Genomic DNA, 57,671 nt, shown 5'->3' with positions numbered 1-57,671 from the left:
GCAGAACGGTCGCATCGTGGAATGGATCGAATATTGCGACACACTGTTGATCGAAATCGCACTCGGTCCGCCGCCGCGGACGTGAGCGCGCGGACCTTAGCGGTCGTCCGAGAGTGTATTCCGGTTTTCAGAATTTCTCTTGACTCCCACCCCAAATCAGGTGTCTTATCCGCCCCGTTCCGTCCCGGCAGGAGGGGCGTACGCGTCGTCACGACACGCGGGGCGGGATGCGGTGGCTGCGACGGTGTCGTTGGACGAACGGCGTCGACCGGTCTCGTGCAGGGCTGCGGCGGCTTGCCGTCGTGGCGCGGTGTGGGGTCTTTCGCGGACGTTGAAATCGTGTGGTCCTGGCATCCCGATGCTGATGCCAAGCGGGCGGTGATGATGATCCGCTCGCGACGGGGGCAAGACAGCCGGTCCCCGGGGAGATCACGTATAAGACGGAAACCCATCGCGCAGGGAATGCCGGATGATCCGGCTGGACCTGTGGTGACTGCCGCCTGCTTTCTTTGTTGCAGGCGGGCCATGGGTTGCGGCCAGCACCCGGCATTCCCTGCGCCCTCCACTTTATCGAGGGTCGTTCTCGGCAACAGCTCGGGCGCTTCGCGTCGCGAGACGGCGAGGTCATGTCTGTCGCGCCATTGTCATCGATCGGCAGGAACAATGTTTCTCCAGGGCAGGGACGTGCGTGGCTCGCGGAGCCGAGATCCGATCGGTGCGGCCGGACCCTGTGTCCCGTCGTCTGTGACGATTGTTCTGCAAGCAGCCGCCGACGCTGCGTCAAGCTTCGCGACTGCAGCGCTGAATCCTTTCGCTTGGCTCGTCTTTTACGTTGCGAGTGCATTGCGGATGTAGATAATCTTAGATTGTGTTTGATGCTCGCGCGCTTTGAGCGCGTACACGTATTTCGAGCTGTCGACCCTCACCCTGAGGAGCCCGCCGGAGGCGGGCGTCTCGAAGGGCGAGGCCGACGCTGGGGCTTCATGGTTCGAGACGGCGCTACGCGCCTCCTCACCATGAGGGTCTAGCGGCGGAGTGGCCGCTGCACACGAGACAAGGAACACGCTGTCAGCGTGTTCCTTGGGAGGGGTGAGCGCGGAAACCTGGGCGTCACATGACCATGAGCGGCGTGCACATCGCGCGGCATGCTCAGCGAGAAAGGGAAAGCGTCGGCGCCTTGTTGAAGGGACAACATCATGATCGGCAGCTCGGACCAACGCGAGCGAGGAAACACGATCGGTTTGGGGAGGCAAGACATGACAGAGATGACTGGATTTTCGCGTCGTTCAATGCTCGGCCTTGGCGCTGCGGCCGGACTCTATGGTCTCTCCGGGATCACGGGTCCCGTCCTGGCCAAGGGCCCGTTCCTGAATACGCAGGCGCCGACCTTCTTCCGCTTCAAGCTCGGCTCGGCCGAGGCCACCATCATCTCCGACGGCGTGCTGCCGCTCGGTGACCCCCATGCCGCGTTCCTCGGCATCTCTCCGGGCGATCTCGATTCCATGCTGACGAGCAACTTCCTGCCCACAGGCGCTGCGACGCTGGAGCAGAACATCCTGGTGCTCAACACCGGCGACAAGATCATCATCTTCGATAACGGCATGGGCGTCTCGAAACTGTTCGGCGACACCACCGGCAAGATGCTGATGACCCTGAAGCAGGCCGGCATCGAGGCCAAAGATGTCGATGCTTTGGTGATGACGCATGCGCATATCGATCATTGCGGCGGCGTCATCGGGCCGGACGGCAAGCCGAGCTTCCCCAATGCCGAGCTGTTCATCTCCGAGGCCGACTTCACCTTCTGGACCGACGAGGCCAAGGTCGGGCCGAACTACAAGGCGTTCTACGAGCAGGCGGTGCGCAATCTGATGCCGGTGAAGGACCGAATCACCTTCTTCAAGGACGGCCAGGAGTTCCTGCCGGGCGTGCAGGCGATGTTCACGCCGGGCCATACGGTCGGACACACGATCTTCCTGATCCAGTCGGGCAAGGACCAGCTCTGCTACATCGGCGACATCTCGCATCACCCGGTGCTCCTGATCGAGAAGCCGCTGATCGAGTTCGCCTATGACACCGACCCGAAGCAGGCGGCCAAGACCCGCGTTCGCGTGCTCGACATGCTCGCTGCCAACCGGACGCGGATTCTCGGCTATCACTTCCCGTGGCCGGGCATCGGGCACATCGGCAAGGCCGGCGACGGCTTCCGCTATTTCCCGACGGCGGTGCACACGATGGATGTGGCGCCGATCTGACCTCTCTCAAACACGTCCTTCAATCTGGTGATCGCGATGGGCTGCGCCCCCGCGCCTTGCGGGCGCTCGCGCGAGCGGGGCGCCTGTCGCCGACAACAATGCTGCCAAGCAGGAGGTGCAAGGTGCGTGTGGGTACGAAGTCTCGGAACCGTGGTCCGTTGCCCGTCGCCGCTCTGGCCGGATTGGGCCTGCTCGCGCACGCCACGCTCGCTCAGGCCGGATCGGGCGTCGACTGGCCGGCCTACAACAACGACTACATGGGGCAGCGCTATCAGCGGCTGAAGCAGATCAACACCAAGAACGTGGGCGAGCTGAAGGAGATCTGCCGGGTCCAGCTGCAGGAGGGCGGCCCGTTCCAGACCGGCCCCGTCGTGATCGACGGCGTGATGTATCTGACGACCGCGCGGTTGACGTTCGCGCTCGATGCCGCCACCTGCAAGGAGAAGTGGCGGCACACTTACGAGTCCGCGCGCGAGGATGTCTGGCCGGTCAATCGCGGCGTCGCGGTCATCAATGGCCGTGTCATCCGCGGCACGCCGGACGGCCATCTGCTCGCGCTCGATGCGCAGAGCGGCGCGCTGATCTGGCAGAACATGGTCGGCGATTCCATGCTCGGCGAATTCCTGTCGGGCGCGCCGGTCGGCTGGAACGGGCTCGTCTTCACCGCCACCGCCGGCTCGGACTGGGGCGTGCGCGGCCGCGTCATGGCGTTCGACGTGCTGACGGGGCGAGAGGTCTGGCGCTTCGACACCATCCCGACCGGAGACCAGCCGGGCGCGGAGACCTGGCAGAACAAGAAGTCGGCGCTGACCGGCGGTGGCGGCTCGTGGTCGACGCTGTCGCTCGACATCACCACCGGCGAGCTGTTCGTGCCGGTCGGCAATCCCGCGCCCGACATGTTCCCGGAATATCGGCCGGGCGACAATCTCTATACGGACTCGCTGGTGGTGCTGGATGCGCGCACCGGCGCGCTGAAATGGTATCATCAGGTCAAGGCCAATGACGGCATCGACCATGATCTCGGCGCCGCGCCCACCTTGTTCCGCTCGCCCGAGATCCAGGACATCGTCGCATTCGGCGGCAAGGACGGCTTCGTCACTGCGATCGACCGCGCCACGCGCAAGCCGATCTATCGCGTGCCGGTGACGACGATCGACAATGTGACGGCGCGGCCGACCGAAGCCGGCGTGCACGTCTGTCCCGGCCTGCTCGGCGGCGTCGAATGGAACGGCGGCAGCTACGATCCGGTCAACGGCTCCTTGTATTTCGGCGCGGTCGACTGGTGCGGCACCTTCAAGAAGGGCGACGCCAAATATGTCGCGGGCGAGTTCTTCTTCGGCGGCGAGCCGACGCTCGATCCGCCGGACAAGGCGGCCGGGTGGGTGACCAGCCTGAATGCGGTCAGCGGCGAGGTGAAATGGCAATACAAGGCCGCCAAGCCGGTGGTCAGCGGCATCACGGCGACATCGGGCGGTCTCGTCCTCGGCGGCGACACCGGCGGCAATTTCTTCGCGCTCGACAGCCAGACCGGCAAGCCGCTGTACACGCTGGCCACCCAGGGCATGATCGCCGGCGGCGTCGTCACCTACCAGGCCGGCGGCAGGCAATATGTCGCGCTGACCTCCGGCAACGTCTCCCGCATCACCTTCGGCGAGCTCGGCAATCCGACGCTGATCATCCTGGGATTGCCGAATTGACAGCGACCGCAACTATGCCCCCGACTGTTTACGCGCTTGCTGCGCTCGGCGCTGCGATGATCATGAGCGATGTCCGGCCCGCGCGGGCGGCCTCCGACCTCGGCGAGGCGCAGTTCAAGAAATCCTGCGCGATGTGCCATTCGCTCGAGCCGGGTCGCAACAAGCTCGGGCCGTCGCTATCAGGCGTGCTCGACCGCAAGGCCGGCACGGTGCCTGGATTCAACTACTCCTCCGCCAACAAGAGCTCCGGCCTGGTCTGGACCCGCGAGACGCTGGACACCTATCTCACAGACCCGCAGAGGATGGTGCCGGGCACGCTGATGGTGTTTCCCGGCATCAAGAATGCCGGCGACCGTCAGGCGCTGGTCGAGTTCCTCGCCGGCCAGCATGAATGACAGGGGCGCACGGGCAGGGGTGGACGGCCCGAACCGGCGCCGCTACGGTCCGGCATCATCTGTCAGGGGTCACCATGCTCAAGCTCTATGTCGCGCCAGGCACCTGTGCGCTCGCCTCCCACATCGCGCTTGCCGAAACCGGCGCGGCCTACGCGATCGAGAAGCTCAGCTTCAAGACCAACCAGCAGAACAGCCCGGGCTATCTCGCGATCAACCCCAAGGGCCGCGTGCCGGCGCTGGTGACGGAGCAGGGCATCCTGACCGAGACGCCGGCGATGCTCGCCTATATCGCGCAACGCTTCCCGGAGGCGCATCTCGCGCCGCTCGACGACATCTTCGCCTTTGCGCAAGTGCAGTCCTTCACCAGCTATCTCTGCTCGACGGTCCACATCGCCCACGCGCACAAGATGCGCGGCTATCGCTGGGCGACCGACGAATCCTCCTTCGCCGACATGAAGAAGAAGGTGCCGGAGACGATGGGCGCCTGCTTCGCGCTGATCGAAGAGAAGATGCTGCACGGCCCGTGGGTGATGGGCGAGCAGTACACGATCTGCGATCCCTATCTGTTCACGATCGCGCAATGGCTGGAAGGCGACGGCGTCGACATCAACGCCTTCCCGAAGGTCGCCGACCATTTCAAGCGCATGGCGGAGCGGCCGGCGGTGAAGCGGGCGCTTGCCGAGTTGGCCTGAGGGAGGGAGAAGAACCGGCTGGGCACTATCGCGCGAGAAAAAAGCGCGCTGGAGAGGGAACTGCCCCATTCCAGCGACGTTGCATGAGGCCGTGGCGCGCCTGCGGCCCATCTCTTTTTTTGAGCCCCTTGATGCCGCTGGCTGCCCTTACCGATGATCCCATTCGCGCTGACGACACCGACGGCATTCGCGACCGATTGAAGGCCGCCACATCGGCGGCCCATCACGCCCTGGACGAGCGTCTCAGCCGCTTCGACCTGACAACGACCGCACATTATCGCCGGTTCCTGCAGGCGAGCGCGGCCGCGCTGTTGCCGCTGGAACAGATGCTCGACCGCGCCGGCGCCGACGCTGTCCTCGGCGACTGGCCGGTGCGTCGCCGCGCGGAGGCGATCTGTGCGGATCTTGCAGATCTCAACGGCCGGGCCGCTCAGATCGAGCTGCCGCCCCGGCCGCTGGATCGTCCTTTCGTGTTTGGCACGCTCTATGTCCTGGAAGGATCGCGCCTCGGCGCGGTCTATCTGCTGCGCATCGTCACCGCGTCGGCGGATCCGCGCGTGCGTCGAGCCACGCGCTATCTGCGGCATGGGGCGGGCCAGGGGCTGTGGCGCAGCTTCCTTGCTCAGCTCGCCGACGAGCCGATGACGCCGGACGATCAGCGACGGACGATTGCGAGTGCGCGCGAGACCTTCGCGGTGTTTGCGACCGCGATGGCATCCGCATGAACGAGCCGGTCAATCTCACCAATTGCGATCGTGAGCCGATCCACGTGCCGGGCCACGTTCAGCCGTTCGGCTTCCTGCTGGCGCTGGTGTCGGATTTCACGATCTGCATGGCCTCGGAGAACGCGCCGGACTTTCTCGGCGGCGACATCGGCTGGATTCTGCACAAGCCGCTGACCGCGGTGATGTCGGAGAGTGCCACGGCGGTGATCCGCGCGCGCGTCGATTATCTCAGTGGTCCTGATGCGGTCGAGCGCGTGTTCGGCGTCGACCTGCAGGGACATGGCCGGCTGTTCGATCTCGCCATCCATTTCTCCGGCGCCTATCTGGTCGTCGAGGCGGAGCCCAGCCTGATCGAGGCGGGAGTCAATTCGGGCGAACTGGTGCGGCTGATGCTCGGCCGCATCCGCAAGACGACCGGCATGACGGACCTCGCGCAGGAGGCGGCGCGGCAGCTCAAGCTGTTGACCGGCTTCGATCGCGTCATGGTCTACCGCTTCCATCCGGATGGCTCGGGCGAGGTCATTGCCGAGACCGCGGGCTCCGGCCTCGAGCCTTTTCTCGGATTGCACTACCCTGCCTCGGACATTCCGAGGCAGGCGCGGCAGCTCTATCAGCGCAACTGGCTGCGCATCATCGCCGACATCAACGCTGTGCCGGCGCCGCTGATGTCGACACCGGCGCACAATGCAGGCCTGCTCGACCTGTCGATGAGCGTGCTGCGCGCGGTCTCGCCGGTCCACATCGAGTATCTGCGCAACATGGGCGTCGGCGCCTCGATGTCGGTCTCGATCCTGCGCGACGGCAAGCTGTGGGGGCTGTTCGCCTGCCATCATTATTCGCCGCGTCACCTGTCCTTCGAGAAGCGCACCGCGGCCGAGCTGTTCGGCCAGATGTATTCCTGGCTGCTCGAGGCCCGGGAGCGCGAGACCGACGTCGCCTACGAAAGCCGCGCGCACCAGATCCAGGAGCGGCTGATCGAGCGCGCCGCGGGGCAGGCGCACAGCAAGCGCGCGATTCTGGAGTTCGTCGCTGATTATCGCCAGATGATCGAATGCGACGGCCTTGCGGTGTGGTCCGACGACGGGATCACGCTCGATGGCGAGACGCCGACGGAAGCGGAGGTGCAGGACCTCATCGGCTTCATCAATCGCACCTCGCCCGGACGCATCTGCGCCAGCGCCGAGATCGCCAAGGTGTATGCAGCGGGCGAGGCGTTCCGCGATCGCGCCGCGGGCTTCCTCGCCATCCCGATCTCGCGCGCGCCGCGCGACTGCCTGATCTTCTTCCGCCGCGAGGTGCTGCGCTCGGTCAACTGGGCCGGCGATCCCAACAAGGTCTATGCCGAAGGTCCGCTCGGCGCGCGCCTGACGCCGCGCAAGAGCTTCGAGCTGTGGCAGCAGACGGTGGCCGGCCAGTCGAAGCCGTGGTCCGCGGCGGACCTGCGCATCGCCGAGAGCTTGCGTGTCACGCTGCTGGAAGTGATCCTGCAATTGTCGGAGCTCGCAGCGCGCGAGCGGCGCGGCGCGCAGGAGCGGCAGGAGCTGATGATCGCCGAGCTCAATCATCGCGTCCGCAACATCCTGAGCCTGGTGCGCGGCCTCGTTGCGCAGAGCAAGGACACCGCGACGTCGGTGGAGGAGTTCGCCTCCGTGCTCGGCGGCCGCATCCAGGCGCTGGCGCGCGCGCATGACCAGATCACCAATCTCAATTGGGCGCCGGTGGCGCTGCGCCATCTGCTCGAATCGGAGGCCGGCGCCTATCTCGGCGCGCGGGCAGGGCGCGTGCGCATGGAGGGTCCTGACGTCGCGCTCGACCCCAAGGCGTTCGCGACGCTGGCGCTCGTCGTGCACGAGATGATGACCAACTCGGCCAAGTATGGCGCGCTCGCCGATTCCACCGGCCAGGTCCAGGTGCTGTGGCGGCTCGATCCCGGATCGAGCCTGGTCATCGACTGGAAGGAGAGCGGCGGCCCGCCGGTGCAGCCGCCGACGCGGCGCGGCTTCGGCACCACGATCATCGAGCGCTCGGTGCCGTTCGATCTCAAGGGCGATGCCGAGATCCGCTTCGACCTGCTCGGCGTGCAGGCGCGGTTCGTCATCCCCGCCAATTTCGTGCAGATGGTGCCGGCGATGTCAGGCGCGCCGTCTCGTCATCAGCAGAAGCAGGAAGAAGCGGCGCGGCTGTCCGGGACGGTTCTGATCGTCGAGGACAATCTGATCATCGCGATGGGCGCCGAAGTGATCCTGCTCGAGCTCGGCGCGCGTCACATCGACACGGCGGCCTCGGTCAATCAGGCGCTAAAGTCGATCGAACGCGCCGTGCCGAGCTTCGCGCTGCTCGACATCAATCTCGGTGCCGAGAGCAGCCTGCCGGTCGGACACAGGTTGAAGGAGCTCGGGGTGCCCTTCATGTTCGCCACCGGCTATGGCGAGCGCGCGCCGATCCCGGCCGAGCTCGCCGACGCGCCGGTGATCCAGAAGCCGTATACGCGCGAGCTCGTCGAGAAGGCCCTGTCGAAGATGCTGAAGCAGGCGGCCGCCGGTCGCGACGATCCCGCTCGGTAAATCGATCATTACCGCAGCGGCGGCGAATTTCATCTTGCCTGCGTGATCCGATTTACGTTGGCGCGCGATTGATGTCGAGGTGTCGTCCGATGTTTCCGCGATCTGCGCTAGAGGAGGCGATGCAGCCAGCGGGGAGGACGCATGTCTCGTCAGCAAAGAATAGTTCGATCGGCGATCATCGCGGGGGCGACAGCGGCGCTGATGGTCGCCACCTCGTCCGCGCGCGCAGAACAGAAGCCGGATTGGACCCTGCCGATGTTGCTGGCGCGGGTGCAGGCCGGGGCAACGCTCGAGAACGTTCTCGACCAACAGCGCAACGAGTTCCTGGAGCTCGACGCGGACGGTGACGGTCGGCTCATGGCGCGCGATGTCGATCTGCACGGCACGATGGAGGCGGTCCAGGCCAGGTACCAGTCGCTTCAGGGCGTGCTCCGCTACGATCTGAACGGCGACGGCTTCGTCACCGAGGACGAGATTCGGCGGACGATGCGCTATGAGCTGAGAGTCCAGCTGGGGCAGGCTCAAAGGGGCCGCAGCAGCTTCTCTCCGGACAGGCAGATCGACAGCACCGTTGAGCGGTTGATGGCGCTCGACGCGGACAAGGACGGCAGGATCTCTATGGCGGAGGCGGTCAAGCTGCCTGTTGCGCAGGGGAACAGCAGCGCAGCAGCGGGGCGCATCCGCCGGACGCTGGACGCCGCCGGCAAGGACGAGGTGACTCTGCAGGATTATCTGAGCGTCGCTGAAGCCGTGTTCCGCAAGGTCGATGCCGACGGCAACGGCACCATCTCGCAGCAGGAGGCGACCGACTACAGCCAGAGCTTGATCCGTGCGGCCGCCGCTAAGAAGGAGGAGACCGAGCGGGCAGGCTGTGAGCTGCCCGCGGCCTCCGACAACGCCAGAGTCATGCTGTTCGGCGGCTACGAGGCGGAAGCGCTGTCGAATGTCACGCTGGGCTCGCAGGACGTCGAAGTGCGCGCCGGGCGCATCGTGATCGAGCCGGGTAGCGAGCCGCTCTACATCGTTGTTCCGACCCATCGCGCCACGATCTGGCAGGTCTCGGGCGCCGTCGAGCGCATCGAGCGGATCGTCGCGACCAGCATGGAGAACCGTCCCAACCGGACTGACGCGCAAGCTGTGCCGCTCGCGGGCGTGACCGGCGTTGCCGCCGAGCGCGTCAGCTTCCTGAAGCGGACGAACTGTCTCAGCTATTTCTCCGAGGCCCCCTCGAGTGGCTCCCTGGTGAGTGCAGGGGCGGTCCGTCGGATGACCGGAAAGGCGCCGGACGTGGTTGCCGCGAGATACTCCGTCAGCGCCTTCTCGGCGCCGTCAGGCAAGATCGAGACGGCGCGCGACGAGCGTGATGGTCCGCTGATCATTCGCAAGCGCGAGGGCTCGCTGACGATCATCGGCAGTGGTGGAAACGCCACCATCCAGATGGGCCCGAGCTGTGCGCGCGACGAAATGATGCGCTTCTTTCCAGGCGGCGTGATGGAGATCGACCCGAAGACGGTGGTGAGCCCCGTGCCCGCAGTGCCCTACGAGGTGCTGCCGTCGCAGGCCGGAATCGTTCAACTACTCGCGTCAGGAGCGCTTAGCGAGAATCGCAGCGGCGAATATCTCGTTCGCAGCAAGATCCGTTTTCCGGCCGGGCTGTATGGCGCGCATTCGGTGACGTTCCTGGTCATGAAAGGCACGCCCTATTCCGACGGCGATCCCGGTCATTCTTGCGTGGTCGTCGAGGAGACCGGCGAAAGCAAGGGCGGCGCCTGCCGGTCCCGTTGAGTCATCGCGCGTGTCGCGCGACGAAGCTGATACGCAATCGATTGCGCTCGGCTCCACGCCATCAACCTCTGCGCGGAGCATCGTCTTCGCGTAGGATGCAAGTTGAAGATGCTTGATGTCATCCGCAGCGTTCGCGCGTGGCTATTGCTTACGCGAGCCGCTTGCGGTGAGTGGCATGCATGATTTTTCTTGTGCGATCCGTCTCACATCCGCGTGTTGTCGCCAACACGACGACGCGGAATGAGCGGGCACATCGCGTCGTATTCCCGCTGTTGCTGCGACAAAACAGCCCAAAAAAATTAGAACGCATCCAAAGGACACCGCTGTTCTAACATTGTTTCGACAAATGGAACCTCGGCAGCCTTATTCCGAACGAAGTCATCGCCGAAACGGCGCAACGGGGGCGCGTTGAATCGTCGGAGGACTGATGACGAATCGAACGGCGAGCTTGTTGCCGTGTGTTGCTGCTGCCGTGCTGGTGGGAGCGGCTGCGGTGACAGTCGAGTTTCAACCGGCATCGGCTGCTGACGAATGCCTTGCAAAGCCTGGGGAGACTCCGGCTGGAAAGCATTGGTTCTATCGCGTCGATCGTGCGACTAAGAAGCAGTGCTGGTATCTTCGCGAGGATGATCGCGCGGCGCAGGGCGCCTCGCTCACCGCGCGCAAATTGGCTTCGCATCGGGATCGCACGGCGCTGTCGTCGTCCGCGGCCGATGCGCGTGCGGAAATCCAGTCATCGGCGAATCAGGCCGGCGACGAGATCAAGCCGACGTCGGTGGTCCCGAGCGCAGCGACGCGGTCGTCCACTTTGTTCCCGCCGGTTGCCGCATTTCCCGCGGCGCCTGCGCCGGCCGCCGCGCCGTCCGTGGCGACGGCGCCCGCCGCGCCCGCACCGGTGAGCTCAGCGCCGACGGCCGAGGCGAGCGATGCCGCTCCAAGTGATTCTGCTGTTGCGACGCGCTGGCCGGATTCGTCGGGCACGCTGCAGGCGCAGCCCGCGCCGGCGCCGCGATCGTCGTCCTACACCGTCGCTGCCGCGACGAGCGATGCCGCGCCCGCCGACATCGCTGCGTCCACCACGATGTCACAGACGGTGGCCGACGCCGCTCCGGCGACCTCGGTGACTGGACTCAATGATGAAGCCGCGCGCACGCGCCTGTTCGCGTTCCTCGGGGCTGTCGCGGTTGCGGGGTTCTCGACCAGCGTCCTGCTGGCGCGCGCACGGGCCAAGCGGCAACTGCGCCTCGAGCCCGTCGCCGCGCGCCGCGTGTCGCGCTGGCCGGCCGAGCCGGAGCTCGATCGCATGCACCTGCCGGCGGTGGACAGTTTCCACCCGGGGCTTCAGCGCCGCGAGCCGCAGCGCATGGCGCAGGTCTCGGTCGTGCCCCGTGACGACGTGCGCTATGACGAGCAGTACGAGGTCGAAGACCTGCTGGCGCGCTATTCCGGACAGGGCCGCCAGAGGTCGTGAGCCTCAGGCGGCGCTCATCTCGGAGCGGACCTCGGCGCGCAATTCGTCGATCAGCCTGAGGCCGCCCTTCGTCTCGACGTGCCAGAACGTCCAGCCATTGCAGGCCGGCAGGCCTTGCGCGACGGCGCCGATGCGGTGGATCGAGCCGACCTTGTCGCCGAGCATGATGGCCCCGTCGGCGCGCACCAGCGCGCCGTAGCGCCGCTTGGAATCGACGAGCTTGGCGCCAGGCGCGATCATGCCGCGCTCGATCAGCTCGGAGAACGCCACCCGCGGCGCCTCGCGCGCCGTCATGAACGGCGCGAGCGTCTCCGCCGGGAGCGGCTCGACTGCCGCGATGCGTCGTTCTGCCGCTTCCGCATAAACCTTGTCGCGCTCGAAGCCGATGTAGCGACGGCCGAGGCGTTTGGCCACGGCGCCGGTGGTGCCGGTGCCGTTGAACGGATCGATCACCAGATCGCCTTGCTTCGACGATGACAGCAGCACCCGCGCCAGCAGGCCCTCGGGCTTCTGCGTCGGGTGAACCTTCTTGCCGTCGCCGTCCTTCAGCCGCTCCTCGCCGGTGCACAGCGGAATCAGCCAGTCCGAGCGCGCCTGGACATCCTCGTTGGACGCCTTCAGCGCTTCGTAATTGAACGTGTAGCCCTTCGCCTTCTCGTCGCGCGCGGCCCAGATCATGGTCTCGTGCGCGTTGGTGAAGCGGCGGCCGCGGAAGTTCGGCATCGGGTTCGACTTGCGCCAGACGATGTCGTTGAGGATCCAGAAGCCGAGATCCTGCATCATCGCGCCGACGCGGAAGATGTTGTGATACGAGCCGATCACCCAGATCGTCGCGCTCGGCTTCATCGCGCGGCGTGCGGCGAGCAGCCAGGCGCGGGTGAAGTCGTCATAGGCCGCGAACGAGGAGAACTTGTCCCAATCGTCGTTGACGGCATCGACTTGCGATTCGTCGGGACGCTTGAGCTCACCCTTGAGCTGCAGATTGTACGGCGGGTCCGCAAACACCAGGTCGACGGATGCGGCCGGCAGTTTCGACATCTCGGCGACGCAGTCGCCGACGATGATTCGGTGCTCTTCAAGGGGCTGAAATTTAGTGCGGGGCGCCTTTGCAGACGCCCCGCGACGCGACTCTACCATGACTCAAGAACTCTGACTCAGGCGACGCTGTCGGCGACGCGGGACCTAACAACCGACTGCCCACACTTTGACCCGGCAAAGTAAAAATGGACTTAACCGGGAAAATTTTTCGCATTTCAGCAAGCATGTTCATCACGCGCACCGACGATGACGAGGCGTTCGTCGATGCGCTGCCTTCACTCCGCAACATGTCGATTGCGAATGGTTTTTCGGCTGTCCTGCATGCGGGCGGAGAGCCTCCGGGGTGCGGCACGCGCCAGTTTATCCGCTGGCGCTAGGCAAATTTTGCCTGCCGGGTTATTGATTAACACAGTGGAAATTTTACCTGTTTGCCGCGTTAGGCATTTCGCGCAGAGCCGCGCAAGAATCGTGAGGGAAGGCCGCCATGCGTTACGATGATTTCCGTCGCAGCGACGACATCGACGACCGTCGCGACGATGGCGGCGGCGGCATGGGCGGTGGTATGGGCCTGCCGATCGGCGGCGGCGGGCTCGGCATCGGCACCATCATCGTGCTCGGCCTGATCGGCTACGCCTTCGGCATCGACCCGCGCATCCTGATCGGCGGCGCCGAGATGGTGAGCCATGGCAGCTCGCCGAGCTATCAGGCCGATCGGCGCTCGCCCGGCAAGACCGGCGCGCCGAAGGACGAGATGGGCGACATGATCGCCGGCGTGCTCGGCGAGATAGACGACCGCTGGAGCGAGATCTTCCAGTCGAGCGGCCAGAATTACACCGGGCCGAAGATCGTGCTGTTTCGCAACAGCACCAATGGCGGCCGCTGCGGCATGGCGCAGTCGGCGATGGGACCGTTCTATTGTCCGCCGGACAAGCAGATCTTCCTCGACACCAATTTCTTCCGCGAGGTCGAGACGCGCTTCCGCGGCTGCCAGGGCAACGCCTGCAAGTTCACCGCGGCCTACATCATCGCGCATGAGGCCGGCCACCATGTCCAGAACCTGCTCGGCATCCTGCCGCGCGTGACCCGGATGCAGCAGCAGGTCGACAACAAGGCCGAGGCCAACGCGCTGCAGGTCAAGGTCGAGTTGCAGGCGGACTGTCTCTCCGGCGTCTGGGTCAACCGCGAGGCCAAGAAGCGGCCGGGCTTCCTCGAGGATGGCGACATCGACGCGGCGCTGACCACGGCGTCGGCGATCGGTGACGACACCTTGCAGCGCAAGGCCACGGGCCGCGTGGTGCCGGACTCGTTCACGCACGGCTCGGCCGCGCAGCGCAAGCGCTGGTTCATGATCGGCTACCAGCAGGGCACGGTGCAGGCCTGCAACACGTTCGCCGCGAACGCGCAGCTCTAGGGAAGGGCGGAGTCACGATGGCGATCGACGAGAGCAAGAGCTTCATTCCCCTCAACATCGCCGTGCTGACGGTGTCCGACACGCGATCGCTCGCCGACGACAAGTCCGGCAATACCTTGAGCGATCGGCTGACCGCCGCCGGCCACAAGCTCGCCGCGCGCGACATCGTCACCGACGATGTCGAGAAGATCCGCGCGGTGGTGAAGGCGTGGATCGCCGATCCCGGCGTCGACGTCATCATCACCACCGGCGGCACCGGCTTCACCGGCCGCGACGTGACGCCGGAGGCGATCGAGCCGCTGTTCGAGAAGCGGATGGATGGCTTCTCCATCGCCTTCCATCTGCTGAGCCACGCCAAGATCGGGACGTCGACGATCCAGAGCCGGGCGACAGCCGGCGTGGCCGGCGCGACCTACATCTTCTGCCTGCCGGGCTCGCCCGGGGCGTGCCGCGACGGCTGGGACGGCATCCTCGCCGCCCAGCTCGACTACCGCACGCGGCCCTGCAACTTCGTCGAGATCATGCCGCGGCTCGATGAACATCTGCGGCGGCCGAAGGCGCAAGGCGCGACGGCTTAGTTGGCAGTCCACTCCGTCATTCCAGGTTCAATCGTCAGACGCAGCCGCGTCTGACGATTGAACCTGGAATCTCGAGCTTGTTGACGCGCGCAAGCCAATCTCGGGATTCCGGGTTCAAGGCCTGCGGCCTTGCCCCGGAATGACGTCGATCGTGGCGCGACGTCGATTGCGACGTCGTGAGACGGCGGGGCAGGGACGGCGAAAGGCTTTTTCGCTGCTCACTTCGCCGGCACGATCTCGAAGGCGCCGCCGCCTTCGATCGCCGCGCCGATGAGGCCTCCGACCATGCTGGCCCCAAAGTTATTTCCACGCGGACCCACCACCATCCGATAGGCCTTGCCGGGCTCGGCGTCGAAATGGATGTTCGACGAGCCCGGCGAGGACCAGGCCGAGACGACGATCGTCGTGTCGCCCGGCGGGAGCGGGCCGCTGTAGCTCTCGCCGCGGCCAAGGCTCGCCACCTTGGCGCCGTTGATCTCCACCGTGGCATTCACCCCGAGATAGAGGAAGTCTGTCGTTCGCGTGATCTCGACCGTGGCGTCGCCCTTGGGCGCTTGTCCCTTAGCCGCCTGTCCCTTGTTCGCTTGCCGCTTGGACGCGTGTTGCTTGGACGCGTTTTGCTTGGGCGCCTGTTGCTTGGCCGCTTCGTCCTGCGGCGCGGCGTGAGCCGCCGTCCCAGCCTTGCCCCCAAACACCACGGCGAACGCGAGCAGCGCCGCAAACCTCGATCGCACCATCAAATCCATCACTGCCGATACCTGCTCCAATTTCGCAGCATACTAGCGGCGCGCGGGAACTTCGCAATCGGCAGGCGCAAGCCTGTTGTGGAGGCGATCTCGACCTACCGGCGGTTGCTACGGCGACGAGCTAGAGCTCGAGCCGCCACGTCTCGCCGGTCAGCGGCACGCCGAACATCGCGTGCGGCTCCTCGGCGATCTTGCGGAAGCCGGCGCGGGCATAGATGTCGCGGGCCGCGGTGAGGATGCTCTGCGTCCACAACTCGATCGTCGTGTAGTTCGTCTCGCGCGCGAAGCGGATGCATTGCTCGGTCAGGGCACGCCCGACGCCAAGCCCGCGCGCCTTCTTCTCGACCAGCAGCAGCCGCAGCTTGGCGACGCCATTTCCGCCATTGACCAGAAAGATCGAGCCCACCGGCTCGCCGGCGAATTCCGCGATCCAGCAATGCTCGCGGGTGGAATCGTATTTGCGGATGAACTGCGCGCCGATCTCGGCGACCAGCGCCTCGAACGTGGCGTTCCAACCGTACTCCTCGGCATAGACAGCGCCGTGGCGGGCCACGACCCAGCCGATGTCGCCGGGGCGGTGGCTGCGCAGCAGCACCGGGGAGCGCTTCGGCTGTTGCGGCTCGAGGGCGCCTTCGATGGTCGCCATGGCGCCGACCAGACGGTCGCGCAGCGCGGGCGCCAGCGGCGCCAGCATCGCCGCGATTTCCTTCTGTGAGCTGCGATCGAGCTTCGCATAGGCCTGCCGCCCCTTCGCGGTCAGGCTGAGCTGCTGCTGCCTGCGATCCGACGGCAATGGCGTGCGGCTGATGAGGCCCTTCTCGTCGAAGCTCTGGACGATGCGGCTGAGATAGCCGGCGTCGAGGCCGAGCGAAACGCCGATCTCCTTGGCCGAAATCGCCTCGTGCTGCGCCAGCTCGTAGAGAACGCGCGCCTCCGCGAGCGAGAACGGGCTATCGAGCAGGTGCTGGTCGAGCGCCCCGAGCTTGCGGGTGTAGAAGCGGTTGAAGGCGCGGACGGCGGCGACCTGGTCGTCCGCGACGTCAGCGCCAGCGCGTGGGCGGTCCGATTGAGGGGGATTCACGTAAGCGGAATTCATGAGCGCCTCCAATGCATGCCATTGTCAACCAAATTGTTGACTTTGGCAAGTATTGGCGTGACGCTCACACCATCACGATCCGGCTGCGCAGCATGGTGCGGGAGGAGCGGCCGAGCTGGCGCAGCAGCCGCGTCTCCGCCTGCTTGACGTCCGGCTTGTAGCCGCCGACCTGCCGGTAATGCTCCCTGGCGATCAGCAGGCCCTGGTCTCCCAGCGGCCCGATCAGGGCGCGGGTGACGGAGCGCAGGCGGTCGCGCAGGCTGACGGCCGCATAGGGCGAGCGGGCGTAGCGGAAGACGCCGGCGAGCGGGCGCCCGGCCGCGCCGACGCTCTGGACGAACTGCATGGTCTCGTCGATCCAGCCGGCATCCAGCACCGCGCCTGCGGGCAGGAACATCAGCCAGGGCGCGCGGGCCTGCGCGGCGCCCGCCGCCAGCGCTGCGGCATGCGAGCCCTCGAATTTCATGAAGTGGCAGCCGGCGACGTCGGCGACACGCTCGATCACGCTGGAATCGGCCGAGCGGTCGATCAGCAACACCTCCGTGACGACGCCGGCCGCGGCGCCCGGCACCAGCGCCGACAGCGTGGCCACGGCGGTCTGCTCGACCCCTTCGGTCGGGATGATCACGCTCAGCATGAACCTGGCATCTTCGTTGGCAGGACCTCCGGGTCTCTTGTTATCATCTTGTCATAACTGAATCAGCCCGCTGCACTGCGGAATTTTGTAGCACGCTGCCGGGGGCGCCCGTTCGGGCAACGCCCGAACGGCTGCTATTTCAAGGTGCGGCGTTGCCGTAGCTCGCGCTCGGCTGGCTCAGTCGCCCGCCTGAGCTGGCGTCGTGCCGTCCGCGCTGTTCTGCCAGACCCAATCGCGAATCTCCGGCATGTCCTCGCCATGCGTCCGGACATAGCGGGCGTGCTCGATCAGGGCATCGCGGAAGCGCTGCTTCACATGCGCCGCTGATACGGCGAGGCCGGGCATACGCTCGATCGCCTCGATGGCGAGATGAAAGCGATCGAGCTCGTTGAGCACGACCATGTCGAACGGCGTCGTCGTCGTGCCTTCCTCGATGAAGCCGCGCACATGCATGCCGGCGTGGTTGGTGCGGCTGTAGGTGAGGCGATGGATGAGATGCGGATAGCCGTGATAGGCGAAGATCACCGGCTTGTCGGTCGTGAACAGGCTGTCGAAATCGCGATCGCTGAGGCCATGCGGATGCTCGGTGTCCGGCTGCAGGGTCATCAGATCAACGACGTTGACGACGCGGATCTTCAGGTCGGGCAGCGCCTTGCGCAGCAGGTCGACCGCGGCGAGCGTCTCCAATGTCGGGATGTCGCCGGCGCAGGCCATCACCACATCAGGCTCGGCGTCGGCGGGGCCTGTGCCGGCCCATGGCCAGATGCCGATGCCGGCGTCGCAATGCACGGCCGCCTCTCGCATCGACAGGAATTGCGGCGACGGCTGCTTGCCGGCGACGATGACGTTGATGCGGTCATAGGTGCGCAGGCAGTGATCGGCGATCCACAGCAGCGTGTTGGCGTCCGGCGGGAAGTAGATGCGGACGATGTCGGCCTTCTTGTTGGCGACGAGGTCGACGAAGCCGGGGTCCTGATGGCTGAAGCCGTTATGATCCTGCCGCCAGACATGCGAGGTGAGCAGATAGTTCAGCGAGGCGATCGGCCGTCGCCATGGCAGGTGGCGCGACACTTTCAGCCATTTGGCGTGCTGGTTGAACATCGAATCGATGATGTGGATGAAGGCCTCGTAGCACGAGAAGAAGCCGTGGCGGCCGGTGAGCAGATAGCCTTCGAGCCAGCCCTGGCAGAGATGCTCGCTCAAGACCTCCATGACGCGGCCGTCATGGGCGAGATGGACATCATAGGGCTCGATGCCTTCCATCCAGACGCGTTCGGTGACGTCGAACACCGCATCGAGCCGGTTGGAGGCGGTCTCGTCCGGACCCATGATGCGGAAGTGTCTCGTGTCCGCGTTCAGCCTGATGACCTCGCGCAGGAATTTGCCGAGCTCTCGCGTGGCCTCGGCGATGGTTTCGCCCGGTGTGCGCACCTCGACCGCGAAGGCGTGATAGTCCGGCAGCTTCAGCTCGCGCTTGAGCAGCCCGCCATTGGCGTGCGGATTGGCGCCCATCCGCCGGGTCGCCTTCGGTGCCAAGGCCTGCAGTTCCGGCACGAGCCGTCCCTGTGCGTCAAACAGCGTTTCCGGCTGATAGCTCTTCATCCAGGATTCGAGCAGAGCGAGGTGCTCCGGCTTGCCGCGCGGATTTGAGATCGGCACCTGATGCGCGCGCCAGAAACCTTCGACCTTGAGGCCGTCGACCTCCTTCGGTCCGGTCCAGCCCTTAGGGCTGCGCAAGATGATCATCGGCCAGCGCGGGCGTTGGAGCACCGCATCCGGCTGGCGCGCGTTCTGGTGGATCGAGCGGATGCTCGCGAGCGCGACGTCGAGCGCGTCCGCCATCTGCCGGTGCATCGCCCTGGGCTCGTCGCCTTCGACGAACAGCGGCGCATAGCCATAGCCTTCGAACAGGCATTTGAGCTCCGCATCGCCCATGCGGCCGAGCACCGTGGGGTTGGCGATCTTGTAGCCGTTGAGATGCAGGATCGGCAGCACCGCGCCGTCGTGCGCGGGATTGAGGAATTTGTTCGAATGCCAGGACGCTGCGAGCGGGCCGGTCTCAGCCTCGCCGTCGCCGATGACGCAGGCAACGATCAGGTCGGGATTGTCGAACGCTGCGCCGTAGGCGTGCACCAGCGCATAGCCGAGTTCGCCGCCTTCATGGATCGAGCCCGGCGTCTCCGGCGCCGCATGGCTCGGGATGCCGCCGGGAAAGGAGAACTGCCGGAACAGCTTGCGCATGCCGTCCACGTCGCGCGTGATGTCGGGATAGATCTCGCTGTAGGAGCCCTCGAGATAGGTGTTGGCGACCATGCCCGGTCCGCCATGGCCGGGGCCGCAGACATAGATCACGTCGAGATCCTGCGCCGTGATCGCGCGGTTGAGATGGGCATAGATGAAGTTCAGCCCGGGCGTCGTGCCCCAATGGCCGAGCAGGCGCGGCTTGATGTGCTCCGGCTTCAGCGGCTCGCGCAGCAGCGGGTTGTCCTGCAGATAGATCTGGCCGACCGACAGATAGTTCGCCGCGCGCCAGTAGCGGTCGAGCAGGTCGAGATCGTCGGCCGGATGGGTCTGTTGGGGAGAACTGATCTGCATGGGACCTCGCTTGCCTTCCGCTTCGCGCCTGCGGGAGCGTACATCAGAGTAACGCAGCACCATCCCGTTCCAGCGCGGTCCGAGCATAGAACGGGAATGTGATGGCTGGCCTTGCGCCGGCTCAGACGCCCGCCTATACCTTCGTTCTTTTTTATTCTTGTTATGTTCTCATTTTGTGCTATGTCTTGGCCATGAGCCGAGCATCTTCACATGCCCTCAAGCGCCCACCGATCCCGGTGCCCTCCGAGCCGGTGGGCGCGCCTTTGTCCGGTCCTGAAAAGGACTTTCCCGAGCTCGCGGTCGCCATTGAACGGGGCCGGCGCCGCGGCCGGGGCGCACAATCCAATGCGAGCGGCCGCTACGAGGCGGAAGCCCGTGTTGCCTTCGACGATGGCTGGCAGAGCCTCGAGGAGCTGCCGCCGTTCAAGACGACGGTCGCGACCGACACCTCGCGCAAGGTCATCACCCGCAACGATTCGCCCGATATCGGCTTCGATCGTTCGATCAATCCATATCGCGGCTGTGAGCACGGCTGTGTCTATTGTTTCGCGCGGCCGACCCACGCCTTTCTCGGGCTGTCGCCGGGCCTCGACTTCGAATCCAAGCTGTTCGTGAAGCCGGATGCGCCGGCGCTGCTGGAGAAGGAGCTCGCCGCCAGCGGCTACGAGCCGCGGATGATCGCGATCGGCACCAACACCGATCCGTATCAGCCGATCGAGCGCGAGCGGAAGATCATGCGCGGCATCCTCGAGGTGCTGGAAAAGGTTGGCCATCCCGTCGGGATCGTGACCAAGTCGGCGCTGGTGATGCGTGATGCCGACATTCTGGCGCGGATGGCCAAGAAGAACCTGGCGAAGGTCGCGATCTCCGTGACCACGCTGGATCCGAAGCTGGCGCGGACCATGGAGCCGCGGGCTTCGACCCCATCGAAGCGGCTGGAGGCGCTGCAGGCGCTGTCGAAGGCCGGAATCCCAACCACGGTCATGGTGGCGCCGGTGATCCCGGCACTGAACGACAGCGAGATCGAGCGCATTCTCGATGCCGCCGCCCATGCCGGGGTCAAGGAAGCCGCTTATGTGCTGCTGCGGCTGCCGCTGGAAGTGCGTGATCTCTTCCGCGAATGGCTGCTGGAGCATTACCCCGATCGCTATCGCCACGTCTTCACTTTGATCCGCGACATGCGCGGCGGCCGCGACTACGACTCGCAATGGGGTACGCGGATGAAGGGCACGGGGCCGATGGCCTGGATGATCGGCCGCCGGTTCGAGATCGCCTGCGAGAAGCTTGGGCTGAACAAGCGGCGGACCAAGCTGACCACCGATCATTTCGTGCGGCCGAAGGGCGGCGGGCAGCAGTTGAGCTTGTTCTGAGGTCTTTGGAGCGGACAGTGAGTGCAGAGGTCGTCATGCCGCGGTTCACGGTCATCACCCTCGGTGTGTCCGAGATGCGCCGGAGCATCGCCTTCTATGCGTCGCTTGGCTTTGCCCGGAAGTTTCGGGCGACGGGCGAGGCTGTGGCGTTCTTCGATACGGGCGGTACTGTGTTGGCGTTGTATCCCTGGGAGGCGCTCGCGCAGGACGCGGATGTTGCCGACGCGCCGCGGCCGCCGGGCTTCCGCGGCGTAACCCTCGCCTGGAATTGCCGCTCGGAGACCGAGGTCGATGCTGCGCTTTCGTCGGCGGTTGAGAAGGGCGCGACACTGCTGAAGCCGGCTCGGCCCACCGATTATGGCGGCTACAGCGGCTATTTCTCCGATCCCGACGGCCATCTCTGGGAGGTGGTCGTCGCGCCAGGAATCGATGTCGGCGAGGACAATCGCGTGCATCTGCCCGCCTGATCTCTCCTGTTCAACCGCTGTGGGAATAGCGGGGAATTGAGCGGGGTTCCGGTTGCGCCGCTGCGGCGCGTTCCGCACCATGCCGACCATGATTCGGGATCAAGCGAAAAAGCCGGGCAGGCCGAAAGCGGCCAGCGGTGCTGTAACGAAAGCGGCCGGAGCCAAGGGCGCGGGCAAAACGATCGCCAAGCCAGGCAAGGGGATCATCGCCGTGGCGCCGCCGAGCTTTCGGCGCGAGCGTGCCCTGCTGAAGCAGGGCATCTGGCCGGTTGCGGGCTGCGACGAAGCTGGGCGTGGTCCGCTCGCGGGGCCGGTGGTGGCTGCAGCGGTGATTCTTGATCCCAACCGTATCCCGAAGGGCCTCGACGACTCCAAGCGCCTGAGCGCCGAGCAGCGCGAGGCGCTGTTCGACAAGATCTGCAAGACCTCGGCCTTCGCCGTGGCGATGGCCTCGCCGGCGCGAATCGATCGCGACAACATCCTGCGTGCCTCGCTATGGGCGCTGTCGCGCGCCGTGAGAGCGCTGCCGGAGGCGCCCAAGCATGTCTTCGTCGACGGCCGCGACCGCATCGACGTCGACTGCAACTGTGAAGCGGTGATCGGTGGCGATGGGCTGGTGATGTCGATTGCCGCGGCCTCGATCGTCGCCAAGGTGACACGCGACCGGCTGATGTGCGCGCTTGCGCAGGATTGCCCGGGCTACGGCTTCGAGCAGCACAAGGGGTACGGGGTGCCGGAGCATCTTGCGGCTCTCGACCGGCTCGGCCCCTCCGTGCATCACCGCAGCCTGTTTGCGCCGGTCGTGGCGGCCCGTCAGAAGCATCAGCCATTGGCCGTGCGGCCGGAGCCCGATCTGTTTGCGGAGATCACGGTGGTGACCTCCACCGAAATCTCGCTCCAAGCCTGATGCCGGTTGCCTCGACCGCGCCGCGGTCTTAAAGCTTGAGATAGCCAACCAGCACGAAGTGTCACTCCTCGCAGCGGGGGCGGTGTTGTGCGCCCAAATCGTGCGGTATCGCGTGCGGTATCGATTGCGGGCGTCGGACAACGCGGCTGCGGATGAGGGACGGTCCTGCCGGCCTCCTCGACGTCCCAGCGATCCCAGCCAAGCGAACCAGCCGTTCATGCGTTTCACGTCCCTGGTTGTCGAACTGATCCGCGCAAGGCCGCGGCTGGTCGTCGTCATCGTGGTGCTGTGCCAGGCCCTGATGTGGCTCGGGGTCGCCGTGCTGTTCTATCGCAGCCCGCCCGGCCAGCTTGCCACCACCATCGCGTTCGGGCGCGAGTACCAGGTCGGCACCGATCTCGGGCCGCCGCTGTCGTTCTGGCTCGCCGACATCGCCTATCGCGCCGCCGGCAATCACGTGTTCGGCGTCTACCTGCTCGCGGTCTGCTGCTCGGCCCTCAGCCTCTGGGTCATCTATCTGCTGGCGCGCTCCGTCGTCGGCGGCCAGCAGGCCGTGCTCGCGGTGCTGCTCACCATGACCATCACCGCGTTCGGCGCGCCCACGCTGGAATTCGGTCCCGAGGTGCTGGCGCGTCCATTGTGGGCGCTCTTGCTGTTGCACAGCTGGCGGATTCTCGGCCAGGGCCGGCGCAACGCATGGTTCGCCTGGTCGATCGAGGCGGGGCTCCTGCTGCTGACGACGCCGGCCGCCGCCGGCCTGCTGCTGCTGCTCGCCGGCTTCGTGGTCTCGACCGCCCAGGGCCGCCGCGTCCTGCGTTCGTTCGATCCGCTGTTCGCGCTGCTCGTCGTGCTGGCGCTGGCGCTGCCCTATCTCGTCTTCGTGCTGCGCTCCGACAGCGTCGGCCTGCCGGCGCTGCCGGCTCTCGCCGCGCTCTCGCTGCGCGCCTGGCACTGGCTGGCGCTCGCCGGCGGATTGCTGCTCGCCATCGCCGCGATGCTGCTGCTCGTCGTGTTCGATGCCAGCTGGGTCAGCCGCGGCGAGACCGATGCACCGATCATCTATCGGCGTCCGGTGCCGCCGCTCGCCCGCGACTTCGTCTATTGCTTCGCGATCGCACCGGCATTGGCGGGCAGTGTCATCGCCGGCCTGTTTGGTCTGCCCGCCGTCCTCGGCGGCACCGCGGTCAGCCTGACGATGGTCGGACTGGCCCTCGTGGTGGCCTCTGGCGATCTGATCTATCTGCGCCGGCAGAGGCTTCTCCGCGCGGTCTGGGCCGCCGCGGTCGCCGCGCCTGCGATCCTCGTCACCGGCAACGCCATCGTGCAGCCACTGTTCGGCGATGGCGAGGTCGCGACCTCGATGCCGGCCCGCGACATCTCACGTTTCTTCGTCGAGAGTTTCGAACGCCGCACCAATCAGCGGCTGCAGGCGGTCGCGGGTGATCCGCAGCTTGCCGGGCTCGTGGCGCTCGGCCGCCGCCGCGCGCATCTGTTCCTCGACGCCACGCCGCAGCGGACACCCTGGATCACGCCGGCGAAGTTCGCCGAGAGCGGCGGTATCGTCGTCTGGCGTGCCTCGGACACGGCGGGCACGCCGCCGCCAGAGCTGGTCCAGCGCTTTCCCGGCCTGGTGCCCGAGGTGCCGCGCAGCTTCGACTGGCTGATCAATGGCCGCCAGCCGGTGCTGCGCATCGGCTGGGCGATCATCCGGCCGAAGGGGGCGTAGTCTCGCCGCGAACTCCGTCATTGCGAGCGAAGCGAAGCAATCCAGAGTCCCGGGCGCGACTCTGGATTGCTTCGTCGCTGCGCTCCTCGCAATGACGTGGAGAGAGTCGGGCTCAGACCGCCAGCACCGTCGCGATCGCGCGCAGATCCTGCCAGGACAGCCGCTTGTAGGACGGCGAGCGCAAGAGATAGGCGGGGTGGAAGGTGGCGATCGCGCGGATGGTGCGCTTGCCGGTGTCGTAGTCGCGCCATTTGCCGCGCGTGCGCATGATGCCCTCGGTGGTGCCGAGCAGCGCCTGGGTCGACGGGTTGCCGAGCGTCACCAGCACGTCGGGATCGACCAGCTCGATCTGGCGGCGGATGAACGGCAGGCAGATCTGCGTCTCCTGCGGCGTCGGCGTGCGGTTGCCGGGCGGCCGCCACGGGATGACGTTGGCGATGTAGACCTTCGTGCGATCGAGCCCGATCGCGCCGATCATGCGGTCGAGCAGTTTGCCCGAGCGGCCGACGAACGGCAGCCCCTCGATGTCCTCGTCGCGGCCCGGCGCCTCGCCGACCAGCATGATGCGCGCCTCCGGATTGCCGTCCGCGAACACCAGCCGCGAGGCCGTCTGCTTCAGCGCGCAGCCGTCGAAATTCTCCAACAGTTCGCGTAAGGCCTGCAGCGTCGGCGCGGTCCGCGCCGCCTCGCGCGCCGAGGCGATGGCCGCGTCCGGCGGGGGCGGCGGTTCTCCGCGCGGCGGAATGATCGCCGGGGCGGCCGGCCGGCCGGCCTGCGACGCTCCCTGGCGAGCGACAGCCGCGGCGGGCGCCGGCGCCGGTTCGGGCTCGACCAGCCGGTTGATCGGCTCGTCCGCGAGCGCGCAATCCACCCCGGCCTCCAGATAGAAGGCGAGCAGTTGCCGGACGTCGGGGAGGGGCTCGGGAGTCATCATGATCGATCGCTGCGACAGTCTACGCTGTCCCGGCGCATGGCGGAATGCATTTACGTGGTTGTCCTGCCCGGAAAAATCGGAAACAAGAGCTTGGAATAACCCAAAAAAGGGACGGAACGCCCTAGTGTTCCGGCGGCCGCCTTCGCTCCCCTCCAGGATCACCCTCCAGCGAAACGCGAACGCCTTGAGGAACCCTAGTTAAGTCATTGTCGCTATTGCAGCTCTCGGGTTTGACCTTTGCTTGCGCCGGGGGGCGGCAGGGGCCACATCCAGCTGCATCAGCCGGGCCTTGAGATCGAGAGAGATGAGCACCGAAGAATTACCCGAGCGCGAATCCATGGAGTTCGACGTCGTCATCGTCGGCGCGGGCCCGTCGGGCCTGACGGCTGCGATCCGGCTGAAACAGCTCAACGCCGACCTCAACGTCGTCGTGGTCGAGAAGGGCTCCGAGGTCGGCGCGCATATCCTGTCGGGCGCCGTGATCGATCCGGTCGCGCTCGACAAGCTCATCCCGGATTGGCGCACCGACGACGACTGCCCGCTGAAGACGCAGGTCAAGGTCGACAAGTTCTTCTGGATGACCGAGAGCAGCGCGATCTCGCTGCCGGCCTTCGCGATGCCGCCTTTGATGGACAACCATCACTGCTACATCGGCTCGCTCGGCAATGTCTGTCGCTGGCTGTCGCGCAAGGCCGAGGCGCTCGGCGTCGAGATCTATCCGGGCTTCGCGGCGGCCGAGGTGCTCTACGATGAGCAGGGTGCTGTCCGCGGCATCGCCACCGGCGACATGGGCATCGGCCGGGACGGCAAGCCGAAGGCCTCCTTCACCCGCGGCATGGAGCTGCTCGGCAAGTACACGCTGTTCGCGGAAGGCGCGCGCGGCAGCCTCTCCAAGCAGCTGATCGCGAAATTCGCGCTCGACGCCAAGAGCGAGCCGGCGAAGTTCGGCATCGGCCTCAAGGAGGTCTGGCAGATCGATCCCGCCAAGCACCAGAAGGGCCTGATCCAGCACTCGTTCGGCTGGCCGCTCGACATGAAGACCGGCGGTGGCTCGTTCCTGTATCACTACGACGACAATCTCGTCGCGGTCGGCTTCGTCGTTCACTTGAACTACGACGATCCGTATCTGTCGCCGTTCGAGGAATTCCAGCGCTTCAAGACGCATCCGTCGATCCGCGGCGTGTTCGAAGGCGGCAAGCGGCTCGCCTATGGCGCGCGCGCCATCACCGAGGGCGGCTATCAATCCGTGCCGCGGCTGTCGTTTGCCGGTGGCGCGCTGATCGGCTGCGCGGCGGGCTTCGTCAACGTGCCGCGCATCAAGGGCGTGCACAATGCGATGGGCAGTGCGATGCTCGCCGCCGAGCACGTCAACGCCGCGCTCGCCGCGGGCCGGACCAATGATGAGCTCGTGACTTACGAGAACGCCTGGCGCGGCTCGCCGGTCGGCGAGGACCTGTTCAAGGTCCGCAACGTCAAGCCGCTCTGGTCGAAGTTCGGCACCGTGCTCGGCGTCGTCCTCGGCGGCTTCGACATGTGGTGCAACACGCTCGGCTTCTCGCTGTTCGGCACCCAGTCGCACGCCAAGCCGGACCGCGCCACGCTCGATCCCGCCAAGGCGCACCAGCCGAAGCCGGCGATGAAGCCGGACGGCAAGCTGACCTTCGACAAGCTGTCCTCGGTGTTCCTGTCGAACACCAATCATGAGGAGGACCAGCCGGTGCATCTGAAGGTTGCCGACATGGCGCTGCAGAAGAGCTCCGAGCACGACGTCTATGCCGGCCCGTCGAACCGCTATTGCCCGGCCGGCGTGTACGAGTGGGTCGAGGACGGTGCGAGCCCGCGCTTCGTGATCAACGCGCAGAACTGCGTCCACTGCAAGACCTGCGACGTCAAGGACCCCAACGGCAACATCACCTGGGTTCCTCCGGAAGGCGGCGGCGGCCCGAACTACGAAGCGATGTAATCGCGCGTTAACGCACGTTTGCGTGAGCCGACTGCCCCGGCGGGGGCAGCCGGCCACGATACGGCCATCTTGGCGCGGTTTGTCGCAGGAGACCTTGGCCAAAGGGGCTCCCGGCTGACCCGAATATCCTGCAAATCCTTGCGGTTGGCCGCCAAACGCGGCATTGTCGGCGCCTTGACGAGCGGCCGACCGGGTTCGTGTCCGATACGACCAATCCATATCCAACAACCAGAGCGCACCGTGATGTTATCCATTCGCAATCGCTGGACCGCCATTGCTATTGCCGCCTTGCTGCTCCCCGGTGCCGTCCTGGCCCAGACGCCGGATCATCCGGCTGACACCGCCGCCAAGTTTCCGAGCAGCGTCGATCTGAAGTCGCTCACCACCTCGGGCAGCTATCTCGCGGCCCGCCACGCCAGCGTGGAGCGTGATGCGGCCTCGGCCGCCGCGTTTTACCGCTCGGCGCTGCGCAGCGATCCGAAGAACAACGAACTGCTCGACCGCGCCTTCATCTCCTCGGTTGCGGACGGCGACATCGACGAAGCCGTCAAGCTCGCCGAACGTGTGCTCACGGTCGACAAGTCCAACCGCATCGCCCGCCTCGTGATGGGCGTGCAGGACATCAAGCAGAAGAAATACGCCGCCGCACAGAACAACATCAATCAGTCGGTCCGCGGCCCGATCACCGATCTCGTCGCCACGCTGCTGTCGGCCTGGGCCACGGCAGGCGCGGGCGATTCGAAGGGCGCGGTCGCGACCATCGACAAGCTGACCGGCCCGGAATGGTATCCGCTGTTCAAGGACCTCCATGCCGGCATGATCCTGGAGCTCGCCGGCAAGGAGAAGGAAGCCGGCGTCCGCTTCGAGCGCGCCTACAAGCTCGACGATTCGATGCTGCGCATCACCGAGGCCTATGCGCACTGGCTGTCGCGCAACAAGGATGCGGCGTCCGCGACCGCGATCTATGAGGCGTTCGACAAGAAGCTCGCGCGCCATCCGCTGGTGCAGGAAGGCCTGCGCGACACCAAGGCCGGCAAGAAGATGCCGCCGCTGGTGGACTCGCCGCAGGCCGGCGCCGCCGAGGCGCTGTACGGCATCGGCGCCACCCTGAGCCGCCGCGGCGGCGAGGACCTCGCGCTGGTCTATCTGCAGCTCGCGCTGCATTTGCAGCCGAACCATCCGTTGGCGCTGCTGTCGCTCGCCGATCTCTACGAGACGGTGAAGAAGCCGCAGATGGCGATCAAGGTCTATGAGCGGGTGCCGGCGAGCTCGCCGCTGAAGCGCAATGCGCAGATCCAGCTCGCGACCGACCTCGACAGCGCCGACCGCAGCGACGATGCGATCAAGATCCTCAAGGACGTGATCGCGCAGGATCCGAAGGATCTCGAAGCCATCATGGCGCTCGGCAATATCGAGCGCGGCCGCAAGAAGTTCGCCGATTGCGCCAAGACCTATTCGCTCGGCGTGGATTCGCTCCCCGCCAACAACGACAAGGCCAACAGCGTCTATTACTACTATCGCGGCATCTGCCTGGAGCGCTCCAAGCAGTGGCCGAAGGCCGAGGCCGACATGCGCAAGGCGCTCGAGCTGCAGCCCGACCAGCCGCACGTGCTGAACTATCTCGGCTATTCCTGGATCGACCAGGGCGTCAATCTCGACGAAGGCATGAAGATGATCAAGCGCGCCGTCGAGCAGCGGCCCGACGACGGCTACATCGTCGACTCGCTCGGCTGGGCCTATTTCCGCATCGGCAACTACGAAGAGGCGGTGAAGAATCTCGAGCGCGCGATCGATCTGAAGCCCGAGGATCCGACCATCAACGACCATCTCGGCGACGCCTATTGGAAGATCGGCCGCAAGCTTGAAGCGAAGTTCCAGTGGGCCCATGCCCGCGACCTGAAGCCGGAAGCCGAGGAGCTGCCGAAGATCGAGGCCAAGATCCAGAACGGCCTGACCGACGATCCGGCGCCGGCCGCCGCCAGCGCCGACACCAAGGACACGCCGTCCGACGCCAAGAAGGACGACGGCAAGGGCGGTTAGGTCTTACCGATCACGATTTAGAGCCATCACGGGCTCCTCGGCTTGCCGGGGAGCCCGGATTGATTTTGATGAAGGTGTGGTGGCGCCGGTCACGTGCGCTTCGGCTCCGGGCTGACAGCGTTGCCGGATCTCCGCCACCTCGAGAGCTTGGGGGCATTGCGCCGATGTTGGCGTCCACGGTCACCGGCGCGCTGCAGGAGCAGGGCCGCGCCAAGGTCAATCTGACGCTGCGGGTCGTCGGCCGCCGCGTCGACGGCTATCATGATCTCGAAAGCGTCGTTGCGTTTGCCGACTGCGCCGATCAGCTGACGCTGCTGCCCGGGCCGGAGCTGACGCTGACCACGACCGGGCCGCTGGCGGACGCCTGTGGCGACACCTTCGACAACCTCGTCCTCAAGGCCGCGCGCCTGCTCGCCGAGGCCGTTCCCGGCCTGAAGCTCGGCGCCTTCACGCTTAAGAAGGTGCTGCCGGTTGCAGCCGGCATCGGCGGCGGCTCGGCGGATGCGGCCGCGGCACTGCGGCTGCTGGCCAAGCTGAACGGGCTGTCGCTGGATGATCCGCGCCTGCAGGCGGTGGCGCTGAAGACCGGCGCCGACGTCCCGGTCTGCGTGCCCTCGCGCGCCTGCACGATGACCGGCGTCGGCGAGAACTTGCAGCCGCTGGCGCTGCCGGTCCTGCCTTGCGTGATGATCAATCCGCGCGTGCCGGTCGCGACCAAGGATGTATTCCAGGCGCTCGGGCTGAAGCCGGGTGATCTCTTGGTCGGTGTGGCCGATGTGCTCACCGCGCCGGCTTGGCCGAAAGCTGGCGCGTCGATCGGCGATTGGGTCGACGTGCTGAGCCAGGTGAAGAACGATCTCGAGCCGCCGGCGCTGAAAGTGCAGCCGATCATCGGCACCGTGATCGATGCGCTGCGCGCGAGCGCCGGCGTGCTGCTGGCGCGCATGTCGGGCTCCGGAGCAACGTGCTTTGCGATCTACGGCAGCGACGTGGATGCAAAGGCGGCGGGCGCCGCAATCGCAGCTGCGCACCGCGAATGGTGGGTGCATGCGGGCACGCTGAGCTAACTAATCGCCGCGAAACGACTGCTGAATACAGCGCCCTCGCCCCTTGCGGGAGAGGGCAAGTAGGACAGATCAGCAAGCTCGGTTGGGTGAGGGGTATGTTTCCGCAAGCTCGGTGTTCGCGGAGAGAAACCCCTCACCCAACCGAGCTTGCTGATCTGTCCTACTTGCCCTCTCCCACAAGGGGCGAGGGCGCATTCACCGGCACCGCGTGCGCATGACAGCGTCAGTGGGGCAGGCGTACGACCGCTAACTAATGCGACCGCGCCAGGCAGAACGCCACGACCTGCTCCAATGCCGTCTTCATCGGCGATCCCGGAAACAGCGCCAGCGCATCCACCGCCATCGCGCCGTAATGATGCGCGCGGCTGATCGTGTCTTCCAAGGCGCGGTGCTTGTTCATCAGGCCGATGGCGTGGTCGAGGTCGCTGTCGTCGATCTCGCCGCGCTCCAGCGACTTGATCCAGAACGCGCGCTCGCTGTCGCTGCCGCGGCGGAAGGCGAGCACGACGGGCAGGGTGATCTTGCCCTCGCGGAAATCGTCGCCGACATTCTTGCCGAGCTTGGCGGCCTTGCCGCCATAATCGAGCACGTCGTCGACGAGCTGGAAGGCGATGCCGAGATTCATGCCGAACGAGCGCGACGCGGTCTGCTCGGCTTTGGGGCGATCGGCGAGCACCGGGCCGACCTCGCAGGCGGCGGCGAACAGCTCGGCAGTCTTGCCGCGGATCACGGCGAGATATTCGTCCTCGGTGGTCGCGGTGTTCTTGGCGGCGGCGAGCTGCATCACCTCGCCTTCGGCGATGGTGGCGGCGGCCGCGGAGAGGATGTCGAGCGCGCGCAGCGAGCCGACCTCGACCATCATGCGGAACGCCTGCCCGAGCAGGAAGTCGCCGACCAGCACGCTGGCCTCGTTGCCCCACAGCATGCGCGCGGACAATTTGCCGCGGCGCATTTCGCTTTCGTCAACCACGTCGTCATGCAGCAGCGTTGCGGTGTGCATGAACTCGACGGCGGCGGCGAGCTTGACGTGGCCGTCGCCGGCATACTCGGTGAGATGCGCCATCGCGAGAGTCAGCATCGGCCGCAGCCGCTTGCCGCCTGAGGAGATCAGGTGATTGGCGACCTCCGGGATCATCGTGACGTCCGAGCCGGTGCGCGACAGGATCGTGGCGTTGACTCGTTCCATGTCGGCCGCGACCAGACCGACCAGCCCATCGATGGAGGCGCCCGATGGACTTTCGAAAGGTACGATAACCGCCACGCTGGTCTCCGATTTTGCTATGCTCGAAACGACAATAGAAACTGCGGCCGCGGGCGGCAAGGGCGGACACGGAACCTTGACCCGCTCCGCATCGACTGGTCTCGCCGACTGATCTCGCCGCCTTGGCCTGCACGGAGACATAACGTTTGAAGGAATTGGTTCGGACCAACGACATCGTGCTGGTTTCGGCAATCGGGGCGCTGCTCGACGGCGCCGACATCCATCACCTCGTGCTCGACCAGAACATGAGCATCATAGAGGGCTCACTCGGCATCCTGCCGCGCCGGATCCTCGTGCATGAGGACGACAATCTCCAGGCCCGGCGGCTGCTCACCGACGCCGGGCTGGCGCACGAACTCCGCCCCGATGAGTGAGGCGGCCATCTCCGAGGACACGGTGCTCGGCGGCCGCCTGCGGCTGCGCCAGCCGACCTCGGGCCATCGCGCCGGCCATGACGCGGTCCTGCTGGCAGCGGCGACCGCTGCGCGGCCGGGTGATCGCGTGGTCGATCTCGGCGCGGGTGTCGGCACCGCAGGCCTGGCGCTGGCGCGGCGTGTCGACGGCATCGCGCTGGTGCTGGTGGAGCGGGAGCCGCATCTGGCGGAGCTGGCCCGCGCCAATGCGCGTGACAATGAGCTGCAGGCCGACGTGGCCGTGCTGGATATCGCCGCCGATGCTGCTGCGTTTGTTGCAGCCGGCCTCGGACCCGACAGCGTCGATGTCGTGCTGATGAACCCGCCGTTCCATGATGCCGCGCGTCACCGCGCCTCGCCCGATCAGGCGCGCGCCAATGCCCACATGGCGACGACGACCACGCTCGAGCTGTGGACGCATGCCGGCCGCCGGATGCTGAAATCCGGGGGTGTGTTGACGTTGATCTGGCGGGCCGATGGCTTGAGCGAGGTGCTGGCGGCCCTGGCGCGCGGCTTCGGCAGCCTGGCGCTGCAGCCGGTGCATGGGCAGGCTGGAAAGCCAGCAATCCGCATTCTGGTGCGGGCCGTTAAGGGAGGGCGGGCGCCGACCCAGATCCTGCCGGGGGTGGTGCTGAATGAAGCGGCAGGCGTGCCGAATGAAGAGGTGTCGCGTGTGCTGAAGGGGCAGGGGGCGTTGGCTCTGGCCGCCCCCTGAACGGTTGGTCGGGATCCGGCGTTATTGTGTCTGCGCCTCGGAGCGGCGTTCTGTTACCGACGTGAAACGGATCGCCGTCAAGAGAGTACCGATCAGCAGCATCAACAGATAGACCTTCATGAATTCCTCCGCCGCACTCTGCAACTTGATCAGCCGTGCAATTGCCCCAGCTATTGCAAGGCTTGTTCCAGCCCTTTGAATGGCAGCGGCGGGATAAAAAGTGGTTAATCCGAGGTAACAGGATGGTGGACAATTTGACACAACCCAGCGATGCAGCGGGGCCTTTTGATCGGTTGAAAGCGCTGCTGCCCGCGCGGCTGCGCGGCGCGCCGGTGGTGCCCGTCGTCCGCCTCTCCGGGGTGATCGGTGCGGTGACGCCGCTGCGTCCGGGGCTGACGCTGGCCGGTGTCGCCAAGATGCTGGAGCGCGCCTTCTCGATGCGCAACGCCAAGGCGGTGGCGCTGGTGATCAATTCGCCCGGCGGCTCGCCGGTGCAGTCGCGCCAGATCTATCTGCGCATCCGCCAGCTCGCCGCGGAGAAGAAGCTTCCCGTGCTGGTGTTCGTCGAGGACGTCGCGGCGTCCGGCGGCTATATGATCGCCTGCGCGGGCGACGAAATCTTCTGCGATCCGTCCTCGATCGTCGGCTCGATCGGCGTCGTCGGCGGGTCGTTCGGATTGCAGGACCTGATCAAGAAGATCGGCGTCGAGCGGCGGCTGTACACGGCCGGCGAGCACAAGGCGATGCTCGATCCGTTCCTTCCCGAAAATCCTGATGACGTGGCGCGGCTGAAGAAGATCCAGCGCGAGATCCACGCGCTGTTCATCTCGCTGGTCAAGGAGAGCCGCACCACGAAGCTCAAGGGCGCCGACGATTTGCTGTTCACCGGCGAGTACTGGGCCGGCGAGACCGCCGTGACGCTCGGCCTGGCCGACGCCATCGGCGATCTCCGCTCGGTGCTGCGAGCGCGCTTTGGCGACAAGGTCGGCATGCCCGTGGTGGCGCCGGCCGGCGGCCTGCTGTCCGGCCTCTTGGGCCGCAAGGCGGCCGGCGCCGGGAGCCTTGCCGCGGAAGGTCTGGGCCTCGGCTGGTCGGGGCTGGCCGAGGAGCTGATCTCCGTCGCCGAAACCCGGGCGATCTGGGCCCGATTCGGCTTCTAGAGCCGGGGTCCGCGCCATTTTGCCCCCTGCAATCCGGATTGCAGGGGGAACCGGGATCGGCGACAATGGGAATAGGGGTGGCTTCTGCATGAACAAGGATCGACCAATGCCGCCGTTCGTCGCTTTCGCGGGTATGCTGGGCGGGCTTGCCGCGGTTCGCTGGGCCTACAAGACCGCTCAGAAGATCAACCGCGAGCTGGAAGAGATGCGGCTGGCCCGCGCCGCCGAGGTGGCGCAGCCCGCCGAGATCAAGACCTTGCGCCGTGATCCCGCGACGGGCGCCTACCGGCCGGGCTGACCTCGCCGCGATCGAAACGGCGGCCCCGGCCGCCGTTTTATCCGGCCCTTAGCTTGATTCCTCAGTCCCTCGCCGATACGGTCCGCGCGCTTTTCAGACCCGCGAAAGACCGATCCCGACGATGGACTCGCTGCCTCCTCACATGCGCCCCGAACGTTCGTTCCAGGGCTTCATCCTGGCCCTGCAACGCTTCTGGGCCGAGCAGGGCTGCGTGATCCTGCAGCCCTACGACATGGAGATGGGCGCCGGCACCTTCCATCCGGCCACGACCTTGCGCGCGCTCGGGCCGAAGCCGTGGAATGCGGCCTATGTGCAGCCGTCACGGCGGCCGAAGGACGGCCGCTACGGCGAGAATCCGAACCGGATGCAGCACTACTACCAGTTCCAGGTCATCATGAAGCCGTCGCCGCCGAACCTTCAGGAGCTGTACCTGAAGTCGCTCGCCGCGATCGGCATCGACGCCGCCGTGCACGACATCCGCTTCGTCGAGGACGATTGGGAGAGCCCGACGCTCGGCGCCTGGGGCCTCGGCTGGGAGTGCTGGTGCGACGGCATGGAGGTGTCGCAGTTCACCTATTTCCAGCAGGTCGCGGGCTTCGAATGCGCGCCGGTCGCCGGCGAGCTCACTTACGGCCTCGAGCGTCTGGCGATGTACGTCCAGGGTGTCGACCGCGTCTACGACCTCAACTTCAACGGCCGCGACGGCGACGCCAAGGTCACCTATGGCGACGTCTTCCTGCAGGCCGAGCGCGAATATTCGCGGCACAATTTCGAGCATGCCGACACCGACATGCTGTTCGAGCAGTTCAAGATGGCCGAAGGCGCCTGCCGGAAATATCTCGACGCCGGCTGGCAGGACGGCAAGCGCGATCAGCACCTGATGGCGCTGCCGGCCTACGACCAGTGCATCAAGGCGAGCCACGTCTTCAACCTGCTGGACGCGCGCGGCGTCATCTCCGTCACCGAGCGCCAAAGCTACATCCTGCGCGTCCGCGAACTCGCCAAGGCCTGCGGCGAAGCCTGGCTGCACACGGAAGCGGGCGGGGCGGGCGCTTCATCAGCCGGCTGAGTAAGCGCCGCTGAAGCCTTCCTTATCTTTTGATTTGGATCGAGATCTTTCGTGCCGTCGAATGTCGCAACACACGCGGTGCCTCTGCCCCCCTCCCCCTTGCGGGGAGGGGTCGGGGGTGGGGGTCTCCGGGCGAGATGTCTGATGGGTCACCACTCCATTTTGCATCAAGTCGCGCGATTGATCGCCCATAGCAACGTCCTCGGCGCTCCTGACGACGTGCCTCACCACCTCCAGCGCGCGCTGACCCCCACCCCCAACCCCTCCCCGCAAGGGGGAGGGGAGCGCAGCAGCGCCAGCCCTGCCAACGAGTTCAACTAATGCCCGATCTTCTCCTCGAACTGTTCTCCGAAGAAATCCCCGCGCGCATGCAGGCCAAGGCGGCCGATGATCTGCGCCGCATGGTGACCGACAAGCTCGTCGCCGAGGGCCTCGTCTACGAAGGCGCCAAGGCGTTCGCGACGCCGCGGCGGCTGGCGCTGACCGTGCACGGCATTCCGGCGCGGCAGGCGGACCTGAAGGAGGAGCGCAAGGGCCCGCGCGTCGGCGGACCGGACGCCGCGATCCAGGGCTTCCTCAAGGCCACCGGCCTGTCCTCGCTCGACGAGGCGACGATCCAGCGCGATCCGAAGAAGGGCGACTTCTACGTCGCGCTGATCGAGAAGCCCGGCCGCGCCACGCTCGATGTGCTCGCCGAGATGCTGCCGGTCATCGTGCGCACCTTCCCCTGGCCGAAATCGATGCGCTGGGGCAAACGCTCGGAAAAGCCGGGCGCGCTGAACTGGGTGCGGCCGCTGCACGCGATCACCGCCACCTTCGGCCTCGAGACCGAGGAGCCGGATGTCGTCAGCTTCGCCATCGATGGCATCGAGGCCGGGCAGACCACCTACGGCCACCGCTTCCTGGCGCCTGCGGCGATCTCGGTGCGCCGCTTCGAGGACTACGAGGCAAAATTGCTCGACGCCAAGGTCGTGCTCGATCCGCAGCGCCGGAAAGACACCATCGTCACCGACGCCAAGCAGTTGGCGTTCGCACAAGGGTTTGAGCTGGTCGAAGACCAGGTGTTGCTCGACGAGGTCTCAGGCCTCGTCGAATGGCCGGTCGTGCTGATGGGCTCGTTCGATCCGGAATACCTGAAGGTCCCGGGCGAGGTGATCCGCGCCACCATCCGCAACAACCAGAAATGCTTCGTGGTGCGCGATCCCAAGACCGGCGGGCTCGCGCCGAAGTTCATCCTGACCGCGAACATCGAGGCGACCGACGGCGGTAAGACCATCATCGCCGGCAACGAGCGCGTCATCCGCGCCCGGCTGTCAGACGCGAAGTTCTTCTATGAGACGGACCTGAAGACCAAGCTCGAGGACCGGCTGCCGAAATTCGAGCAGATTGTGTTCCACGAGAAGCTGGGGACGCAGGCCGCGCGGATCGCGCGCATCGAGAAGCTCGCCGCCGAGATCGCACCGCTGGTCGGCGCCGATGCCGCAAAGACCGCGCGCGCGGCGAAGCTCGCCAAGGCCGATCTGCTTACCGAGGTCGTGGGCGAGTTCCCGGAAGTGCAGGGCCTCATGGGCAAGTACTACGCGCTGGCCCAGGGTGAGGACGCCTCGGTCGCGGCCGCCTGCGAAGAGCACTACAAGCCGCAGGGACCGGGCGATCGCGTGCCGACCGACAAGGTCGCGGTGGCTGTCGCCCTCGCGGACAAGCTAGATACGCTGGTCGGCTTCTGGGCGATTCTTGAAGAGCCTACGAGTTCAAAGGATCCCTTTGCGCTTCGAAGAGCAGCCCTTGGTGTCATTCGAATGATCGAGTCGGGACTAAGGATCAGACTGATGTCGATCTTCCTGAATCACCTCGAGCAAACGGTCGTCTACAAGACGGCGATCACACCTGCTGGCAATGCTGTCGAGGTTGCGATGATGTTCGGTAATTTTGAAATGATACGCGCACATAAGGGGCTTGCTGGACGACCAACGCACGAAGGAATAGAAGCCAAGCTAGCCGAATGTAGGGCCGAGTTTCATCATCTCTTGGAGAACCGGTCCAACCGGCTTTTGTCGTTCTTTGCTGAACGGCTAAAAGGCCAACTTCGCGAGCAGGGCGCGCGACACGATCTTGTAGACGCTGTGTTCGCGCTCGGTGGCCAAGACGATTTATTTCTAGTGATCCACCGAATCCGCGCACTTGGAACGTTTCTGGATAGCGAGGATGGAAGGAACTTGCTTGCTGGCACGAAGCGTGCCGGCAACATTCTTGCGATCGAAGAAAAGCGAGACAATTGCAAGTTTGAGGGTACCTCAGATAGCGCTCTGTATCGGTTGCCAGAGGAGGAAACGCTCGCACGAGAGATCGCCAGAGCGAAGCAGGCTATCCTGCGAGCGGTCGAAGCCGAAGATTTTGAGGGAGTGATGATCCACCTTGCCCGCTTACGCCCGGCCGTGGATGCGTTCTTCGACAAGGTGAAGGTCAACGACGACGAAGCCGCCATCCGCGAGAACCGGCTCAAGCTCTTGAACGAGATCCGCAGCGCCACGCGCGCGGTGGCGGATTTCTCGAAGATCGAGGGCTGATACACGGGTTCGCCGCTGTCAGATGCAGCGCCCTCTCCCCTTGTGGGAGAGGGCATGTACGGCACATCCACGCGCGCGGTTGGGTGAGGGGTATCTCTCCGCGAGCGACACTTGTTGAGAGAGACCCCTCACCGAATCGAGCTCGCTGCACTTTCCTACATGCCCTCTCCCGCAAGGGGAGAGGGCGCAGTCACTGGGCAGCTTAGTGTGCCGCGCGGTAAGGCGCCCAAAAAAGTAAGCCCCGCCCGGCGGGGGGGACCGGGCAGGGCCTTTACATCTGGCCGCTTGCGGGGGCGTTGGCGACCAAATGCGTCTCGATAACTACTCAACCACCTGAATGATCCGCCGCGATCGCGGTTCGACCAAAACTGTTTCGCCGTTCACCACCGTGTAGCGATCGGGTGTCGCACCGAAGCGCTCGGGAACGTCGTAATAGGTAACACCCGACTCCGGCAGGACGGTCCCCACAACCACGCGATCCGGGATCACATAGTTGGGAACGCGCTCGCGCACGACGTATTCGCGGAATTCCGGGCGGCGCTCGACCGTGATCGCGGGCGCATCCTCCTCGACCACGACGCTGCGACCGACCGTGTAGGACTGCGCCTGCGCCGCTGCCGGGATCACGAGTGCGGCCACGAGGGCGGCAAGGGTGATTTGAGTTCGCATGAGCAGGACTCCTCGATGTTGATCCGCTGAATGAGACCGGCATGGTGCCGGCACCTGCCTCCCAATGCCGGCCGCGGACCATCGTTCCGCGCGGAACCGGCGGCATTTTTGCGGCAATTCTCGATGTGGGGAACCGGAACCCGCGCCGTGCGTCTCCTATTCCGCCACGATCGGCCGGGATAAAGTCCGCGCGATCGAATCGCCTGCTGCTCGTCTTTTCCATCCATTCAGAGTCCGTCGATGCATCTGACCGTTGCCCACATCTCGCCGATCATGTCCGTGATCGCCGGAGTCCTCATCCTGATCATGCCGCGCCTGTTGAACTTCATCGTTGCGATCTTCCTGATCCTCAACGGCCTGATCGGCATGGGCTTGCTCAAGTGGCTTCACTTCTAGTCCTCAGGCGGTCTAGCCCTAAGGTCGGGAACCTCTGTGCTTGCGCCGCAGCGCCCAAAGTGGTGTAAGGCGCGCGATTTCTCCTCCCATTTTGCGGATCGAACCATCTCATGGCCAAAGCGGTAGCGAAGTCTAAGAAAGTCGCAGCGAAATCAAAGGCTTCAAAGCCCGGTAAGGCCAAGGCCGCTCCGCTCGCTCCGCCGCGCAAGGCGCTGAAGACGGCGCCGAAGCCGCTTGCGAAGGCTTCCGCGAAGGCCGCGCCGAAATCGGTATCCAAGGCGGCCGTGAAAACGGCTCCGAAGAAGCCGGCCAAGACCGCTGTGAAGCCGGCAGCAAAGACTGCTGCAAAGCCGGTTGCGAAGCCCGCAAAGACGGCGAAGCCCGCCGCCAAGAGCGCGGTCACCGCGATCAAGCCGAACAAGTGGGTCTATACCTTCGGCGACGGCAAGGCCGAGGGCAAAGCGGGCCTGCGCGACCTGCTCGGCGGCAAGGGCGCGAACCTCGCCGAGATGGCCAATCTCGGCCTGCCGGTGCCTCCCGGTTTCACCATCCCGACCTCGGTCTGCACCTACTTCTACGCCAACGACAAGACCTACCCGAAGGAGCTGCAGTCGCAGGTCGACAAGGCGCTCGACTACATCGGCAAGCTGACCGGCAAGAAGTTCGGCGATCCGGAAAACCCGTTGCTGGTCTCGGTGCGTTCCGGCGCCCGTGCCTCGATGCCGGGCATGATGGACACCGTGCTGAACCTCGGCCTCAACGACCAGACGGTGGAGGCGCTGGCGACGCTGTCCGGCGACCGCCGCTTCGCCTTCGACAGCTATCGCCGCTTCATCACGATGTATTCGGATGTCGTGCTCGGCTTCGAGCATCATCATTTCGAGGACATCCTCGACAGCTTCAAGGATACCCAGGGCTATCAGCTCGACACCGATCTCTCGTCGGAAGATTGGGAGATGCTGGTCGGCAAGTACAAGGAAGCCGTCGCGCACGAGACCGGCAAGGATTTCCCACAGGATCCGCACGACCAGCTGTGGGGCGCGATCGGCGCGGTGTTCTCATCCTGGATGAACGCGCGCGCGGTGACCTATCGCAAGCTCCATGACATCCCTGCCACTTGGGGCACCGCCGTCAACGTTCAGGCCATGGTGTTCGGCAACATGGGTGACACCTCGGCGACTGGCGTCGCCTTCACCCGCAATCCCTCGACCGGCGAGAGCAAGCTGTACGGCGAGTTCCTGATCAATGCGCAGGGCGAGGACGTCGTCGCCGGCATCCGCACCCCGCAGGACATCACCGAGGACGCGCGCATCGAATCCGGCTCCGACAAGGCGTCGATGGAAATGGCGATGCCCGAGGCGTTCAAGGAGCTGACGCGGATCTACACGCTGCTCGAGAAGCACTACCGCGACATGCAGGACATGGAGTTCACGGTCGAGCGCGGCAAGCTGTGGATGCTGCAAACCCGCAGCGGCAAGCGCACCGCCAAGGCGGCGCTGCGCATCGCCGTCGAGCTCGCCAACGAAGGCCTGATCTCGGAGAACGATGCCGTGCTGCGCGTCGATCCGGCCTCGCTGGATCAGCTGCTGCATCCGACCATCGATCCCGCCGCCAAGCGCGACGTGGTCGCGACCGGCCTGCCGGCCTCGCCGGGCGCGGCGTCGGGCGAGATCGTGTTCTCCTCGGACGAGGCCACCAAGCTGCAGGCCGACGGCCGCAAGGTCATCCTGGTCCGCATCGAGACCTCGCCGGAGGACATCCACGGCATGCATGCCGCGGAAGGCATCCTGACCACGCGCGGCGGCATGACCTCGCATGCGGCGGTGGTCGCACGCGGCATGGGCAAGCCCTGCGTCTCCGGCTGCGGCACGATCCGCGTCGACTATGGCCGCGGCACGATGAGCATCGGCGGGCGTACCTTCAAGACCGGCGACGTCATCACCATCGACGGTTCCGTCGGCCAGGTGCTGGCCGGCCGCATGCCGATGATCGAGCCGGAGCTGTCCGGCGAGTTCGGCACCTTGATGGGCTGGGCGGACGCCGTGCGCGAGACCGGCGTGCGCGTCAATGCAGATACGCCGGAGGATGCGCGCACCGCGATCAAGTTCGGCGCCGAGGGCATCGGCCTGTGCCGCACCGAGCACATGTTCTTCGAGGAGACCCGCATCCGCACGGTGCGCGAGATGATCCTCTCCGAGGAAGAGCAGGAGCGCCGCGCCGCGCTCGCCAAGCTGCTGCCGATGCAGCGCGCCGATTTTGTCGAGCTGTTCGAGATCATGAAGGGCCTGCCGGTCACGATCCGTCTGCTCGATCCGCCGCTGCACGAGTTCCTGCCGCACACCCAGGCCGAGGTCGAGGAAGTCGCGCGCGCGATGAACACCGATCCGCGCCGTCTCGCCGACCGCGCCCGCGAGCTCTCGGAGTTCAACCCGATGCTCGGCTTCCGCGGCTGCCGTCTCGCGATCGCCTATCCGGAGATCGCCGAGATGCAGGCGCGCGCAATCTTCGAGGCCGCGGTCGAGGCCGAGAAGCGCACCGGCGAGGCCGTCGGCCTCGAGGTCATGGTGCCGCTGATCGCGACCAAGGCGGAGTTCGACCTCGTCAAGGCGCGCATCGATGCGATGGCCCAGGCCGTGATCCGCGAGACCGGCGCCGAGCTGGAGTACCAGGTCGGCACCATGATCGAACTGCCGCGCGCGGTGCTGATGGCCGGCCAGATCGCCGAGGCCGCCGAGTTCTTCTCGTTCGGCACCAACGATCTGACGCAGACGACCTACGGCATCAGCCGCGACGACGCCGGCAGCTTCCTCGGCGCCTATGTCGCCAAGGGCATCCTGGAGATCGATCCCTTCATCTCGATCGATCGCGAAGGCGTCGGCGAGCTGGTCAAGATCGGCGTCGAGCGCGGCCGCGCCACGCGGCCCAACCTCAAGGTCGGCATCTGCGGCGAACATGGCGGCGATCCTGCGTCCGTCGCGTTCTGCCATCAGGTCGGCATGAACTACGTTTCGTGCTCGCCCTACCGCGTCCCGATCGCCCGCCTCGCCGCCGCGCAGTCCGCGCTCGGCAAGGAGATCGCCAGCCAGGCGTGATGGTGTGGTGACTGATGTGAATTAACGAAGGCCGGCACGAGTTGCCGGCCTTTTTCTTTTGTCCGCGGGCGGGTCTCGCGAGTGATGCGCATGTCTCGATGAAGCAAGCTCGCACGTCACGAACGGTGCGCTCCCTCTCCCCGTTCTTGACGGGGAGAGGGCTGGGGTGAGGGGCAGCCCCACGGGAAGTGCTATTTTGAGAGGTCGTTCACATCGACGTAGAGTCGCTGTGCCCGTCCGATGGATTTGAGTTCCGGGCCCCGCGCGTGCCATGCCCCTCACCCGGATTGCTGCGCAATCCGACCTCTCCCCGCAGAAGAGCGGGGAGAGGTGCACCGCGTGCGCTGCGCCTTCAGTGACACAAGCATTCAACTCCTGCCATTATCGCCTCGGCCAATGCTGCCGCCTGATATTCTAAGTTCGAATGTTCCACCTACGAACATCTCGCAGCGACGCATCGCTTCGATCGACGCATCAGAAATTCATTCACCGCGTTCGTTGACAGAATCTTCACCACTCTCGTCACGCCGCTGTTTACCACGCAGATCGATCGCAACGGGCCGCACAACCTCGCCGCTTGCATGTTTCAAACATGCAACGCGGATTAACTCCTCGGCAACCTAAACCCGATACGAACATGACAGATCGAATTGCACGGAAGCACTGTCGTTCGGTCGAGTGAGTAGCGTAGCGTTGCGTTGAGCGTACCGATGTTAGTTCTGCGTCCCCGTCCGAAGGGCGCGCGTATTGCGTCCTTCGGACTCGGTCTCTGCGTCTTCGCTCTGATGCCGACAGAGACCGGGTATCAAGACATCGCTTCTCGGCTCGCCCGCCAGCCGGGCGTCGCCGAGCGCTGGCAGAAGCGTGTGTTCTCTGCTGCGGCCTCCGTTCAGGTCGCCACCTACAGTTTTGGGCTTCCGATCGGCACCTCCACGCCGCAGGGCGGCATTCGCCTGGCGAGCCTCAGCGGTCGCAACCTCGACATCACCGGCAGCACGACGCCGCGCAATCCGGCGCTGCAGGTCCCGCCGCGCTACCAGGCCTCCGATTTTCCCAAGGTCGATCGCACGCTGAAGGGCGATCGTCTCGTGGTGCGTCCGCCCACACCGCCGGCGCCCTTGAACGAGACGGCCGAGCCCGTCGAAGCCGCACCGACCGAGCTCGCGCCGTCGGCGCCGGCCGCGCCTGATTCGAACTCATCGGTGTTCGGCGCCAAGACTTCCGAAGCCACCACCGAAACTACGACGGAAGCGCCGGCACCGCGTGCCGCGCTCGATCCGGAATTGCAGGAAGCCTTGAGCGCGCCGCCGCTCTTGCAATACGATCCGACCAAGCCGGAGGCCCGTCCGTCGGGCGAACTCAAGCCGGCCATCGAGGCGCCGTCCGAAACCGGCATGACCGCCGACGGCCTGAACATCAAGACCGCGAATCTGTATTTCGGCACGACATCTCTGGGCGGCGTCGCCGGCACCATGGAAACCTGGCAGCCCGGCGAAGCGCCGCTGATCGTGATGCCGGATCCGGACCTCAAGCCGATGGCGGCGTTGTCGCAGCCCGCCGAGGATCTCACCAAGGATCCCGCCAAAGCCGGCGACGGCGGCGAGAGCGTCGCGCCGAAGGGCGAGGTCAACACCGACAATCAGCGCGCGCGAACTCCGGCGGAGCGCCTGGGTCTCACCGACGACAAGGCGCGCTTCAAGTCCGAGAAGTGCCTCGCCGAGGCCGTGTACTTCGAATCGCGCGGCGAGGCCGTGCGCGGCCAGATCGCGGTGGCGCAGGTGGTGCTGAACCGCGCGTTCTCCGGCTACTATCCGACCACGGTGTGCGGCGTAGTCTATCAGAACAAGTATCGCCACTTCGCCTGTCAGTTCACCTTCGCCTGCGACAACGTTGCGGATGTGGTTCGCGAGCCGGAGATGTGGGACCGGGCCAAGAAGATCGCCAAGGCGATGCTCGACGGCCAGATCTGGCTTCCCGAGGTCGGCAAGTCGACGCACTACCATGCCTATTGGGTGCGGCCGTCCTGGGTCGCCGAGATGAAGCGCATGTACAAGTTCGGCGTCCACACCTTCTATCGGCCGAAGCGCTGGGGCGACGGCAGCGACGCGCCGAGCTGGGGCACGCCGCAGCAGACCGCGGCCATTTCGGCCGAGCTCACCGAAGCCGCCAAGAGCGAAGCCGAGATCAATCCGAACTGGACGCGACGGTAGTCGCCAATCGAGACCACCCGTCATTCCGGGGCATGGCCGCAGGCCTTGGACCCGGAATCTCGAAGTGATCTTGCGTCCATCCTCGAGATTCCGGGGGCAATCGCCAACACGCCGCCGCTTCGCTCCGGCGCATTGGCGATTGCCCCGGAATGACGGTGGCGCGTGGCAGCTCCCGCTCGATCTCGACGCAGCGAAATCGGACTGCGCTAAGCACTCAGCGACCGCGGCAGCCGCGCCGTCGGCCGCGCCGCGAGCTCGTCGGCGATTTCGCGCGCGGCCACGAGCGTGGTCATGGTCCGCTGTGCGAAGCTCGGGTTCTCGGCCGGGCAATCGGCGCGGCAATGCGCGCCGCGGCTTTCGCGCCGGCTCCAGGCGGCCGTCGCGATCAGCAGCGCCGCGGTCGCCATGTTGCGCAGCGCAGGATCGATGATGTTGCGCTCGAGCCTGGCGATCGTGCCGATGGCCTCGGCCAGTCCTTCCTCGTCGCGGATGACACCGACCTGACTGGTCATGATCTCGCGCAGCGTCCTCACGTTCAACATGGGATCGGCGCCGACGGGCTCTGCGATCGCTAGTCCCGACAGGGCAGGGCAGGTCGCAAACGTGCGGCCCGAGATGTCGTCGGCGATCCGGTTGGCGAACACCAAGGCGGCGAGCAGTGCGTTGCCGGCAATGTGGTTGGCGCCATCCGTGGCGGTGGCCGCCGCTTCACCCGCCGCCCACAGCCCGTCGATGGAGCTGCGGCCGCTTCCATCGACCGCGATGCCGCCCATGTGGAAATGCGCGGCCGGGGCCACCGGAATCGGCTGCCGGGTCGGGTCGAGCCCGGCGCCGACGCAGGCACGGTGAAGCATCGGATAGCGCTCGGCGACGTCATCATCGAGCACGTCGCGCGCATCGAGGAACGCGCCGCGTCCGGCTGCGAGCTCCGCGAGGACGCCGCGAGCGACCGTATCGCGCGGAGCGAGGTCGACCAGCGGATGGCGCGGCAGCATGAAGCGTTGGCCGCGCCGGTTGATCAGGATCGCGCCGGCGCCGCGCAGGCTCTCGCTGACCACCGGCGAGGGATCTTGCCCCGTCATCATCGCGGTCGGATGGAACTGCACGAATTCGGGGTCGGCGATGACGGCGCCGGCGCGCGCGGCGATCGCAAGGCCAGTGCCGTTGGCGTGGCCGGGATTGGTGGTCGTGGCGAACAGATGGCCGACGCCGCCGGTCGCGAGCACGACCGCCCGGGCGGCCATCAGCACCGGCGCGGCGGCCCTGTCGCCGGTCTTGCGCAACTGCAGGCCGCACACGGCGCCGGTCTCGGTCAGCAGCGCGTCGGCGACATGTCCCTCGATCACGCGGATCGAAGGTGTTGCGCGCACCGCGTCGGTCAACGCGGCCACGATCGCCTGGCCGGTGAAGTCGCCGCGGACACTGAGGATTCGCCGTGCCGCGTGCGCCGCCGCGCGCGACGTTGCGAAAGCGCCCTTATGATCACGATCAAACGCAACGCCGAGACGCAGCAGATCTTCGATCCGCGCCAGACCGTCGCGGGCAAGCTCCAGCGCGATGGCCTCATCCACGAGCCCGCCGCCGGCTGCGATCATGTCAGCAGCGTGGTCCTCGGGGCTGTCGCCGGGGGCAACCGCTGCCGCGATGTCGGCCTGCATCGTGGCGCCGAACGCCTGCTCGCCGAGCGGTGTCGCGGAGATCAAGATGACCGGCTGCGGTGCGAGCTTCAGCGCGCAGAACAGTCCTGCCACGCTGGCGCCGACGATCACGACATCGCCCGTCGTTTCGATCTGGTCGTGGTCCATATGCTGTCCAAATTCCACATTCGGTGCGCATATGTATCAAGCTACCAGTTAGTTCTTCTTCAGAGACATTCGTCGCTGTTTACAGGTGTTTGGCGACAAATCGCGGCCGTTCTGACGGTCGCTCCCGCGGAGCGTGAATCAGCGTTGGTCACTCGCGCATCGGGCGTGGCACGTCCCGACGACTCGCGATGCATGAGTTTCATTGGTGGAACTCGGCATGGGATGACGTCGTGTCATGATGCGGCGCGTCATGGATTTTTTTCATGCCTGAGTTCCCGCTTTTGAGCTTGGGGGTTCAATGCAAATGCATTAACCCATCGGGGCATGCGCCGACGAGCGGCAGCGGAGCAGGGGAGGACAACCCATGTCGATACAGGCAGGCGATCTCGGCACGGCCTCGCGCAGCCAGGGCTGGCGCACGCCGCTCGTCATCATCGTCTGCGGCTGTGCGATCGCGCTTCTCAGCTTCGGTCCGCGCTCCAGCCTCGGCTTTTTCGTGCAGCCGATGAGCCGCGAATTCGCCTGGGGCCGTGACGTGTTCGCGCTGGCCGTGGCCGTGCAGAACCTGCTGTGGGGTCTCGGCCAGCCGCTCGCCGGCGCCATCGCCGACCGCTTCGGCGTCATGCGCGTGATCTGCGTCGGCGCGCTGCTCTATGCCGGCGGTCTGTTGATGATGCGTTACGCGACGACGCCGTTGTCGCTGGATATCGGGGCCGGCGTGCTGGTCGGGTTCGGCCTGTCCGGCTGCTCGTTCAACCTCATCCTGTCGGCGTTCAGCAAGCTGCTGCCGCCGGAGCGGCGCGGTCTCGCGCTCGGCGCCGGCACCGCCGCCGGCTCGCTCGGCCAATTCCTGTTCGCGCCGTTCGGTGTGGCGCTGATCGACCAGTTCGGCTGGCAGAGCGCGCTGATGGTGTTCGCAACGCTGATGTTGTTCATCGTGCCGCTGTCGCTTGCGGTGGCGACGCCGCCGGCGGCCGAGGCCAAGCCGACCGAGGCCGAGCAGCAGTCGTTCACCACGGCGCTGATGGAAGCGTTCGGCCACCGCTCCTACGTGCTGCTGGTGCTCGGCTTCTTCACCTGCGGCTTTCAGCTCGCCTTCATCACCGTGCATCTGCCGGCGTTCCTGGTCGATCGCGGCCTGTCGGCGCAGACCGGCGGTTGGGTGATCGCGGCGATCGGCCTGTTCAACATCATCGGCTCGCTCAGCGTCGGCTGGCTGCAGAGCCGGCTGCCGAAGCGCTACATCCTGTCCTTCATCTACTTCACCCGCGCGCTGGCGACGCTCGCCTTCATCTCGTTCCCGGTGACGCCGGCCACCGCCATCGCCTTCGGTGCAGTGTCCGGGCTGGCCTGGCTCTCCACCGTGCCGCCGACCTCCTCGCTGGTCGCAATCATGTTCGGCACCCGCTGGCTCGCCACGCTCTACGGCTTCGCCTTCGTCAGCCATCAGGTCGGCGGCTTCCTCGGCGTCTGGCTCGGCGGTATCGTGTTCGAGCGCTACGGCTCCTATACGCCGATCTGGTGGCTCTCGATCCTGTTCGGCGTGCTGTCCGCGCTGATCAACCTGCCGATCGTCGAGAAGCCGGTGGCGCGCGCCGTCCCCGCGACCTGAGTTGCGCGGGACGTCCGATCGGCTAAACATGGCCTGAATCGAACAAAGCGCAGGGAGTGCTGCCGTGGGAACGTTCAAGGCGATCCGGATCGACAAGGCCGACAAGGGGACCACGGCAACGCTGACGCAGTTCGATGAAGCCGAGTTGATGGACGGCGACGTCACCGTCAAGGTCGAATGGTCGGACCTGAACTACAAGGACGGCCTGGCGCTGACCGGCAAGGCGCCGGTGGTGCGCCGCTTCCCGATGATCGCCGGCATCGATTTCGCAGGCACCGTCGAGCAGTCCAGCCACCCGCTATGGAAGCCGGGTGACGCCGTCATCTGCACCGGTTGGGGCATGGGCGAGACCCATCTCGGCGCCTATGCCGAGAAGGCCCGGGTCAAGGGCGACTGGCTGGTCGCCCTGCCGCAGGGCCTCTCGGCCCGCGACGCCATGGCGATCGGCACCGCCGGGTTCACGGCGATGCTCTCGGTGCTCGCTTTGGAGAAGAATGGCCTGACCCCGGCCAGCGGCCCCGTGGTGGTGACGGGCGCTGCGGGCGGCGTCGGCTCGGTGGCGACCGCGGTGCTCGCCAAGCTCGGCTACCACGTGATCGCCTCGACCGGGCGCCTGGCCGAGGCCGATTATCTCAAGGCGCTCGGCGCGGCCGAAATCATCGACCGCAACGAGCTGTCCGGGCCGGCCAAGCCGCTGGCGAAAGAGCGCTGGGCGGGCGGCGTCGACAGCGTCGGCTCCAACACGCTGGCCAATTTGCTGTCGATGACGAGGTATGGCGGCGCCATCGCCGCCTGCGGGCTGGCCGCCGGCATGGACCTGCCGTCCTCGGTCGCCCCGTTCATTTTGCGCGGCGTGTGCCTGCTCGGCATCGATTCGGTGATGTGCCCGCTGCCCGCCCGCAAGGCCGCCTGGGCGCGCCTCGCAACGGACTTGGATCGGTCAAAACTGGCTGAAATTACTCACGAAATCGCCCTGGATGAGGTCGCCTCGCTGGGCCCGCAGATCCTCGCCGGCCAGGTTCGCGGCCGGACGGTGGTAAGAATATCCTGAGGATGTTCAGACTTTTCAAACCATGCTGCTCCATTGTTGCCATGGTTGGTATGGTAAGCATGGGGTAAAGATACCGCCTTACCCGCTGCGTGGGGTTAAGTGGGAGTTTGATACATGCTCGGGCGTTTTTTGCTGGGGACCCTGACGGCAGGTGCCGTCGTCGCGCCTGCGGTCGCGGGATCGATGACGGCCGACGAGGCGCGGAAATTCGTCGCCGGAAAGGTGTTCGCCTTCACCTGCGTTGACGGCACCCGCGGCGCAGGCCGCCTTCTCGACGACATGGGCGCCGCCGGCGCGGTGCAGTTCTCGGGCTCGGGGCCGGTGCGTCACATCCGGCTGCCGGGCAACACGCTGCAGATTCGCGGCCAGAACGTCTGTGCCTCGATCAAGGGCATGCCGTTCGAGCCGTGCTTCAACCTGGACAAGAAGGACGACCGCAGCTTTCGCGGTTCCGTCTCTGGTCTCGGCGCCTTCGCCTATTGCGATTTCCAGCACCAGGGCGGCGCCACCATGTTGATGGCGCGTGCCGTGGCGCGTCCACGCGGCTCGCGTGCAGCCGCGCCCGCCGCCGCGGATCCGTCGCATACGGAAGTCGCCGCGCGGGTCGAGACGCCACGCGTGGAGCGCAGCAAAGTGGAACCCGTCAAAGCGGAATCCGCGAAGCCTGATACAAGCAAGTCCGAAAACGCGAACGTTGATGCCGCCTCGGAACTGCGCCGTTCGACCGATTAGTTATTAGTTCACGCATCATTTGAAAAACACGGCACCGATTAACATAGATCAATCTGATCCGGATTGAGCGCACGATAGAGGTCATTGCGCCGTAATCGTACGGTCCGCTTGATTCATGCCTCGGTAGCGACTCGCGTTGCAGTTTCTGACCGGGGGGTGGCCCACTAGAAAGGGTCGGTAATGTCGCTTTACTTCTTTCGGATCAGTCAGGGCCGCTATTCCGGCGCGGCTGATCAGCCTTATGAGTTTGCTAACCGGGAGACGGCTTGGAACGAGTTGACGGCCGTCTGCTCGGACCTGATCGGCGGAATTTCGAAGACGCTGCAGCAGGGGGCAGAGTGGCAGATGGAGCTGCTCGACGAAGCCAAGCAGCCGGTGTTCCGCATCCGCCTCGTGTCCGAAGCGGTCACTTGATGTCGTTGCCGGACCATTTCGCCTGGGCCTGATCCGGGCCTGCGGTGTCTCGCCGACGTTTCTCCCAATGCAGCATTCGCGCCTGAACGCGGCATGCGATCAGGCCGATCAGCCCCGGCGGCGCCGGTGCGTCCAGGCGCGGCGTCTCGCCGTCGCCTCAGCTTGGGTCCGGCGGCATCCCGAACCATCCATCGCGCTGCGCGTGCTTGCCGGGAGTCAACGTGAGACTGCATCCTGCGGCCGCGCACCTCTCAGCCTCTCAGCACGGCATCTTGTCTGAACGCCCGGCTTGCGAGCCCGTGTGTCGCGACAATGCGCGCTTTCTGGTTGCAGATTAACGCGCCCTTAGAGATTGGTGGCATACCAGAAGTTGAACGATCAGTCCGACACGAGATCGAAGGTGTTGCTTAGCGAGATACCTGCGCGGGTGTCGTCCGACGCCCGGTGGAGCGACACCGGTGACAGAGCACCGCGCGGACAGCGCCGGTGCGCATTTTACATGCATTGTCGGTAGTCCTACGGGCTCGGAATTAACTTCCGATAAGCCTGTTTCGCGCCCAATGACATCGTCAGAGCCGAATGAGACCTCGCTGCTTTCCGAGGCTTCCGATGCTCCGACCTCGACGCCGCGCAGCGCAGCGCAGACCTGAATGTTCGGGCCGTCCTTGGCGCTGCGAGAAAAGCGGCCGAACGCGCAGTCAGCTGGGGTCATCAGTGTCAAAATTGTCCATTCGTACGAAGATCATTTCGGTCATCGCCTTCATGCTCGTCACGATGTGCGGGCTCGGCGCGCTCGCGGTCGCCAGCATGAATGCGATCAATGCGAGCACGGTCGACATCGCCCAGAACTGGCTGCCGAGCGTGCGTGCGATCGGGGAGCTGCGCGCGGACATCAACCTGCTGCGCATCGCGCTGCGCGCGCATGTGATGTCGGAGACGGCCGAGGCCAAGCAGGCGGCGGAGAAGCGGGTCAACGGAATTCTCGAGACGATCAACAAGGACCGCAAGACCTACGAGCCGATGATCACCTCGGCCGAGGAACGGACGATCTACAACAACTGGGTGCAGGCCTGGGAGAAGTATGTCGTCGCCGTGAAGCAGGTGATGGACGAGTCGACCAAGAGCGTCGGGAGGGTGCCACGCGAGGCCACCGAAATGCTCGAAAAGTCCGCCGCAGCCATCGCGCGCGACGCCGACAAGTATTTCATCCAGGACATCGAGCTCAACAACAAGGGGGCCGATGATGCGACGCGGCAGGCCGCGGAAAGCTTCTCGCGTGCGATCTGGCTGACCGTCTCGATCATCGCCGTCGCCGTCATCGCCGGCGTCGCCGTGGGCATCTATCTCGTGAAGAACGTTTCGCAGGGCATCACCTCGATCATCAAGCCGATGCAGGAGCTGGCCAAGGGCGATCTGAGCGCCGAGGTGACGCATCGCGGCGAGCCGACCGAGATCGGTGCGATGGCCGACACCTTGCAGGTGTTCAAGGAAGCGCTGATTGCAAAGAAGGAGGCCGACGAGCTCGCGGCAAGCGATGCCGAGGCCAAGATCGAGCGCGGTCGTCGCGTCGACAACCTCACGCGTCAGTTCGAGGCCACCATCGGCGAGATCGTGCAGACGGTGTCGTCGGCCTCGACGGAGCTCGAGCATTCCGCCGGTGCATTGTCCTCGACCGCGACCCGCTCGCAGGAAATCTCGACCGCGGTGGCTGCCGCCTCGGAAGAGGCGTCGACCAACGTGCAGTCGGTCGCGTCCGCGACCGAGGAGCTGTCCTCGTCGATCACCGAGATCAGCCGCCAGGTGCAGGAATCGGCGCGCATGGCGACCGAAGCCGTCGACCAGGCGCGCATGACCAATGACCGCGTCAGCGAGCTCAGCAAGGCGGCGGCGCGCATCGGCGACGTGGTCGAGCTGATCAACACGATCGCCGGCCAGACCAACCTCCTGGCGCTGAATGCGACCATCGAGGCCGCCCGCGCCGGCGAAGCGGGACGCGGCTTCGCCGTCGTCGCTTCCGAGGTGAAGGCGCTGGCCGAGCAGACCGCCAAGGCCACCGACGAGATCGGCCAGCAGGTCTCGGGCATCCAGGCCGCCACGCAGGAGTCGGTCGGCGCCATCCGTGCGATCTCCACCACCATCGAGCGGCTGTCGGAGATCTCCTCGGCGATCGCTGCTGCGGTGGAAGAGCAGGGTGCGGCCACCCAGGAAATCTCGCGCAACGTGCAGCAGGCGTCGGAGGGCACGCAGCAGGTTTCTGCCAACGTCGTCGATGTGCAGCGCGGCGCCACCGAGACCGGAACGGCGTCCACGCATGTTCTGTCCGCGGCACAATCGCTCGCCACCGACAGCGATCGTTTGAAACGCGAAGTCGCAAGCTTCCTGGCGTCGGTCCGCGCAGCCTGATACCGCAACGGCCTTCGCCGTCGCTGGAATTCTATTAGGACGTAGTTCAGCATTAACTGAAGTTTACGGACAAAGCGGCAAGCTGCTCCTCGGCAGTTGCCGCTTTTTTCGTTTCGCAGCGGTGCCCGGCCGCGCAATGGTGCTATGCCTGGATGACACGACCGGTTGCGAGACGCTTCTCCCGGAGGATCAGGACGTGTCCAAGCTTTCCATTCGTTTCAAGATCATCTCGGTCATCGCATTCCTGCTGGTCGTGATGTCCGGCCTGGGCGTGCTGTCCCTGCGCAGCATGCGCACGATCAACGAGCGGACCGTCGACATCGCCACCAACTGGTTGCCGAGTGTGCGCGCGCTCGGTGCGCTGCGCGCCGACATCAATGTCTACCGGCTTACGTTGCGCGCTCATGTGATGGCTCAGTCGCCCGAGGCGAAAGCCAGCAACGACAAGCGCATGTCCGATACGCTCGCCAAGGTGAAGAAGGACATCAAGGTCTACGAGCCGCTGATCTCCACCGCCGAGGAACGCGGCATCTACGAAGCCTGGACGCGCGCTTTCGATACGTATTTGGCTGAAGCCGAGAAGGTGCTCGACGTCTCGCGCAAGAGCGTCGGAAAGCTGCCTGACGACGTCGAAGCCCTGTTCAAGCCGACCGGAGTCGCGGCCAGCGCGTCCGAGGAGCTTCTAAACAAGGCGATCGACTACAACGACAAGGGCGCCGAATCCGCGACGCGCGACGCCGCGGAAGGCTACAACACGACGTTCTGGGTCGTGACGACGATCATTCTCGCCGCGGTCGCGGCCGGCGTCGGCGTCGGCCTCTATCTCGTTCAGGACGTCTCCTCCGGCATCGCCTCGATCATCAGGCCGATGCGGGCGCTCGGCCAGGGCGATCTCTCGGCCGAGGTGCCGCATCGCGGCGAGCCGACGGAGATGGGCGCGATGGCCGACACGCTGCAGGTGTTCAAGGAGGCGCTGATTGCCAAGCGGGACGCCGACGCGCTCGCCGCGCGCGACGCCGAGGCCAAGATCGAGCGCGGCCGCCGCGTCGACAACATCACGCGCCAGTTCGAGAACACGATCGGCGAGATCGTGCAGACGGTGTCGTCGGCCTCGACGGAGCTTGAGCATTCCGCCGGCGCGCTGTCATCGACCGCCTCGCGCTCGCAGGAGATCTCGACCCAGGTCGCCGCGGCCTCCGAAGAGGCCTCCACCAACGTTCAGTCGGTCGCCTCGGCGACCGAGGAGTTGTCCTCGTCGATCACCGAGATCAGCCGCCAGGTGCAGGAGTCCGCGCGCATGGCGCAGGAGGCCGTGTCGCAGGCGCGCCAGACCAACGATCGCGTCGGTGAGCTGTCGAAGGCCGCCGCGCGCATCGGCGACGTCGTCGAGCTGATCAACTCGATCGCGGGCCAGACCAATCTGCTGGCGTTGAATGCGACCATCGAGGCGGCGCGCGCGGGCGAAGCCGGCCGCGGTTTCGCGGTCGTTGCATCGGAAGTGAAGGCGCTCGCCGAGCAGACCGCCAAGGCCACCGGCGAGATCGGCCAGCAGATCGGCAGCATCCAGGCCGCGACGCAGGAATCGGTCGGCGCCATCCGCGACATCTCCGGCACGATCGAGCGTCTCTCGGAGATCTCCTCGGCGATCGCGGCGGCCGTCGAAGAGCAGGGCGCAGCGACCCAGGAGATCTCGCGCAACGTCCAGCAGGCCTCCCACGGCACGCAGCAGGTGTCGGCGAACGTCGCCGACGTGCAGCGCGGTGCGGCGGAGACCGGGCAGGCGTCGACGCATGTCCTCGACGCCGCCAAGTCGCTGGCCACCGACAGCGACCGCCTCAAGCGCGAGGTCGCCTCGTTCCTGCAGTCGGTGCGCGCGGCGTAACGTTCAACCCGCAGGCTGAGCCGGCGGCGCCTGCTGCTGCCGCCGGAACAGCACCTTCTGGTACAGCCAGCCGATCGCGACCAGCACGAGGCCGAGGCCGATGAAGGACAGCGCGCGCCACACCCCGGTCAGCGCCGACATGTCGACCAGGAAGGCTTTCAGGATCGTCAGCGCGATCACGATCGCCGACGCGAGGCGCGCGCGTTGCGACGAGACGACGACGCCGATGCCGAGCAGCACCACGCCGAAGCCGAGCCACGCGATCGAGTAGGTGTACTGCTCGGCCGCGCTGGTGATGCCGCTCGTCAGAACCGGTCCGTGATAGATCCGGCGGATCTCGAGGCTCACATAGGACAGCGCCATGATCAGCGCGCCGGCGGCCAGCGTGTTGCCATAGGCCGCCGGACGACGGCCCGCGACCGCGTAGGACAACAGCAGCATCAACACGGCGGGGAAGGCGTAGGCCAGGATCAGGATGTTCAGGAGCCGTCCCCTGATCGCCTCGTCCGAGACCATCGGGTTCTCGAACAGCAGCAGGCCGAGCACGGTGGCGCCGCCGGCGAAGCCGGTCAGGATCACGGCGCCGACATTGTGCACGATGCTCTGGCTGCGCTCGCGCAGCCGCTCCAGCCCGATCGCAAGCGCCAGCGCGACGCAGACGTCGAGACCGATCTCGGCGAGCGACGGCACCGCCAGCATGTCGCCGTCGTTGACGGCATGGCGGATCTCCAGGAACGCCAGCAGCGTCGTGAACAGGATCGCGGCCGCCTCGACGGCGCGCAAGGGCGCGTCGTCGCCATAGCAGCGCATCAGGATGCTCGCGCCCCAGAACGACGCCGCCGGCACGCCATAGCCCCACAGCAGCCAGTTGAGGATCGGCGTGGTGCCGACATCGGCACCGACGATGCGCGGGTCATAGCCGATGCGCAGCACCACCAAGCCGGCGAAAACGGCGGCAAGGGTGCGCAGGAACGGGATCGGCCTGTTCTCGTAGATCCAGGCGGTGCCGAGCGACATCAGCGCCAGCGCGATCGTCAGCCAGCCCTTCTCCAGCGCAAAGGTCAGCGCCAAGGCCAGCGCGGCCAGCGTGCCGGTCGCGAACAACGCGATCGAGACTGGCAGCCCCGGCCGCTCCTCACGCCGCGTCAGCAGCTCGGTCGCCGCGGCAAAGGCAGCCGCAAGCACGACCGCGAGGATCGCGAACGGGATCGAGCGGTCGAGATGGGCGATGCGCGCATACAGCGCGACCAGCAGCGCCAGCGGCGTGAACACGCCGGCGGCCGACCACACGACGGGCACGGCGGCGTTCTCCGAGCGGCCCTGCGCCAGGAATCCCGCGCCGCCGAAGCCGAGCGCGAAGATCGCCGCGGTCACCAGATGCGATGTGACGGAGGCGCCGAGCGGGTTCGGGCCCATGCCGGGCAACGCGCCGCCGGGCAGCACCAGCAGCTCCGGATTGTCGCGCAGCGCCCATTCGGCGAACACCAGGAACACCGTGCCGGCCGCCGCGGCGACCGCGCCGGTTGCGCTCGGCGCGCGCCAGGCCACCGCGAGCGTCGCTGCGATCAGCACGGTAAAGCCGATCAGCGCCAGCCCGTCGTGGAAGCTCGCCAGCACGATCAGCATCGCGCCGAGCAGATAGACCGCAAGCCCCACCGACGAGATCGGCTCGACTTCGTCATTGTCGGCGGCGGGGCCGAACAGGAAGCCGCAGACGACGATCAGCGCGGTCAGCGCGAAGCCTGCGACCACGTGGAAGACATGCGGCGCCACCGTCTCGACGCCGGCATCGAGGCCGGGCAGGGTCCACAGGAACGACAGCCCGATCGTGGTCATCGCGAGCCAGCGCCACAGCCGCACCCGCGCCAGCGCGAAGGCTGCCGCCGTGACGATGGCGAGATAGATGTAGAGCGCCCAGTAGTTCGGCTGGCCGGTCGAGACCAGCGCCGGCGTCGTGAAGGCGGCGACCAGGCCGAGCCCGGCGAGCGCCGGGCCATGCAGCAGCGCCGCCGCGAGCGTGCCGAGCGCTACCGCGCCGAGCAGCACGAAGGCGATCGCCGGCGCCAGAAATTCATACAGCGCGTACGCCGCATAGATCGTTGCGAACGCGACCGCCGTGCCGGCAGCCGTGAGGATCGCGGGAATGTTAGCGATCGGCAGCGCCGCGATCTGCGAGATGCTCTCCTTGCGCCGCGTCCATTCGCCGGCCGCGAGCAGCGCGGCGGCGAACAGCGCACCCAGCGCGACGCGCACCTCGGGGCCGACCAGGCCGGCCTCGATCGAATAGCGCACCATGAAGAAGCCGCCGAGTGCGAGCGTCAGCCCGCCGACCCACACCACCCAGCGGGTGCCGATGGTCTCCTCGAAGCCGGCCTGGGCTTGCGGCAATGGCGGGACGAAGGGAGGCGGCTCGGATATCTCGTCGGTCGTCATCGCCGCAGGCTGCAGGGAGGGCTCGGCGACCTCCGGCAGCGGCGGCGGCACCGACGGGGCTGCGCCGGACTCCTGGAACGGACTGAGCGACGGCGCGGCCGGCATCACGGGCGCCGTGACCACGGCCCGTGCAGCCTCCAGCTTGGCCAGCCGATCCTGCACCTCGGCCAGGCGGTCGGAGGTGCGGCGCGCGAAGGCGAGCGCCGCGAACGCGATCAGGAGGGCAATCCAGTCCAGAGGCCAGTCGAACATCCCGTCGCAATCCTGAAAATCGATGGCGCCCGCCGGCGTCATAGGTGAGGGAACAGAGGGCCTTTCAGGCCCCAGCGGTCGCGCAGCGATTCGCGCCGCGGCACGGCGTGCCGGCACGATGGCTGCAGTTCCTTGAGTGTCAAACCGCGCGAGGGAAGTTCAAGCGGCGCTGGTATGTTGTTACTCGGCGCGGGCCTTTCGCGGCCCCGTCGTTCCGGGGCGCGCGATGGGCGAACCCGGAACCCAGAGGTTTGAGCCTGGCCGTTCGATCGCGCGCGACGATCTCGAGGTTCCGGCTTCGCCGCTGGCGCGGCGCCCCGGAACGACGGGGGCGTGGCTCACTCCAGCTCGATGCGGAAGGGCTGGCTGTCCACCATCATCGCGCCCGGGCCGATCGCATCCAGCGCGCGCACCATGCGCCCCTGGCGGCCCAGCGCACGATCGGCGAGGCTGACGATCAGGCGGTTGGGGGAGGCGATCGGCGAGGCCTGGCGGATCGCCCAGGCGATATCGAGCTCGTCGCGGTGGGGATTGAGCGCGCAGGCGGCCGCGAAGGCGCTGGCGGTGGAGCGGCTGATGCCGGCATAGCAGTGGATGACCAGCGGCGCCGCGCGGTCCCAGCCGCGCACGAACTCCAGCACCTGGGTGACGTGATCGTCGCTCGGCGCCATGAAGCCGGGGAGCTGCTCGGTGATGTCGTCGACCGAGACCCGCAGGTGGTTCTCGGGCCGGATGCTCTCCGGCCGCTGCACCTGCTCGACATTGGCCATGATGGTCAGCACGTGACTGGCGCCGGTCAGGCGCACGGTCTCGGGCAAAGCGGCGAGTGAGCAGACGTGGATCATGGGGTGCCTTTGGACGCCCGAATATACGAACGGCGACACAAGGGCAAAAGCGGGTTTTGGATGTCAGCTCTCGGGCGGGCGCATATGTCCCGCCCTGGCCCTTGCCGGCGCGGCGAGCCCTCAGCGCGTGTTCTTGAGCTGCCGCAGCTCCTGGCGGACCAGATGCGCCTTGCCCTCGATCTCGGCGTTGAGGCGCTCGAGATGCTCGAGCACGCGCTCACGGCTCGGCGAGGCGA

46 protein-coding genes (2 of these 46 only partly in view) are annotated in these 57,671 nt (G+C 66.1%); 34 read left to right on the top strand and 12 right to left on the bottom strand.

Annotated elements, in window-relative coordinates:
• The 9 genes from NLR35_RS08060 to NLR35_RS08020 all read left to right on the top strand — a co-directional run.
• Positions 1–85, top strand: partial view of a nuclear transport factor 2 family protein gene (locus NLR35_RS08060; protein ID WP_257166013.1) — the end only. Its footprint begins 338 nt before the window's first position; 85 of the gene's 423 nt are visible here — the last part of the coding sequence; its start codon lies beyond the left edge, outside the window; its stop codon occupies positions 83–85.
• 1,171 nt (positions 86–1,256) lie between these two features.
• On the top strand, positions 1,257–2,252 hold the full coding sequence (locus NLR35_RS08055; RefSeq protein ID WP_374940795.1) for an MBL fold metallo-hydrolase: 996 nt from the start codon (positions 1,257–1,259) through the stop codon (positions 2,250–2,252).
• A 158-nt stretch (positions 2,253–2,410) separates the two neighbouring features.
• Positions 2,411–3,949 (top strand): PQQ-binding-like beta-propeller repeat protein, encoded by a 1,539-nt coding sequence (locus NLR35_RS08050; RefSeq protein WP_257166012.1) that lies wholly within the window; start codon positions 2,411–2,413, stop codon positions 3,947–3,949.
• A gap of 14 nt (positions 3,950–3,963) precedes the next feature.
• On the top strand, positions 3,964–4,344 hold the full coding sequence (locus tag NLR35_RS08045) for a cytochrome c family protein (RefSeq protein ID WP_257166011.1): 381 nt from the start codon (positions 3,964–3,966) through the stop codon (positions 4,342–4,344).
• A gap of 74 nt (positions 4,345–4,418) precedes the next feature.
• Positions 4,419–5,036, top strand: a complete 618-nt coding sequence (locus tag NLR35_RS08040; protein WP_257166010.1) for a glutathione S-transferase family protein — start codon at positions 4,419–4,421, stop codon at positions 5,034–5,036.
• A 131-nt stretch (positions 5,037–5,167) separates the two neighbouring features.
• A complete protein-coding gene (locus NLR35_RS08035) occupies positions 5,168–5,761 on the top strand; it encodes a biliverdin-producing heme oxygenase (RefSeq protein WP_257166009.1) in 594 nt (197 codons plus the stop codon).
• Positions 5,758–8,325, top strand: coding sequence for an HWE histidine kinase domain-containing protein (locus tag NLR35_RS08030; protein WP_257166008.1), 2,568 nt, complete (start codon positions 5,758–5,760; stop codon positions 8,323–8,325). The genes NLR35_RS08035 and NLR35_RS08030 overlap by 4 nt, the downstream gene beginning before the upstream one ends.
• 141 nt (positions 8,326–8,466) lie before the next feature.
• Complete coding sequence (locus NLR35_RS08025) at positions 8,467–10,110, top strand: EF-hand domain-containing protein (RefSeq protein ID WP_257166007.1); 1,644 nt, start codon at positions 8,467–8,469, stop codon at positions 10,108–10,110.
• Positions 10,111–10,537: 427 nt separating this feature from the next.
• Positions 10,538–11,581 carry a hypothetical protein gene (locus NLR35_RS08020; protein WP_257166006.1) on the top strand — a complete coding sequence of 348 codons (1,044 nt, stop codon included), beginning with the start codon at positions 10,538–10,540 and terminating at the stop codon, positions 11,579–11,581.
• Positions 11,582–11,584: 3 nt separating this feature from the next.
• On the opposite strand, the gene NLR35_RS08015 is transcribed toward NLR35_RS08020, so the two are convergent.
• Entirely contained in the window at positions 11,585–12,718 is a 1,134-nt protein-coding gene (locus NLR35_RS08015) for a site-specific DNA-methyltransferase (protein ID WP_306577301.1), read from the bottom strand.
• 86 nt (positions 12,719–12,804) lie between these two features.
• Between NLR35_RS08015 and NLR35_RS08010 the strand changes: the two genes are divergently transcribed.
• From NLR35_RS08010 to moaB, 3 genes are all read left to right on the top strand, one after another.
• On the top strand, positions 12,805–12,996 hold the full coding sequence (locus NLR35_RS08010) for a hypothetical protein (protein WP_257166004.1): 192 nt from the start codon (positions 12,805–12,807) through the stop codon (positions 12,994–12,996).
• Between the two features lie 107 nt (positions 12,997–13,103).
• Positions 13,104–14,030: a neutral zinc metallopeptidase gene (locus NLR35_RS08005; protein WP_257166003.1), complete on the top strand. Its 927-nt coding sequence runs from the start codon at positions 13,104–13,106 to the stop codon at positions 14,028–14,030.
• Between the two features lie 17 nt (positions 14,031–14,047).
• On the top strand, positions 14,048–14,608 hold the full coding sequence (moaB, locus tag NLR35_RS08000) for a molybdenum cofactor biosynthesis protein B (protein WP_257166002.1): 561 nt from the start codon (positions 14,048–14,050) through the stop codon (positions 14,606–14,608).
• 218 nt (positions 14,609–14,826) lie between these two features.
• Here the strand turns inward: moaB and NLR35_RS07995 are convergent, their stop codons facing one another.
• From NLR35_RS07995 to NLR35_RS07980, 4 genes are all read right to left on the bottom strand, one after another.
• Entirely contained in the window at positions 14,827–15,345 is a 519-nt protein-coding gene (locus NLR35_RS07995) for a hypothetical protein (RefSeq protein WP_257166001.1), read from the bottom strand.
• A gap of 130 nt (positions 15,346–15,475) precedes the next feature.
• Positions 15,476–16,450, bottom strand: coding sequence for a helix-turn-helix domain-containing GNAT family N-acetyltransferase (locus NLR35_RS07990; protein ID WP_257166000.1), 975 nt, complete (start codon positions 16,448–16,450; stop codon positions 15,476–15,478).
• A gap of 64 nt (positions 16,451–16,514) precedes the next feature.
• A complete protein-coding gene (locus NLR35_RS07985) occupies positions 16,515–17,087 on the bottom strand; it encodes a glycosyl transferase (RefSeq protein WP_257165999.1) in 573 nt (190 codons plus the stop codon).
• 177 nt (positions 17,088–17,264) lie between these two features.
• The gene (locus NLR35_RS07980) at positions 17,265–19,682 is read right to left on the bottom strand and encodes a phosphoketolase (protein WP_257165998.1); all 2,418 of its coding nucleotides are present in this window, start codon (positions 19,680–19,682) and stop codon (positions 17,265–17,267) included.
• A 191-nt stretch (positions 19,683–19,873) separates the two neighbouring features.
• Between NLR35_RS07980 and NLR35_RS07975 the strand changes: the two genes are divergently transcribed.
• From NLR35_RS07975 to NLR35_RS07960, 4 genes are all read left to right on the top strand, one after another.
• Positions 19,874–21,052, top strand: coding sequence for a PA0069 family radical SAM protein (locus tag NLR35_RS07975; protein WP_257165997.1), 1,179 nt, complete (start codon positions 19,874–19,876; stop codon positions 21,050–21,052).
• Between the two features lie 35 nt (positions 21,053–21,087).
• Positions 21,088–21,519 (top strand): VOC family protein, encoded by a 432-nt coding sequence (locus NLR35_RS07970; protein WP_306577319.1) that lies wholly within the window; start codon positions 21,088–21,090, stop codon positions 21,517–21,519.
• A gap of 79 nt (positions 21,520–21,598) precedes the next feature.
• Positions 21,599–22,426 (top strand): ribonuclease HII, encoded by an 828-nt coding sequence (locus NLR35_RS07965; RefSeq protein ID WP_257165995.1) that lies wholly within the window; start codon positions 21,599–21,601, stop codon positions 22,424–22,426.
• 217 nt (positions 22,427–22,643) lie between these two features.
• Complete coding sequence (locus NLR35_RS07960) at positions 22,644–24,152, top strand: glycosyltransferase family 39 protein (RefSeq protein ID WP_257165994.1); 1,509 nt, start codon at positions 22,644–22,646, stop codon at positions 24,150–24,152.
• A gap of 112 nt (positions 24,153–24,264) precedes the next feature.
• Here the strand turns inward: NLR35_RS07960 and NLR35_RS07955 are convergent, their stop codons facing one another.
• Positions 24,265–25,083, bottom strand: a complete 819-nt coding sequence (locus NLR35_RS07955; RefSeq protein WP_257166155.1) for a uracil-DNA glycosylase — start codon at positions 25,081–25,083, stop codon at positions 24,265–24,267.
• 307 nt (positions 25,084–25,390) lie between these two features.
• On the opposite strand from NLR35_RS07955, the gene NLR35_RS07950 reads away from it, so the two are divergent.
• The 3 genes from NLR35_RS07950 (at position 25,391) to NLR35_RS07940 (ending at position 30,156) form a co-directional block, all read left to right on the top strand.
• Positions 25,391–27,049, top strand: a complete 1,659-nt coding sequence (locus tag NLR35_RS07950; protein ID WP_257165993.1) for an electron transfer flavoprotein-ubiquinone oxidoreductase — start codon at positions 25,391–25,393, stop codon at positions 27,047–27,049.
• Between the two features lie 243 nt (positions 27,050–27,292).
• Entirely contained in the window at positions 27,293–29,089 is a 1,797-nt protein-coding gene (locus NLR35_RS07945; RefSeq protein WP_257166154.1) for a tetratricopeptide repeat protein, read from the top strand.
• Between the two features lie 164 nt (positions 29,090–29,253).
• Positions 29,254–30,156 carry a 4-(cytidine 5'-diphospho)-2-C-methyl-D-erythritol kinase gene (locus NLR35_RS07940; RefSeq protein ID WP_257165992.1) on the top strand — a complete coding sequence of 301 codons (903 nt, stop codon included), beginning with the start codon at positions 29,254–29,256 and terminating at the stop codon, positions 30,154–30,156.
• A gap of 250 nt (positions 30,157–30,406) precedes the next feature.
• Here the strand turns inward: NLR35_RS07940 and NLR35_RS07935 are convergent, their stop codons facing one another.
• The gene (locus NLR35_RS07935) at positions 30,407–31,417 is read right to left on the bottom strand and encodes a polyprenyl synthetase family protein (RefSeq protein ID WP_257165991.1); all 1,011 of its coding nucleotides are present in this window, start codon (positions 31,415–31,417) and stop codon (positions 30,407–30,409) included.
• Between the two features lie 146 nt (positions 31,418–31,563).
• Here NLR35_RS07935 and NLR35_RS07930 point away from each other — a divergent pair, with 146 nt between their 5' ends.
• The 6 genes from NLR35_RS07930 to glyS all read left to right on the top strand — a co-directional run bounded on the left by NLR35_RS07930 (position 31,564) and on the right by glyS (position 37,639).
• Positions 31,564–31,791, top strand: coding sequence for a DUF2007 domain-containing protein (locus tag NLR35_RS07930; RefSeq protein ID WP_006613556.1), 228 nt, complete (start codon positions 31,564–31,566; stop codon positions 31,789–31,791).
• Complete coding sequence (locus NLR35_RS07925; RefSeq protein WP_257165989.1) at positions 31,784–32,545, top strand: tRNA1(Val) (adenine(37)-N6)-methyltransferase; 762 nt, start codon at positions 31,784–31,786, stop codon at positions 32,543–32,545. The genes NLR35_RS07930 and NLR35_RS07925 overlap by 8 nt, the downstream gene beginning before the upstream one ends.
• A 242-nt stretch (positions 32,546–32,787) precedes the next feature.
• Positions 32,788–33,705: a S49 family peptidase gene (locus NLR35_RS07920; RefSeq protein ID WP_257165988.1), complete on the top strand. Its 918-nt coding sequence runs from the start codon at positions 32,788–32,790 to the stop codon at positions 33,703–33,705.
• Between the two features lie 106 nt (positions 33,706–33,811).
• A complete protein-coding gene (locus NLR35_RS07915) occupies positions 33,812–34,003 on the top strand; it encodes a hypothetical protein (RefSeq protein WP_257165987.1) in 192 nt (63 codons plus the stop codon).
• Between the two features lie 121 nt (positions 34,004–34,124).
• Complete coding sequence (locus tag NLR35_RS07910; protein ID WP_257165986.1) at positions 34,125–35,072, top strand: glycine--tRNA ligase subunit alpha; 948 nt, start codon at positions 34,125–34,127, stop codon at positions 35,070–35,072.
• A gap of 320 nt (positions 35,073–35,392) precedes the next feature.
• Positions 35,393–37,639, top strand: a complete 2,247-nt coding sequence (gene glyS / locus NLR35_RS07905) for a glycine--tRNA ligase subunit beta (protein ID WP_257165985.1) — start codon at positions 35,393–35,395, stop codon at positions 37,637–37,639.
• Between the two features lie 321 nt (positions 37,640–37,960).
• On the opposite strand, the gene NLR35_RS07900 is transcribed toward glyS, so the two are convergent.
• Positions 37,961–38,308 (bottom strand): DUF1236 domain-containing protein, encoded by a 348-nt coding sequence (locus NLR35_RS07900; RefSeq protein WP_257165984.1) that lies wholly within the window; start codon positions 38,306–38,308, stop codon positions 37,961–37,963.
• Between the two features lie 240 nt (positions 38,309–38,548).
• Here NLR35_RS07900 and NLR35_RS07895 point away from each other — a divergent pair, with 240 nt between their 5' ends.
• The 3 genes from NLR35_RS07895 (at position 38,549) to NLR35_RS07885 (ending at position 44,006) form a co-directional block, all read left to right on the top strand.
• Positions 38,549–38,704: a DUF3096 domain-containing protein gene (locus tag NLR35_RS07895; protein WP_006613564.1), complete on the top strand. Its 156-nt coding sequence runs from the start codon at positions 38,549–38,551 to the stop codon at positions 38,702–38,704.
• A 110-nt stretch (positions 38,705–38,814) separates the two neighbouring features.
• Positions 38,815–41,796 (top strand): pyruvate, phosphate dikinase, encoded by a 2,982-nt coding sequence (gene ppdK, locus NLR35_RS07890; protein ID WP_257165983.1) that lies wholly within the window; start codon positions 38,815–38,817, stop codon positions 41,794–41,796.
• A 710-nt stretch (positions 41,797–42,506) separates the two neighbouring features.
• Positions 42,507–44,006, top strand: a complete 1,500-nt coding sequence (locus NLR35_RS07885) for a cell wall hydrolase (RefSeq protein ID WP_257165982.1) — start codon at positions 42,507–42,509, stop codon at positions 44,004–44,006.
• Between the two features lie 206 nt (positions 44,007–44,212).
• Here NLR35_RS07885 and NLR35_RS07880 read toward each other — a convergent pair whose 3' ends face one another.
• Positions 44,213–45,811 (bottom strand): L-aspartate oxidase, encoded by a 1,599-nt coding sequence (locus NLR35_RS07880; protein ID WP_257165981.1) that lies wholly within the window; start codon positions 45,809–45,811, stop codon positions 44,213–44,215.
• A gap of 364 nt (positions 45,812–46,175) precedes the next feature.
• On the opposite strand from NLR35_RS07880, the gene NLR35_RS07875 reads away from it, so the two are divergent.
• From NLR35_RS07875 to NLR35_RS07850, 6 genes are all read left to right on the top strand, one after another.
• Positions 46,176–47,423 (top strand): MFS transporter, encoded by a 1,248-nt coding sequence (locus NLR35_RS07875; protein ID WP_257165980.1) that lies wholly within the window; start codon positions 46,176–46,178, stop codon positions 47,421–47,423.
• 64 nt (positions 47,424–47,487) lie between these two features.
• Complete coding sequence (locus NLR35_RS07870; protein WP_257165979.1) at positions 47,488–48,474, top strand: MDR family oxidoreductase; 987 nt, start codon at positions 47,488–47,490, stop codon at positions 48,472–48,474.
• A gap of 114 nt (positions 48,475–48,588) precedes the next feature.
• Complete coding sequence (locus NLR35_RS07865) at positions 48,589–49,206, top strand: hypothetical protein (protein WP_257165978.1); 618 nt, start codon at positions 48,589–48,591, stop codon at positions 49,204–49,206.
• A gap of 180 nt (positions 49,207–49,386) precedes the next feature.
• Positions 49,387–49,620: a DUF6894 family protein gene (locus NLR35_RS07860; RefSeq protein ID WP_006610689.1), complete on the top strand. Its 234-nt coding sequence runs from the start codon at positions 49,387–49,389 to the stop codon at positions 49,618–49,620.
• 714 nt (positions 49,621–50,334) lie between these two features.
• Positions 50,335–52,023, top strand: coding sequence for a methyl-accepting chemotaxis protein (locus NLR35_RS07855; protein WP_257165977.1), 1,689 nt, complete (start codon positions 50,335–50,337; stop codon positions 52,021–52,023).
• Positions 52,024–52,219: 196 nt separating this feature from the next.
• Positions 52,220–53,905 carry a methyl-accepting chemotaxis protein gene (locus tag NLR35_RS07850; RefSeq protein WP_257165976.1) on the top strand — a complete coding sequence of 562 codons (1,686 nt, stop codon included), beginning with the start codon at positions 52,220–52,222 and terminating at the stop codon, positions 53,903–53,905.
• Between the two features lie 3 nt (positions 53,906–53,908).
• Here the strand turns inward: NLR35_RS07850 and NLR35_RS07845 are convergent, their stop codons facing one another.
• The 3 genes from NLR35_RS07845 to NLR35_RS07835 form a co-directional block, all read right to left on the bottom strand.
• A complete protein-coding gene (locus NLR35_RS07845) occupies positions 53,909–56,590 on the bottom strand; it encodes a DUF2339 domain-containing protein (RefSeq protein ID WP_257165975.1) in 2,682 nt (893 codons plus the stop codon).
• 338 nt (positions 56,591–56,928) lie between these two features.
• Complete coding sequence (locus NLR35_RS07840; RefSeq protein ID WP_257165974.1) at positions 56,929–57,435, bottom strand: tyrosine phosphatase family protein; 507 nt, start codon at positions 57,433–57,435, stop codon at positions 56,929–56,931.
• A 120-nt stretch (positions 57,436–57,555) separates the two neighbouring features.
• Positions 57,556–57,671, bottom strand: partial view of a hypothetical protein gene (locus NLR35_RS07835; protein WP_257165973.1) — the 3' portion only. It continues 109 nt past the right edge of the window; only the last 116 of its 225 coding nucleotides appear in the window; its start codon lies beyond the right edge, outside the window; its stop codon occupies positions 57,556–57,558.

The sequence above is a fragment of the Bradyrhizobium sp. SRS-191 genome (genome assembly GCF_024586915.1).
In the GTDB taxonomy this organism is placed as follows: domain Bacteria; phylum Pseudomonadota; class Alphaproteobacteria; order Rhizobiales; family Xanthobacteraceae; genus Bradyrhizobium.
Note: the sequence above shows the minus strand (reverse complement) of the source record. Positions and strands in the feature narration are given on the sequence as shown.

Bases quoted from the DNA above. Each gene is read 5' to 3' on its own strand.
- NLR35_RS08055 (WP_374940795.1), top strand. From the start codon at position 1,257: ATGACAGAGATGACTGGATTTTCGCGTCGTTCAATGCTCGGCCTTGGC.
- NLR35_RS08045 (WP_257166011.1), top strand. From the start codon at position 3,964: ATGCCCCCGACTGTTTACGCGCTTGCTGCGCTCGGCGCTGCGATGATC.
- NLR35_RS08040 (WP_257166010.1), top strand. From the start codon at position 4,419: ATGCTCAAGCTCTATGTCGCGCCAGGCACCTGTGCGCTCGCCTCCCAC.
- NLR35_RS08035 (WP_257166009.1), top strand. From the start codon at position 5,168: ATGCCGCTGGCTGCCCTTACCGATGATCCCATTCGCGCTGACGACACC.
- NLR35_RS08030 (WP_257166008.1), top strand. From the start codon at position 5,758: ATGAACGAGCCGGTCAATCTCACCAATTGCGATCGTGAGCCGATCCAC.
- NLR35_RS08025 (WP_257166007.1), top strand. From the start codon at position 8,467: ATGTCTCGTCAGCAAAGAATAGTTCGATCGGCGATCATCGCGGGGGCG.
- NLR35_RS08020 (WP_257166006.1), top strand. From the start codon at position 10,538: ATGACGAATCGAACGGCGAGCTTGTTGCCGTGTGTTGCTGCTGCCGTG.
- NLR35_RS08015 (WP_306577301.1), bottom strand. From the start codon at position 12,718: ATGGTAGAGTCGCGTCGCGGGGCGTCTGCAAAGGCGCCCCGCACTAAA.
- NLR35_RS08010 (WP_257166004.1), top strand. From the start codon at position 12,805: ATGGACTTAACCGGGAAAATTTTTCGCATTTCAGCAAGCATGTTCATC.
- NLR35_RS08005 (WP_257166003.1), top strand. From the start codon at position 13,104: ATGCGTTACGATGATTTCCGTCGCAGCGACGACATCGACGACCGTCGC.
- moaB (WP_257166002.1), top strand. From the start codon at position 14,048: ATGGCGATCGACGAGAGCAAGAGCTTCATTCCCCTCAACATCGCCGTG.
- NLR35_RS07995 (WP_257166001.1), bottom strand. From the start codon at position 15,345: ATGGTGCGATCGAGGTTTGCGGCGCTGCTCGCGTTCGCCGTGGTGTTT.
- NLR35_RS07990 (WP_257166000.1), bottom strand. From the start codon at position 16,450: ATGAATTCCGCTTACGTGAATCCCCCTCAATCGGACCGCCCACGCGCT.
- NLR35_RS07985 (WP_257165999.1), bottom strand. From the start codon at position 17,087: ATGCTGAGCGTGATCATCCCGACCGAAGGGGTCGAGCAGACCGCCGTG.
- NLR35_RS07980 (WP_257165998.1), bottom strand. From the start codon at position 19,682: ATGCAGATCAGTTCTCCCCAACAGACCCATCCGGCCGACGATCTCGAC.
- NLR35_RS07975 (WP_257165997.1), top strand. From the start codon at position 19,874: ATGAGCCGAGCATCTTCACATGCCCTCAAGCGCCCACCGATCCCGGTG.
- NLR35_RS07970 (WP_306577319.1), top strand. From the start codon at position 21,088: ATGCCGCGGTTCACGGTCATCACCCTCGGTGTGTCCGAGATGCGCCGG.
- NLR35_RS07965 (WP_257165995.1), top strand. From the start codon at position 21,599: ATGCCGACCATGATTCGGGATCAAGCGAAAAAGCCGGGCAGGCCGAAA.
- NLR35_RS07960 (WP_257165994.1), top strand. From the start codon at position 22,644: ATGCGTTTCACGTCCCTGGTTGTCGAACTGATCCGCGCAAGGCCGCGG.
- NLR35_RS07955 (WP_257166155.1), bottom strand. From the start codon at position 25,083: ATGACTCCCGAGCCCCTCCCCGACGTCCGGCAACTGCTCGCCTTCTAT.
- NLR35_RS07950 (WP_257165993.1), top strand. From the start codon at position 25,391: ATGAGCACCGAAGAATTACCCGAGCGCGAATCCATGGAGTTCGACGTC.
- NLR35_RS07945 (WP_257166154.1), top strand. From the start codon at position 27,293: ATGTTATCCATTCGCAATCGCTGGACCGCCATTGCTATTGCCGCCTTG.
- NLR35_RS07940 (WP_257165992.1), top strand. From the start codon at position 29,254: ATGTTGGCGTCCACGGTCACCGGCGCGCTGCAGGAGCAGGGCCGCGCC.
- NLR35_RS07925 (WP_257165989.1), top strand. From the start codon at position 31,784: ATGAGTGAGGCGGCCATCTCCGAGGACACGGTGCTCGGCGGCCGCCTG.
- NLR35_RS07920 (WP_257165988.1), top strand. From the start codon at position 32,788: ATGGTGGACAATTTGACACAACCCAGCGATGCAGCGGGGCCTTTTGAT.
- NLR35_RS07915 (WP_257165987.1), top strand. From the start codon at position 33,812: ATGCCGCCGTTCGTCGCTTTCGCGGGTATGCTGGGCGGGCTTGCCGCG.
- NLR35_RS07910 (WP_257165986.1), top strand. From the start codon at position 34,125: ATGGACTCGCTGCCTCCTCACATGCGCCCCGAACGTTCGTTCCAGGGC.
- glyS (WP_257165985.1), top strand. From the start codon at position 35,393: ATGCCCGATCTTCTCCTCGAACTGTTCTCCGAAGAAATCCCCGCGCGC.
- NLR35_RS07900 (WP_257165984.1), bottom strand. From the start codon at position 38,308: ATGCGAACTCAAATCACCCTTGCCGCCCTCGTGGCCGCACTCGTGATC.
- NLR35_RS07895 (WP_006613564.1), top strand. From the start codon at position 38,549: ATGCATCTGACCGTTGCCCACATCTCGCCGATCATGTCCGTGATCGCC.
- ppdK (WP_257165983.1), top strand. From the start codon at position 38,815: ATGGCCAAAGCGGTAGCGAAGTCTAAGAAAGTCGCAGCGAAATCAAAG.
- NLR35_RS07885 (WP_257165982.1), top strand. From the start codon at position 42,507: ATGTTAGTTCTGCGTCCCCGTCCGAAGGGCGCGCGTATTGCGTCCTTC.
- NLR35_RS07880 (WP_257165981.1), bottom strand. From the start codon at position 45,811: ATGGACCACGACCAGATCGAAACGACGGGCGATGTCGTGATCGTCGGC.
- NLR35_RS07875 (WP_257165980.1), top strand. From the start codon at position 46,176: ATGTCGATACAGGCAGGCGATCTCGGCACGGCCTCGCGCAGCCAGGGC.
- NLR35_RS07865 (WP_257165978.1), top strand. From the start codon at position 48,589: ATGCTCGGGCGTTTTTTGCTGGGGACCCTGACGGCAGGTGCCGTCGTC.
- NLR35_RS07860 (WP_006610689.1), top strand. From the start codon at position 49,387: ATGTCGCTTTACTTCTTTCGGATCAGTCAGGGCCGCTATTCCGGCGCG.
- NLR35_RS07845 (WP_257165975.1), bottom strand. From the start codon at position 56,590: ATGTTCGACTGGCCTCTGGACTGGATTGCCCTCCTGATCGCGTTCGCG.
- NLR35_RS07840 (WP_257165974.1), bottom strand. From the start codon at position 57,435: ATGATCCACGTCTGCTCACTCGCCGCTTTGCCCGAGACCGTGCGCCTG.